Source organism: Rhodothermales bacterium, from assembly GCA_039944855.1.
Lineage (GTDB): Bacteria > Bacteroidota > Rhodothermia > Rhodothermales > JANQRZ01 > JBBSMX01.
The window spans coordinates 284,679-342,349 of record JBDUXZ010000005.1 but is presented as its reverse complement, the minus strand read 5'-3'; the positions used below and the strand labels follow the sequence as shown (position 1 = coordinate 342,349).

General features: G+C 68.7%; 47 protein-coding genes (2 of these 47 cut by a window edge). 24 read left to right on the top strand and 23 right to left on the bottom strand.

Translation table 11 applies throughout. The features are described from left to right. The 6 genes from ABJF88_04000 to ABJF88_03975 form a co-directional block, all read left to right on the top strand. On the top strand, nt 1–246 hold the end of the coding sequence (locus ABJF88_04000; protein MEP0546071.1) for a vWA domain-containing protein. It extends 645 nt beyond the left edge of the window; only the last 246 of its 891 coding nucleotides appear in the window; its start codon lies beyond the left edge, outside the window; its stop codon occupies nt 244–246. A 29-nt stretch (nt 247–275) separates the two neighbouring features. Then, the gene (locus ABJF88_03995) at nt 276–989 is read left to right on the top strand and encodes a protein phosphatase 2C domain-containing protein (GenBank protein ID MEP0546070.1); all 714 of its coding nucleotides are present in this window, start codon (nt 276–278) and stop codon (nt 987–989) included. 14 nt (nt 990–1,003) lie between these two features. Beyond that, nucleotides 1,004–2,845, top strand: coding sequence for a hypothetical protein (locus tag ABJF88_03990; GenBank protein ID MEP0546069.1), 1,842 nt, complete (start codon nt 1,004–1,006; stop codon nt 2,843–2,845). Between the two features lie 104 nt (nt 2,846–2,949). Further along, entirely contained in the window at nt 2,950–3,792 is an 843-nt protein-coding gene (locus ABJF88_03985; GenBank protein MEP0546068.1) for a serine hydrolase, read from the top strand. Further along, entirely contained in the window at nt 3,785–4,408 is a 624-nt protein-coding gene (locus ABJF88_03980; GenBank protein ID MEP0546067.1) for a hypothetical protein, read from the top strand. The genes ABJF88_03985 and ABJF88_03980 overlap by 8 nt, the downstream gene beginning before the upstream one ends. A 44-nt stretch (nt 4,409–4,452) precedes the next feature. After that, nucleotides 4,453–5,721, top strand: a complete 1,269-nt coding sequence (locus ABJF88_03975) for a hypothetical protein (GenBank protein ID MEP0546066.1) — start codon at nt 4,453–4,455, stop codon at nt 5,719–5,721. 3 nt (nt 5,722–5,724) lie between these two features. Here ABJF88_03975 and ABJF88_03970 read toward each other — a convergent pair whose 3' ends face one another. The 6 genes from ABJF88_03970 to ABJF88_03945 form a co-directional block, all read right to left on the bottom strand. Continuing rightward, nucleotides 5,725–6,462 (bottom strand): formylglycine-generating enzyme family protein, encoded by a 738-nt coding sequence (locus ABJF88_03970; GenBank protein ID MEP0546065.1) that lies wholly within the window; start codon nt 6,460–6,462, stop codon nt 5,725–5,727. 210 nt (nt 6,463–6,672) lie between these two features. After that, nucleotides 6,673–8,373 carry a Mur ligase family protein gene (locus tag ABJF88_03965; protein MEP0546064.1) on the bottom strand — a complete coding sequence of 567 codons (1,701 nt, stop codon included), beginning with the start codon at nt 8,371–8,373 and terminating at the stop codon, nt 6,673–6,675. A 25-nt stretch (nt 8,374–8,398) separates the two neighbouring features. Further along, a complete protein-coding gene (gene cphA / locus ABJF88_03960; GenBank protein ID MEP0546063.1) occupies nt 8,399–11,206 on the bottom strand; it encodes a cyanophycin synthetase in 2,808 nt (935 codons plus the stop codon). 147 nt (nt 11,207–11,353) lie between these two features. Next, entirely contained in the window at nt 11,354–12,175 is an 822-nt protein-coding gene (locus tag ABJF88_03955) for a cyanophycinase (protein ID MEP0546062.1), read from the bottom strand. Between the two features lie 45 nt (nt 12,176–12,220). Next, nucleotides 12,221–13,375 carry a beta-aspartyl-peptidase gene (gene iadA / locus ABJF88_03950; protein MEP0546061.1) on the bottom strand — a complete coding sequence of 385 codons (1,155 nt, stop codon included), beginning with the start codon at nt 13,373–13,375 and terminating at the stop codon, nt 12,221–12,223. Further along, a complete protein-coding gene (locus ABJF88_03945; GenBank protein MEP0546060.1) occupies nt 13,350–14,573 on the bottom strand; it encodes a glycosyltransferase family 4 protein in 1,224 nt (407 codons plus the stop codon). The genes iadA and ABJF88_03945 overlap by 26 nt, the downstream gene beginning before the upstream one ends. A 714-nt stretch (nt 14,574–15,287) precedes the next feature. Here ABJF88_03945 and ggt point away from each other — a divergent pair. Both ggt and ABJF88_03935 read left to right on the top strand, forming a co-directional pair. Next, nucleotides 15,288–17,069: a gamma-glutamyltransferase gene (ggt, locus tag ABJF88_03940; GenBank protein MEP0546059.1), complete on the top strand. Its 1,782-nt coding sequence runs from the start codon at nt 15,288–15,290 to the stop codon at nt 17,067–17,069. A gap of 156 nt (nt 17,070–17,225) precedes the next feature. Beyond that, entirely contained in the window at nt 17,226–17,933 is a 708-nt protein-coding gene (locus ABJF88_03935; protein ID MEP0546058.1) for an HAD family hydrolase, read from the top strand. Between the two features lie 233 nt (nt 17,934–18,166). On the opposite strand, the gene ABJF88_03930 is transcribed toward ABJF88_03935, so the two are convergent. The 10 genes from ABJF88_03930 to ABJF88_03885 all read right to left on the bottom strand — a co-directional run bounded on the left by ABJF88_03930 (nt 18,167) and on the right by ABJF88_03885 (nt 26,685). Then, entirely contained in the window at nt 18,167–18,385 is a 219-nt protein-coding gene (locus ABJF88_03930) for a DUF5615 family PIN-like protein (protein MEP0546057.1), read from the bottom strand. Then, nucleotides 18,382–18,594 (bottom strand): DUF433 domain-containing protein, encoded by a 213-nt coding sequence (locus tag ABJF88_03925; protein MEP0546056.1) that lies wholly within the window; start codon nt 18,592–18,594, stop codon nt 18,382–18,384. Before ABJF88_03925 ends, ABJF88_03930 begins: the two co-directional genes overlap by 4 nt. Nucleotides 18,595–18,728: 134 nt before the next feature. Then, nucleotides 18,729–19,205 carry a hypothetical protein gene (locus ABJF88_03920; GenBank protein ID MEP0546055.1) on the bottom strand — a complete coding sequence of 159 codons (477 nt, stop codon included), beginning with the start codon at nt 19,203–19,205 and terminating at the stop codon, nt 18,729–18,731. Between the two features lie 151 nt (nt 19,206–19,356). Then, on the bottom strand, nt 19,357–19,899 hold the full coding sequence (locus tag ABJF88_03915; GenBank protein MEP0546054.1) for a hypothetical protein: 543 nt from the start codon (nt 19,897–19,899) through the stop codon (nt 19,357–19,359). 257 nt (nt 19,900–20,156) lie between these two features. Further along, a complete protein-coding gene (gene purF, locus ABJF88_03910) occupies nt 20,157–21,659 on the bottom strand; it encodes an amidophosphoribosyltransferase (protein MEP0546053.1) in 1,503 nt (500 codons plus the stop codon). 244 nt (nt 21,660–21,903) lie between these two features. Next, nucleotides 21,904–22,386 carry a hypothetical protein gene (locus ABJF88_03905; protein ID MEP0546052.1) on the bottom strand — a complete coding sequence of 161 codons (483 nt, stop codon included), beginning with the start codon at nt 22,384–22,386 and terminating at the stop codon, nt 21,904–21,906. An 8-nt stretch (nt 22,387–22,394) separates the two neighbouring features. Beyond that, nucleotides 22,395–22,853 carry a hypothetical protein gene (locus tag ABJF88_03900; GenBank protein MEP0546051.1) on the bottom strand — a complete coding sequence of 153 codons (459 nt, stop codon included), beginning with the start codon at nt 22,851–22,853 and terminating at the stop codon, nt 22,395–22,397. Continuing rightward, complete coding sequence (locus ABJF88_03895) at nt 22,850–24,424, bottom strand: sodium-dependent transporter (GenBank protein MEP0546050.1); 1,575 nt, start codon at nt 24,422–24,424, stop codon at nt 22,850–22,852. The genes ABJF88_03900 and ABJF88_03895 overlap by 4 nt, the downstream gene beginning before the upstream one ends. Before the next feature lie 135 nt (nt 24,425–24,559). Further along, nucleotides 24,560–25,954, bottom strand: a complete 1,395-nt coding sequence (locus tag ABJF88_03890; protein ID MEP0546049.1) for a hemolysin family protein — start codon at nt 25,952–25,954, stop codon at nt 24,560–24,562. Between the two features lie 224 nt (nt 25,955–26,178). Next, nucleotides 26,179–26,685, bottom strand: a complete 507-nt coding sequence (locus ABJF88_03885) for a single-stranded DNA-binding protein (GenBank protein MEP0546048.1) — start codon at nt 26,683–26,685, stop codon at nt 26,179–26,181. 249 nt (nt 26,686–26,934) lie between these two features. Here ABJF88_03885 and mazG point away from each other — a divergent pair, with 249 nt between their 5' ends. The 6 genes from mazG (at nt 26,935) to hutH (ending at nt 35,080) form a co-directional block, all read left to right on the top strand. Further along, nucleotides 26,935–27,789, top strand: a complete 855-nt coding sequence (gene mazG / locus ABJF88_03880) for a nucleoside triphosphate pyrophosphohydrolase (GenBank protein ID MEP0546047.1) — start codon at nt 26,935–26,937, stop codon at nt 27,787–27,789. A gap of 74 nt (nt 27,790–27,863) precedes the next feature. Further along, nucleotides 27,864–29,303: a rhodanese-like domain-containing protein gene (locus ABJF88_03875; protein MEP0546046.1), complete on the top strand. Its 1,440-nt coding sequence runs from the start codon at nt 27,864–27,866 to the stop codon at nt 29,301–29,303. 99 nt (nt 29,304–29,402) lie between these two features. Further along, on the top strand, nt 29,403–31,064 hold the full coding sequence (gene hutU, locus ABJF88_03870) for a urocanate hydratase (protein MEP0546045.1): 1,662 nt from the start codon (nt 29,403–29,405) through the stop codon (nt 31,062–31,064). Between the two features lie 280 nt (nt 31,065–31,344). Further along, nucleotides 31,345–32,028 carry a YdeI/OmpD-associated family protein gene (locus ABJF88_03865; GenBank protein ID MEP0546044.1) on the top strand — a complete coding sequence of 228 codons (684 nt, stop codon included), beginning with the start codon at nt 31,345–31,347 and terminating at the stop codon, nt 32,026–32,028. Nucleotides 32,029–32,042: 14 nt separating this feature from the next. Beyond that, complete coding sequence (locus tag ABJF88_03860; GenBank protein MEP0546043.1) at nt 32,043–33,518, top strand: class I SAM-dependent methyltransferase; 1,476 nt, start codon at nt 32,043–32,045, stop codon at nt 33,516–33,518. A 29-nt stretch (nt 33,519–33,547) separates the two neighbouring features. Further along, nucleotides 33,548–35,080, top strand: coding sequence for a histidine ammonia-lyase (gene hutH / locus ABJF88_03855; protein ID MEP0546042.1), 1,533 nt, complete (start codon nt 33,548–33,550; stop codon nt 35,078–35,080). On the opposite strand, the gene ABJF88_03850 is transcribed toward hutH, so the two are convergent. Next, entirely contained in the window at nt 35,077–35,658 is a 582-nt protein-coding gene (locus tag ABJF88_03850) for a hypothetical protein (GenBank protein ID MEP0546041.1), read from the bottom strand. The two genes, hutH and ABJF88_03850, sit on opposite strands and share 4 nt — an antisense overlap. Before the next feature lie 67 nt (nt 35,659–35,725). On the opposite strand from ABJF88_03850, the gene hutI reads away from it, so the two are divergent. Next, the gene (gene hutI / locus ABJF88_03845) at nt 35,726–36,943 is read left to right on the top strand and encodes an imidazolonepropionase (GenBank protein ID MEP0546040.1); all 1,218 of its coding nucleotides are present in this window, start codon (nt 35,726–35,728) and stop codon (nt 36,941–36,943) included. Between the two features lie 58 nt (nt 36,944–37,001). On the opposite strand, the gene ABJF88_03840 is transcribed toward hutI, so the two are convergent. Next, the gene (locus ABJF88_03840) at nt 37,002–37,433 is read right to left on the bottom strand and encodes a Bor family protein (protein ID MEP0546039.1); all 432 of its coding nucleotides are present in this window, start codon (nt 37,431–37,433) and stop codon (nt 37,002–37,004) included. 147 nt (nt 37,434–37,580) lie between these two features. On the opposite strand from ABJF88_03840, the gene ABJF88_03835 reads away from it, so the two are divergent. The 9 genes from ABJF88_03835 to ABJF88_03795 all read left to right on the top strand — a co-directional run bounded on the left by ABJF88_03835 (nt 37,581) and on the right by ABJF88_03795 (nt 49,682). Further along, nucleotides 37,581–38,504, top strand: coding sequence for a formimidoylglutamase (locus tag ABJF88_03835; GenBank protein MEP0546038.1), 924 nt, complete (start codon nt 37,581–37,583; stop codon nt 38,502–38,504). Nucleotides 38,505–38,611: 107 nt separating this feature from the next. Further along, the gene (locus ABJF88_03830; protein ID MEP0546037.1) at nt 38,612–39,634 is read left to right on the top strand and encodes a LacI family DNA-binding transcriptional regulator; all 1,023 of its coding nucleotides are present in this window, start codon (nt 38,612–38,614) and stop codon (nt 39,632–39,634) included. Nucleotides 39,635–39,900: 266 nt separating this feature from the next. Further along, on the top strand, nt 39,901–40,839 hold the full coding sequence (locus tag ABJF88_03825; GenBank protein ID MEP0546036.1) for a T9SS type A sorting domain-containing protein: 939 nt from the start codon (nt 39,901–39,903) through the stop codon (nt 40,837–40,839). A 24-nt stretch (nt 40,840–40,863) separates the two neighbouring features. Next, nucleotides 40,864–43,068 carry a hypothetical protein gene (locus tag ABJF88_03820; GenBank protein ID MEP0546035.1) on the top strand — a complete coding sequence of 735 codons (2,205 nt, stop codon included), beginning with the start codon at nt 40,864–40,866 and terminating at the stop codon, nt 43,066–43,068. Between the two features lie 12 nt (nt 43,069–43,080). Then, nucleotides 43,081–44,883, top strand: coding sequence for a hypothetical protein (locus tag ABJF88_03815; protein ID MEP0546034.1), 1,803 nt, complete (start codon nt 43,081–43,083; stop codon nt 44,881–44,883). Nucleotides 44,884–44,895: 12 nt separating this feature from the next. Continuing rightward, a complete protein-coding gene (locus ABJF88_03810; protein MEP0546033.1) occupies nt 44,896–45,924 on the top strand; it encodes a hypothetical protein in 1,029 nt (342 codons plus the stop codon). 19 nt (nt 45,925–45,943) lie between these two features. Continuing rightward, on the top strand, nt 45,944–47,218 hold the full coding sequence (locus ABJF88_03805; GenBank protein ID MEP0546032.1) for a glycan-binding surface protein: 1,275 nt from the start codon (nt 45,944–45,946) through the stop codon (nt 47,216–47,218). Between the two features lie 44 nt (nt 47,219–47,262). Further along, on the top strand, nt 47,263–48,666 hold the full coding sequence (locus ABJF88_03800) for a glycoside hydrolase family 2 TIM barrel-domain containing protein (GenBank protein ID MEP0546031.1): 1,404 nt from the start codon (nt 47,263–47,265) through the stop codon (nt 48,664–48,666). Between the two features lie 83 nt (nt 48,667–48,749). Further along, complete coding sequence (locus ABJF88_03795; protein ID MEP0546030.1) at nt 48,750–49,682, top strand: glycoside hydrolase family 16 protein; 933 nt, start codon at nt 48,750–48,752, stop codon at nt 49,680–49,682. A gap of 19 nt (nt 49,683–49,701) precedes the next feature. Here ABJF88_03795 and ABJF88_03790 read toward each other — a convergent pair whose 3' ends face one another. From ABJF88_03790 to ABJF88_03770, 5 genes are all read right to left on the bottom strand, one after another. Beyond that, nucleotides 49,702–53,241, bottom strand: a complete 3,540-nt coding sequence (locus tag ABJF88_03790) for a hypothetical protein (protein MEP0546029.1) — start codon at nt 53,239–53,241, stop codon at nt 49,702–49,704. Next, nucleotides 53,231–54,607, bottom strand: a complete 1,377-nt coding sequence (locus ABJF88_03785; protein ID MEP0546028.1) for a glycoside hydrolase family 2 TIM barrel-domain containing protein — start codon at nt 54,605–54,607, stop codon at nt 53,231–53,233. The genes ABJF88_03790 and ABJF88_03785 overlap by 11 nt, the downstream gene beginning before the upstream one ends. 62 nt (nt 54,608–54,669) lie before the next feature. Beyond that, nucleotides 54,670–56,229, bottom strand: a complete 1,560-nt coding sequence (locus ABJF88_03780; protein ID MEP0546027.1) for a sugar porter family MFS transporter — start codon at nt 56,227–56,229, stop codon at nt 54,670–54,672. 236 nt (nt 56,230–56,465) lie between these two features. Further along, nucleotides 56,466–57,359, bottom strand: a complete 894-nt coding sequence (locus ABJF88_03775; protein MEP0546026.1) for a serine kinase — start codon at nt 57,357–57,359, stop codon at nt 56,466–56,468. Nucleotides 57,360–57,390: 31 nt separating this feature from the next. Continuing rightward, a protein-coding gene (locus ABJF88_03770) for an asparagine synthase-related protein (GenBank protein MEP0546025.1) crosses the window boundary here: on the bottom strand, nt 57,391–57,671 show its end. 1,561 nt of this gene lie beyond the right edge of the window; the window shows 281 of its 1,842 coding nt (coding positions 1,562–1,842); its start codon lies off the right edge, out of view — the gene reads right to left on this strand; it ends in the stop codon at nt 57,391–57,393.

The following is a 57,671-nucleotide window of genomic DNA, read 5'->3' as shown; positions in this document are numbered from 1 at the left end:
AACGTCCACCTCTCGTCCTCGACGGAGCCCGCCGTCGAACTGCCGGGCACGATCGAGGGGCTGCCGGACGAGCACGCGCGGCAGCTTTTTCAGATGTCGAGTACGCTCCCGTTCTCGATGCGCGCCGCCGCCGAGGCCGAGGGCTACGCCGTCGGGCTCGACACGCGCGGGTTCATCTTCAACGCCGACCCCGTCGCGCTCATCCGCTTCCTCGAAATCGGCACGCGCCCGAGCACGCTGCGCTGAGCCGATCCTTCCCGCCTTTCCCCGCCCCCATGCTCGCTTTCCTCTCCGACGCCCGCACCCACTCGCTGCCGAAGCACGGCCACACGGCGGAGGAGTACGAGGACGCCACGGCCCCGCCTTCCCGAGCCCCGGACGGGACCGTGCGCGCCGCGCTCGCCGACGGCGCGACGGAGTCTGCGTTCGCCGGGGCGTGGGCGCGGACGCTCGTCGAGGAGTTCATCGGCGCGGACACGTCGGTGCCCGAGACGTTCGCCGAATCGATCCACCGGACGCGCCGCGTCTTCGGCGGGCGCATCGCCGAGCACGCGACGGCGCTGCCGTGGTACGCCGCCGCAAAAGCGGAGGAGGGGGCGTTCGCCGCGTTCCTCGGCCTCGTCCTCTATCCCAACGGTGCATGGCGAGCCGTCGCCGTCGGCGACTGCTGCCTCTTCCACCTCCGCGACGGGGAGCGCCTGCTGACGTGGCCCCTCGACGATCCCGACGACTTCGGCAACCGGCCTGACCTCCTCGGCAGCCGCCTCGACGTGGCGCAGCCGGCCGCCGAAACGACCTCGGCCCAGTGGTCGCCCGGCGATCGCGTCCTCCTCGCCTCCGACGCCCTCGCCGCGTACCTCCTCGCGCACGACCCCGCCGCCGCGTCCGGCCTCGACACGGCGGAGTTCGAAGCGTTCGTCGCCGCTGCTCGCGCCGACGGGATGCGCAACGACGACGTGACGCTCGTCGACCTCGTCTTCCGCCCGTAGCCGCCGCCCGACCCGTGAGCAGGGACCCACACTCGGGGAGCGCGTTCCCCACGCCGAGCGACTACCAGGAGGCGCTCCAGTTTCCGGCGACGGCGTTCGCTGACCCCGTCCTCGCGGCCGGGACGCCCCGCACGAACGCGCTCGGCTTGCCGCAGCCGATTACGGGCGCGTTCGCCGCCGTCTTTCCGATGGAGACCGAAGCCGGCCGCTTCGCCGTGCGCTGCTTCCTCACGCACGTTGCGGACCAGCAGGCGAGGTACCGCGCCGTCGCCCGCCATCTCGCCGAGGCCGACGTGCCCGGCACCGTCACGTTCGACTACCAGCCGGAGGGCGTCCGCGTCGCGGGCCAACCGTATCCGATCCTGAAGATGGCGTGGGCGGATGGGGAGGGGCTCGCCGCCTTCACCGAGCGCCACCTCGGCGATAGCGAGACACTCCGCGCCCTCGCCGCTGCGTGGCGCGCGCTCCTCGCCGACACCGAAGCCGCCGGCATCGCCCACGGCGATCTCCAGCACGGCAACGTCCTCGTCCGCACTGACGATGGGGCGATGCGGCTCACGCTCGTAGACTACGACACCCTCTTCGTCCCTTCCCTCGCGGGGCGGACGAGCGCCGAGGTCGGCCACCGCAACTACCAGCACCCCGACCGCACCGAGACCGACTTCGACGCGGGACTCGACCACTTCGCCGGGCTCGTCGTGTATACCGCGCTGCGGGCGCTCGACGCGCAGCCGGACCTGTGGCCGCGCTTCAGCACGGGCGAGAACATGTTGTTCCAGGCCGGCGATTTCTACGACCCGGCCGCGTCGCCGCTCTTCGCCGCGCTGCGCGAGATCGACGGCATCGGCCCGCTCGTGGAGGCGCTGGAGCGGGCGTGCTACCTCGAACCCGGCGCGGTGCCGTCGCTGGAGGAGGTGCTGGGGGGGGCGACGCTGCCGGAGCGGAGCGGCCCGAAGCGGCGACGGGCGAACGGCGAGCGACCCGCACGCCGCAGCCGGTTCGAGGCGTCGTTTCTGCCGACCGTAATAGCCGTCGCCATCCTGTTGATTGCAGTCGCGGCGGTGGGGAGGGGATGGGCAACGCTAGTGTTGGCCGTTATTGCAATGGGGGTGCTAGGGTGGCAGGTGTACCGCGGCTACCGCCGGCAGTCGCCCGTGCGGCGGCAGCGGCGGATGGCGCGCGAGGCAGCCGTGCTGGGGCAGTGGATCGCCGACCTCGAGGATACCCGGCGCGAACTCGACCGCGAGCGCCGCGACTTCCTCGCCGGGCTCGACACGTTTCGCGCCGACCGACTGGCCGAGCTCCGCGACGCCGTGCTCGACCGGCACCTCCGCCACCACTTCATCGGCGAGCTCGACGAGGTCGAGGGGGTGGGGCACCGGGCCGTCGTCCGGCTCAAAGCCGTCGGCATCCGCACGGCGTTCCACGCGACAGCGGATCGCGTGGCGGAGGCGAAGGGGCTCACATCCGAGACTCGCAGGCTCGTCGCCGCGTGGCGGGCAGCGCTCGTGGCGGAGGTCGCCGACGCCGTGCCCGAATCGCTGTCGCCGGCCGAGGAACAGCGGCTGAACCGGCAGGTCGAGCGCCGCCTCGCGAGCCTCGACGCTGAGGCGGCCCGCGTCGCCGCGAAGGCCGAGGTGCAGCGGGGCGAACTCGCGCACGTCCACGAACAGCAGCGCGCGACGCCGCGCCTCACGCCGGGGCGCTACGTCCTCTTCCTGCTTCGCCTCCGCCCGCTGCCCCGTGCACAGTCGGTCGCTTCGTCCGCACCCATCCTCCAACGCCCGCAGCAGCCCGCGCCCGTAGCGCCGCCCGCACCCGAACGGCCCGAGGCAGTGTGGTGGGAGGAGGTCTAACCCGTGGCCGTCTCCGTCTAAACTGCACGGACCCCGCGGATGGATCGGTCGTTAGAGGGACCGCTTCGACGAACGGCCCCTCCTCTCCCTGCCCCTCGCTCCCCATGCTCCAGACTCAGATCGCGCAGATCGGCCGTGAGGCCGGGGCCGAGACGATTGCCGTGGCGCTCCACGACTACGACGGCGAGACGGCGTGGAGCCTGCGCGGCGACCGCCCCTTCCACGCCGCGAGCACGATGAAAGTGGCGGTCCTCTTCGCCCTCTTCGATGCGTTCGAGCGGGGCACGTTGCCCGCTTCCGCCGTGCTCCACGTCCGCAACCGCTTCCTCAGCGCTGCGGATGGCGCGCCGTACCGCGTCGCCACCGACCGCGACGCGAACGCGGATGTGCACGCGGCGATTGGTCGTCTGATGCCGGTGCGCGAGCTCGCCCGCCACATGATCACGACCTCGTCTAACCTCGCGACGAATCTGCTCGTGGACCTCATTGGTGTCGAGCCGATACGAACGGCGCTGGCAGAACACGGGGTCGAAGGGATCGACGTGGTGCGCGGGGTAGAGGACGAGACGGCGTGGGAGGCTGGGCTCAACAACACGGTCACGGCGAACGGGCTCGTTGCGCTCTTCCGGGCGATCCACGAGGCAACGATCTCCGACGACGCGACGGAAGGGATGAAGGAGATCCTCTTCGCGCAGCAGTTCACGAGCGGCATTCCCAACGGTCTGCCCGATGACGCGAAGGTCGCCCACAAGACAGGCGAGATTTCGACGGTCACGCACGACGCCGGCCTCGTCTTCCTCCCTGACCGTGCCCCGTACGCTCTCGCGATCCTGACCGAGTGGGACCCCGAGACCGCGCCATCCGCCGACGCCCGCCGCGCGACACTCGCCGACATCTCGCGCGCCGTCTACGACTACGTCACCGCCGAGGAGGTGCCCCATGACTGACGTGCAACACCTCGGTCTCAAGCTCGTCGACGGCCTCGACCTTAGCGAACCGCTGCGCGCCGTGCTCCGGCCGGACGAGGTACTCGTCGACGCACAGGGCCGCACCCGCCGTCTGCCGCGTTTTTTCTACGAAGTCGGCTCGCGCGAGAAGGCGCACGAACTCGAACTCGCGCCGGGCTTCCACCTCATCGAGTTGATCCGGACGGACGTGCGCGAGGCGGCCGTGCTGCACGGGTACCCGCGCTACGTGCCGTGCGCGATCACGGGCCTCGCCGCCCACCTCGCCGTCTTTCGCGAGCACGTCGGGACATACGTCCACATCGCGGCGAATGGCGGATACCGTTCGCCCGCGCACGCCCTCACCGACGGCGCCTCGCCTCACTGCTGGGGCACGGCCGCCAACATCTTCCGCGTCGGCGACGACCGGCTCGACACGCAGGACACGATCGAGCGCTATGCCGACCGCGCGCGCGAGGCGCTGCCCGCCGTCTGGGTCCGCCCGCACGGCTACGCCCCCGGCTTCGCCGACGACCACCTCCACCTCGACCTCGGCTACACCGTCACCGTCCCGCGCGAAGCGCCGGGCCTCGACGCGGCCGAGCAGGACCATTCGTAGGGGCGCAGCGCGCTGCGCACGGCAAGGATAGACCACTTCGAACGATGGCAGCAGGGGATAAGAAATCAGACCTCCACCGCTACGGCGTGAAGGGGCAGGCCCCCGGCGCCGCCCGGCTCCAACTCGCCGCGATTGGGATGGAGGCCGAGTTCACGCTCGTCGTGGACGGCCGCGAGGTCAAGCCCGAGGACCTCTTCGGTGACCCGCGCGCGTTCCTCAACGGGCCGCTGATGCACCGCGTCGGCACGTCGTACAGCCTGCCGACGGGCGGCGCGGTGTATTTCGACACGGGCGTGATCGAGGTGGCGACGCCGGTGATCGAGATCGAGCCGGGGTGCGCGGCGCGGGCGGGCCGCTCGCTCTGGGAGTCGATCCACACCGTCCGCCGCGCGCTCGACGACTGGGAGCGGCGAACGGGGCGCGACGCCCGCCTCGTCGGGTTCTCGGCCCACTACAACATCTCGTTCGAGCTCCCGCCCGAAGAACAGGGGACCGAGCGGACCGTCGAGCAGCTCGCGCTCCTGCTGAGCTACGTCCTGCCCGTCCCCGTGATGCTGCTTGCCGCCAACAAGCGCTCGACGGGCATCGGCGTCCGCCCGCGCGGCGACCGCATCGAGATCACGGCCGACTTCACGCCGTCGGCGGCGCTTACGATCGCAGCGGGCACGCTCATCACGGGCATCGTGCGCGCCGTGATGCAGTGGCCGCATTTCCGGCTCGACGCGCTTGCCGAGCACGGACTCCCGGTGATCGAAGGATTCAGCCCGATGCCACACACGTCGCGCAAAGGCTGGCTCGCACGGAAGGACCGGTTCCCCCGCAACCCCTTCATCGTCCACCCCGACGAGCCGGTGTGGCGGGTCGAGCGCCCGTATTTCACCGCCCGTGCGCTGGAGCCGACGCCGCTGTCGCTCCGCGAGATCGCGCACGCGGTCGGCCGTCACTTCTCCGATCCGATCGAGGCGATCTCGAACCCGTTCACGTTCCGGCTCATCCGGCGTGTGCTCCACGGCGAGGCTCCGGCGCTGCTCGAATTGCCCGACCGGCCGCCGGAGTACGACGACGTCGGCCGCCTCTGCCTGTGGGACGACCTCTTCCCCGAGCGCGTGCTGCGGCGTTCGCGCTACGAGCAGGTGCTGATTCGAGCCATCGCCGGCATCCCGCTCCGCATCGACGGACGGACGTACACCCCCGTCGGGCTCCACGGCTGGTCCGAAGTCGTCTTCCGCCGCGCCGACGGCTCGCGCCACGCCTTCACGATCGACTACCTCCTCGGCCACCTCGGCGCGTGGAAGCGTCGGCGCTCGGCGTAGCGTCTAGCGGGCGCAGCGAAAGCCGAACGAGTCGGAGCGGATGTCGCGCAGCGTGCTGGCGCGGGCGAACGTGCGAACCTGCTCGGCGGGCGTGCGGAAGCTGCCGCCGCGCACCATCCAGAGGTCCTGCGCTGGGGCGTCGAGGTCGTACCACACCGGCTCGGCGCCGGGCTCGGGGTACGACTGGTAGAACGCGCCGATCCACTCGAAGGCGTTCCCGCTGAGGTCGTAGAGCCCAAGTGGGTTCGGCTGGCGCAGCGCGGCGGCCGTCGTCAGCAGGGCCTCGTCGTCGGCGAACCGGGCGTAGCGGGGGAGCGTGTCGGTGTCGTCGGTGCCGGCCCAGCGTTGGTCGGCAGGGCCGCCGCGCGCGGCCCACTCCCACTCAGGCTCCGTCGGTAGCCGGGCGTCGATCCACGCGCAAAACGCGGCGGCCTCATCCCACGTCATCTGCACGACGGCACGCGCCCCGCGTCCGTAGTCACCGCTGTCGGGCCGGGCGATGCCCGTCGCATCCGCGAAGCGATCGAATTCGGCGAAGGTGACTTCGCGCGCCATCAACGCGAACGGCGCCACCGTGACGGGGTGGGTGGGCCGGGCGTACGTGTCGTCGGCTTCATTTGGCGCGCCCATCGCAAATGCGCCTCCGGGGACCGGGACGAACGGCGGGTCGGGCCTGGCGGGGCCGGAGCGGAGGAGGGCGCAGCCGGGCAGGAAGACGGCGAGCAGCAGCAAGTAGCGCATACGGACGGCAATGAGCGACGGGGACGTCGTTCGGAGACCACGGAGCGGGGCGAAGGTTGCTCTCGGCTTCAGAGTCCCAAACGAACCCCCATATGTCATTGCGAGCGACTGAAAGAAGCGCGGCAATCTCCTTCCGTTTGATATAATCGGGAGATTGCCGCGTCGCTGCGCTCCTCGCAATGACAAGGTGGAGGGTGTTACTAGGGTGTCTTAGCCCGCGTGTGCCTGCGCCTCGTGGAGCAACGCGAAGACCTCGTTCCGATGGCTGAGGACGAACAGCAGCAGCAGGTCGCCGGGCGCCATCCAATCGAGCGCGAGCCGCACGCCCTCGACCGGGTCGGCGACATGCGTGATGTGCTCCTCGGTCGCGCCGTGGCGATGGAGTTCGTCGTCTATCAGCGCCGGGATCTCGCCGGGCGCGCGGCCCCGCAGGTAGGTGGGGATCTCGGCGATGATGATGTGGTCGGGAGCGACGCCCCACGCGGCGCGGGCGAAGCGCTGGATCTCGCGGTCGGTGCGGTCGCCGGGCTGCGAGAGGAGGACGAGGCGGCGCTCGGCAGGGAGCGCGCGGGCGGCCTCGGCGACGGCCGCTGCGCCATGCTGGTTGTGAGCGAAGTCGACGAGGATGCGCGCGCCGCCGATCGAGAAGACGTTGCCCCGGCCGGGGTTGTCGTGGGCGTCGCTGCGGAACGAGCGGAGCCCCGTGCGAACCGCATCGGCTGACAGGTCGAGCGCGAACGCGAGGGCGACGGCGGCGAGGGCGTTCGAGACGTTGTACCGCGCCGCGCCGCCAAGCGTGAGCGGCACGTCGGAGACGGGGAGGAGGGCTGTGCGTTCGCCGTCCGAGGCGTAGACGATCTCGCCGCCGTCCACGAAGCAGACCGTTCCGCCTGCGCGACGGTGTGCGGCGAGCGTCGGGTCGTCGGCGTCGAGGCTGAACCAGCAGAGGGCGCCGCCGTAGCTCGCGGCCCAGCGGACGAGGCCGGCGTCGTCGGCGTTGAGGAGGAGGAGGCCGTCGCGCTCGACAGCGCGGCGCACGATCAGCTTGGCCTCGATGAGCCCGTCGAGCGACGTGATGCCGTAGTCGCCGAGGTGGTCCTCGGCCACGTTCGTCACGACGGCGGCCGTCGCCCGGTCGAGCGCGAGCCCGCGCCGCAAGAGCCCGCCCCGCGCCGTTTCGAGCACGGCGACCTCGACCCTCGGGTCGCGCAAGACGGCTCGTGCGCCGCCCGGCCCCGACCAATCGCCACGCTCCACGACTTCGTCGCCGACGCGGACGAAGTCCGTCGAGCACTGCCCCGCCGTGCGCCCCGCCGCGTTCGCGATTGCCGCGACGAGCCGGACCGTCGTCGACTTCCCGTTGGTGCCGGTGACGAGGCCCACGGGGACATCGTGGAGAGCGCCCCAGTCTACTGCGCTCGGGTGGGGGAGGGCATCGGCGGGCCACGTCCTGCTGCCCGTGCCCATCCCTACCGTCACGAACTCGTCGTCGGGGAGGAAGGCGAGGCCCCGTTCCGCCGCCGCGCTGCGGAGGGCGAGGAGGCCCGGGGCTCGCTCGGCGGCGATGGCCGCGCGCAGCGTCTCGACCGTCGCCGCGTCGTCCGGCGCGTCGGCATCAGTTAACGCTGCGGCTGCCGCTTGCCACGCAGCTTCGTTGACTTCCGTCGCGGCGTAGAGCGCGTCGTAGGGCGCTGTAAATCCGAGGTGCGCGCCGCCCTCGAACGGCTTGCTGAACGTCTCGCTGTCCGCCCACCCGAGCGCGTCGAGGAGTCGCCTCGCATGACGCTCCCATACGGATACGACGCGGTCGATGGGCACGTCTTCGACCGCCGCTTGCAACACGGCGCCGGGGCGGTCGGAGAAGAGGTTCGGCCCGGTGAGGCGGCGGCTGTCGTCGAAGGAGAGCGTCATCGTTTAGCGTGTCGGCGGGGGGAGATCAGTCCGCTTCCTCATCTTTCGCCAGACGGACGCCGCGCTCGTCGCGGACGAACTGCTGCCCCTCGCCGAGCGTGAACGAGGCCGACTCGCCCTCCCCGTCGCCGTGCGCTGAGCTTGCTGCAGGGGCGGGCGCGCCGTTCTGCCGGCCGTTCGGGTTGAATTGGATGATCTGCTTCCACGACCGCGCGATGTTGTCGCCGAAAACGAGCACGAGGTCGCCGGGCTGCGCGAGGCCGAGCGCATGGTCGATCGCGGCCTGCTCGTCGATCACGATCTCGGCGTGGTCGGCGGCGATGCCGTGCGCGAGGAGCGTGTCGCGGAGGAGCGTCGGGACTTCGTCGGGGCCGCGCCCGCGTGGGGAGTCGTCGCGCTTGCAGACGAAGTGGTCGAAGTGCGGCGCGGCGATGCGGGCGATCTCGGTGATGTCCTCGTCGCGGCGGTCGCCAGGGGCGGCGAGGACGCAGACGCGGCGGCCGGCCGTCTCCATCCGGTCGGCCGTGTGGCACATCGCGCGGACGGCGGCGGGGTTGTGGGCGTAGTCGAGGATGACTTTGAACGGGTGCTCGTCGAAGACGTTGAGGCGCCCGGGCGCTTCATAATAGCTCGTCGAGAACGTGCGGAGGCCGTGGCGGATCTGGTCGAGCGACTGGCCCATCGCGTGCGCCATCGCGGCGGCGAAGAGCGCGTTCTGCACGTTGTGGATGGCCTTGCCCTCGAGCGTCGCCGGGATGAGGTGGGTCCAGAGGAGGGGGAGGTGGGCGCCCTTCTCGAAGAGTGTGATCATGTCGCCGTTGATGCCCTTTTCGAGCACGGCGGCGTGGCCGCCCGAGCGGATGTGCTCGCGGACGAGCGCATGGTTGGGGTCGAGCGTTACGTAGCAGAGGTGCTCGGCCTCGGTGTGGTTCGCCATGTCGAGGCAGCGCGGGTCGTCGGCGTTGAGCACGGCGCAGTCGGTGGCGACCTCGACGACGATCCGCTTCACCTCAGCGAGCTGGTCGAGCGTGTCGATCCCCTTGATCCCGAGGTGATCGGCGGCGACGTTGAGCACGGCGCCGACGTTGCAGCGCGAGAAGCCGAGCCCGCTGCGGAGGAGCCCGCCGCGCGCCGTCTCCAGCACGGCCGTGTCGATCGTCGGGTCGCGGAGGACCATCCGCGCGCTCGTCGGCCCCGTCATGTCGCCCTTCACCGTGAGCGTGCCGTCGATGTAGACGCCGTCGGAGGTCGTCATCCCGACGGCGGCGCCGCCGGACTTGAGGATGTGGGCGAGCATCCGCGTCGTCGTCGTCTTCCCGTTCGTGCCGGTGATGGCGGCGATCGGGACGCGGCTCGGCGTGCCGGGGGGGAAGAGCATGTCCATCACCGGGCCGGCCACGTCGCGCGGCGTCCCCTCGCTCGGGGCGACGTGCATCCGAAAACCCGGCGCCGCGTTGACCTCGACGATCGCCCCGCCGACCTCGCGCCACGAGCGCGTGACGTCGTCGGAGAGGAAGTCCACGCCGCCGACGTCGAGCCCGACGGCCTGCACGGCGCGGACGGCCATGTCGCGGTTGTCGGGGTGGCAGGCGTCGGTGAGGTCAATCGAGGTGCCGCCCGTCGAGAGGTTCGCCGTCGAGCGGAGGAAGAAGGTCTCGCCCTCGGGCAGCACCGTCTCCTTCGTGTAGTCAGCCTTCTCGAGGAGCCGTTCGGCCTGCTCGTCGAACTGCAACTTGGTGAGCACCTTCTCGTGGCCGACGCCGCGCCGCGGGTCGGCGTTGACGATCTCGACGAGTTCGGCGATCGTGTGCTCGCCGTCTCCGACGACGTGGCCCGGCACGCGCTTCGCTACGGCGACGAGCTGGCCGTTGACGACGAGCATCCGGTGGTCGAACCCGGTGACGAAGCTCTCGACGAGCACGCTGCTGCCGCGGCCTTCCTCGCTCGCCACGCCGAACGCCGTGCGGATCTGGTCCTCGGTCGTGAGGTTGATCGAGACGCCGCGCCCGTGGTTCGCATTCAGCGGCTTGAGCACGACGGGGCCGCCGATGCGCCGCGCCGCGCGCAGGGCCTCGCGCTCCGAATAAACCAACTCCTGCTTCGGGACGGGCAGGCCGAGGTCGGAGAGGATGTTCCGCGTGTCCTCCTTGTCCGAGGCTACCTCGACGGCGATGTGCCGCGTCTCACTCGTGACGGTGGCCTGGATACGCTTCTGGTATTTGCCGTAGCCGAGCTGGACGAGACTGTAGCGGTTGAGCCGGATCCACGGGATGTCCCGCGCCTTCGCCGCGTCGACGAGCGACTGCGTGCTCGGGCCGAACTCGCGCCGCTGCGCGTAGCGGATGAAGTCGTCGCGCTCCGTGTCCCAGTCGAAGTCATGGTCGGCCGCGCCGTCGATCTGCTGCTTGAGGTCGTCGGGCAGGAGGTGGAGCAGGAGCTCGCGCCCGAGCCGCGCGGCTTCGAGCCCGACGTCCTTCTGCTTGTACTCGAACACCATCCAGTACTCGCCGTCGGTCCCCGTCGAGCGCGTCTTCCCGAACGTCACGTCGCTCCCGGCGATGTGCTGGAGTTCGATGACGACGTGTTCGAGCACGTGGCCTATCCACGTCCCCTCGTCCTCAGTCATCCGGCGGATGAACCCGCCGGGCTCACCGTACGAGCACCCGTGCTCCTGCAGACCAGGCAGTCGCTCGACGAGGGCGTCGACGAAGTCCCGCCCGAGCCGCATCGTCGGCCATTCCTCCAGCACGCCGAGGTCGATCACCTGCCGGATGACGGGGAAGTTGGCGTAGACGTTGGGGCCGACGTAGACGTTCGTAGAGCGGACGTTCATGGGTGTCAGTGGACAGTGGTCAGTAGACGGTGGACGGCCCCGCGCCGGGCATCCGTAGGGGCAATCCTCCGTGGCCGCCCGGATCGGGACGTCACGGCATCGCCCCGAGCACCTGTAGAGACGCAGCATGCTGCGTCTGGAATATGGCTACGAACCCGCCGTGGCCGTGCGCGAAGCGGCGTCGTAGCGGTCGCCGTGGGTCAAAATATGCAAGTTCAACCCGATAAGCGTGACGGCTTCGCCCCGGCTCGCCGTCCCCATCGACGAGTACGCGAGGTTGCTCGGGTCCACGACGGTGACGGCCCCGCTGCCGACGACCTCGAACACGCCGTCGGGGCCGATGAACGCCGCCGTGTCTTCGTCGAGGCCGATGCCAGTCATGAACGGGTTGTACGCGAGCGCGGCGAGGAGGCGGCCGAGCCGGTCGCGCTGCCGGAAGTGCTGGTCGATGACGAAGGCGTTCGTGAGGCCGAGGCCGGGCGCGAGCGTGACCTTGTCGGGCGTCGGCGTGGCCCCGGCGAAGCCGCCCGCGATCATGTGCTCGGAAATGATCGCCGCGCCGGCGGACGTGCCCGCGACGTGGACGCCGGCGGCGTTGCGGCGGCGGACGGCCTGAGCAATCGGCGTGCCCCCGAGGATCGTCGAGAGACGGAGCTGGTTGCCGCCGGTAATGAAGATCCCCGTCGCCTCTTCGGTCTCGTCGACGTACTCCTGCCGCGCGGCGTCGGCCCGTTGCTCGATCCGCACCGAGACGGCGGAGCCCGCGCCGAGTCGCTCGAAGAGGTCGACGTAGACCGGGCCCGTGTCGTCGAGCTCGGACGCCGTCGGGAGCACGACGATCCGGGCCTCGTCCCCGCCGCAGAGGTGGACGAAGCGTTCGAGGATGGCAGGCTTGCGCCGCTTCTTTTCGGCACCGCCGATGGGGATGACGTACCCCCGGCGAGCGCCGTCCGGTCCGTGTGCGGGCATAGGGTTGAGTCGGGTGGAGTGGAGAGGTTCCGAAGCCGCCGGTGGTTATTCGAACGTGCCGCGGACGACCTGCTCGCCGTCGCGGACGTGCCACGTGCCACACGCCATCACGCCGTGAACCTTCGCGTCGGGGTCGAGCACGACGAGGTCGGCGTCGAGCCCGGCGGCGATGCGGCCCTTCGATGACAGCCGGAGGAGGGTGGCGACGTTCGACGTGAAAGCCGGGAGCACAGCTTCGAGCGGCCGACCGGCACGGAGGAGCTCACGGAGCGCGTCCATCAGCTCGCTTGCGCGGCCGACGCCCATCGAAGTCACGCGGCCGTCCGCGTCAAACTTCGGGAGGCAGCCTCCGCCGTCGGAGGAGACGGTGATCTTGCCGGGCGGCAGGCCGAGGTCGAGGTAGCGGCGAACGGCCTCGCCCGCGCTCCACTCGTCGTCGCTCTCTTTCGGGAATGCCGTGACATCGATCGTGCAGCCCCGCTTCGTAAGCTCGCACGCCTCGGTGAAGAGCGCCTTCCGGCGGTTGACATGTGTCGGGTTGAAGACGCGGGCGGGGATCTCCGTCTCGTCGAGGCAGCGGCGAATGAGGTCGAGCCCGCGCGGCCCGTCGCCGAGGTGGAAGTGGACGATGCCGGCCTTGCCCGTCATCAGCCCGGCCACGTGCGCCTCGCTCGCGAGCCGGGCGATCTCCTCCAACGTCGGCTGGCTGGAGCGGTGGTCCGAGATCGCGACTTCGCCGACGCCGATCACGCAGTCGATGTGTACGATGTCGCTCTTGACGGAGCCGGTGAGCGTCGCGGGCGGGAGGTGGTAGCCGCCGGTGTGGCAGAAGGCCGAGAGTCCCTCGGCGCGGAGGGCGCGCACGCGCGTGACGAGCTCCGAGGTCGTCCGCGTGAGGTCGTCGGTGCCGAGCACGCCGACGGCGGTCGTAACGCCGGCGGAGGTAAAGGCGGAGAGCGCGACAGGTGGGACCTTCGTCTGCGGCCCGGCCTCACCGCCGCCGCCGGTGAGGTGGGCGTGGCCGTCGATGAAACCGGGGAGCAGCCGCCAGCCGCCGAGGTCGGTCACGCGCACGTCGGGCCCGCTGACTTCCGGACGCTCTTCGCCGACGTAGAGGATCGTGCCGCCGCCGACGAGCAGGTGCCGCCGGCCGAGGGGTGCGGGGGCGTAGACGTCAGCGTTGAGGAGCAGGTCGAGCATGGGAAGCAGATGGGCGAGGAGGAGAGAGGGGTTCGATCAGCACGGCCTCGAAGCGGTCGGCAATCGTCTCGATGTGGAAGTGAGCCTCGGCGTACGCGCGGGCGTTTGCGCCGAGGCGGGCGCGGCGAGAGGCGTCGATGGCGAGGGCCTCGGCGGCGGTGAGAAAGGCGTCGGCGTCCGTCGGCGGGGCGACGAGGCCGGCGTCATGCTCGGCTACGATCCGCGCGGCGAGGTTCTCGGGTGGCACGGCGAGGAGGAGCGGGCGACCTGCGCAAAGATAGGTTAGCACCTTCGACGGGACGGAGAACACCCCGGCGTCCGGTTCGAGCACGGCCACGAGCACGTCCGCCGCGCCGAGCACGTCGGGCAGGTCGTCGAACGGTTGGAAGGGGAGGAGTCGGAGGTTGGGCACCGTCGCCTGCCGCTCGCGCAGCCACTCGCTCCCCGCGCCCTGCGAGATCACGACGACCTCGGCCTCGGGGAAGCGCTCGGCGAGGCCGAGGAGCAGCGCGGGGTTGTGCTTCATCCCGAGCGTGCCGGAGTACACGAAGCGGAGTCCGTCGGGAAGCTGTTGTGCCTGCGCCCACCCGTTGTCACGCGGCTGCGGTGGGACTTCATCGAGCGGGGCCCAGTTGGGGATGACGTGCGCGTCAGCGTGGGCGCGGATGGCGGGGACGGCGTCGCGGAAGTCGTCGGTGATGAGCACGAGCGCATCGCTCCGCTCTAGCAGCGACCGCTCCATCCGGGCGTAGTGCGCGCCCACGATGGCCCCGGCGACGGGGATCTTCGCCCGCAACAGTCGTTCGGCAGCGAGCCCGATCAAGTCTTGCACCCAGAAGACGAATCGGGCGTTCACCTCGCGCGATACTTTAAGTAACGACTGCTGCGCGTCGAGCGGCGTGTTCGCCGAAAGGACGACGTCGGGCAGGAAGTCGCGCAGCGTCGCAGCGGCGAGTCGGCCGTAGGCCCGCTCCTGCCGCCAGCGCTTGACGAAGGCCTGCTTGTCGATGGATTCGGGCAGCGCGAGGCCGCGGATTTCGAACCCGTCGGGGTCGTCCGGGGCGACGGCCATCGCCTGCGGCGTCGTGGGGAGCGAGGCGCAGTAGGCGTGGAGGACGGTGTGCCCGCGCCGCGCAAGGGCGCGGCTGAGCTGGACCTGGAACGGGTGACCGGCGAAGTCGTGGACGAGGATGCGCATGGAGCCTTCGGTGGGGAGGCCGAAGATACCAGCGCTGCCGGGAGCCGAGCGAGGCAGACGGCGTGAACACGTGAGCGCTCAGCGACGTCGGGACCTTAGTACACGACAAAATCTCGATCTCGTCATCCCGAGCGGAGTCGAGGAACCCCGAAGGGACACGTCCCAAAGGGCTCGGCGAAGCCCATCTCCCACCGCGCAAATTGGCTCGACGTGGGAGATCTCTCCGCTCGCTCCGACACACGTGTCTTCGCTCGGTCGAGATGACGATTCCTTGTTTTGTCGTGTACCTAGCGTCGGGACATAAAAAGGCGCGGCCGATCTCCACGTCGGCCGCGCCATCCGGGGCAGCAAGAACCCTCGGTGTCGGTCAGGGGGCCGACTGGAACACCATCAACACGGCGAGCCCGACGAGTCCGGCGCCGACATAAATGGTGACGATGAATCGATTGTAGGAAAGCATCGCGGGAGGGAGTGTGGTGGCAGGGCGCGTCGCCGGGAGCGCCGGGCGACGGGGTACAGCCGATTCTCAACAAGGATCTTGCCGTGAGATCGAAGGTGAGACGCCATGACGGCCGCGCCGCGTTCATGCTGCATTTCGGACGATTCCGCGTGACACCGGCCCGGTCCGATTGTCTATCGTCCGCATTGCCGCCGGGCGCGTGCGCCGGTAGTTTCGCATCGTCCCTTCCAAAATCTCACCGCCGCCCGTCCGTGATGACTCGCCGCCTGTTCCTCCTGCTCCTGCCCGTCCTGCTGGCCGGGTGCTTTCTGTTCGACTCGCAGGTCGGCGTGCAGCCGGTCGAGCGCGACGCACGCATCGTCGCGGACACGACCGACGGACTATCGGCGCGGTACGGCATGGTCGTCTCCGGGCATCCCGAGGCGTCGCGGGTGGGGATGGAAGTGTTGCGGAACGGAGGCAACGCCGTCGACGCGGCCGTGGCCACGGCGTTCGCGCTCGCCGTCACGCTCCCGAAGGCGGGGAACGTCGGCGGCGGCGGGTTCATGGTGCTCCGCTTCGCCGACGGCACGGCGACGACGCTCGACTTCCGCGAGACCGCGCCCGCCGCCGCCACGCGCGACATGTTCCTCGACGAAGAGGGCGAAGCAGTGCGGAGCCGGAGCCGGACGGGCCACCTCGCCTCGGGCGTGCCCGGCAGCGTCGCCGGGCTCCTCCATGCGCTCGACGCCTACGGCACGAAGTCCCGCGCGGACCTCCTCGACCCGGCGATCCGCCTCGCCGCCGAGGGCTTCCGCCTCACCGAGAAGCAGGCCGGCCACTTCAACCGCTACCGCTCCGACTTCCTCGCCTTCCCGAGCACGGTCCGCTACTTCGTCAAAGCCGACAGCAGCTACTTCGTCCCGAGCGAGACGTTCGTGCAGGCCGACCTCGCCGACGTGCTCCGCCGCATCCGCGACGAGGGGCGCGACGGGTTCTACCGAGGCCGCACCGCCGACCTCATCGTGGCCGAGATGCAGCGCGGCGGCGGGATCATCACGCACGCCGACCTCGAAGCGTACGAGCCGGTCGAGCGCGCGCCCGTGCGTGGGACGTACCGAGACTACCGCGTGATTTCGATGCCACCGCCGTCGTCGGGCGGCGTCGCGCTCATCCAGCTTCTCAACGCCGTCGAGCCCGTCGACCTCGGCGCGCTCGGCTTCCACACCGCCGCGTCGATGCACCGGATGGCCGAGGCCGAGCGCCGCGTCTACGCCGACCGCGCCGTGTGGCTCGGCGACCCGGACTTCGTGACGGTCCCCGTCGAAGGGTTGCTTTCGAAAGCGTACATGCGGAGCCGGATGGCCGATTTCAACCCGAAGCGCGCGACGCCGAGCGAGCGCGTCACCGAGGGTACGCCGCCCGGCGCACCGGCACCCGAGTCGACAGAGACGACGCACTTCTCCGTCGTCGACGCGGCGGGCAACGCCGTCAGCCTGACGACGACGATCAACGACTGGTTCGGCTCGAAGGTGGTCGTGGACGGCGCGGGCTTCTTCCTCAACGACGAGATGGACGACTTCACGGCGAAGCCCGGCGTGTCGAACCTCTGGGGCAGCGTGACGGCCGAGACGAACGCCATCGCGCCCGGCAAGCGGATGCTCTCGTCGATGACGCCGACGATCGTCGAGGACCCCGACGGCGACCTCTTCCTCGTCGTCGGCTCGCCCGGCGGCACGCGGATCATCACGACGGTCTTCCAGACCATCACCGGGCTTATCGACTTCGACCTCACGCTCCCCGAGGCCGTGGCGGCCTCGCGCTTCCACCACCAGTGGCGGCCCGACGTGCTCAGCTACGAGACCGACGTGACGGCGCCCGACGGCGCGCCCGGCAGCGGATTCCGCCCGGCCGCGCTCGACAGCCTCGAAGCGCTCGGGTGGACGCTCGATCCCTTCGGCAACACCGGCGCCGTCTCGGCCATCCACGTCCAGCCCGACGGCAACCTCCTCGGCGCGTTCGACCGGCGGCGTGACGTGACGCCCGCCGGGTATTAGAGTGCCGAATCGGCATCGTCTGCGTTCTGCACGGTAAGCGCGCTGCACACAGCGAGAGGATGGAGGGAGTGGGAGGGATGGAGGGGCCTCGGTATGTGCCCGCCTCCGCCCTGTCCACGCCCACACTCCCGCACCCCCAAACTCCCACACTCAACTATGCCCCTCGATCCCACCCGCGTCCGTGCGATCTGCTTCGACGTGGACGGCACGCTCTCCGATACCGACGATCAGCTCGTCGGGCGGATCGCCGAGTTCCTCGACCGGCTCCCGCTCATGAGCGGGAAGTCGGCGAAGCGGCTCGCGCGGCGGCTCGTGATGGATGCCGAGTCGCCCGTGAACACGGTCTACGGCCTCGCCGACCGCCTCGGCATCGACGACGAACTCGCGCAGGCCCGCAACTACCTCGACCGGCTCAAGACGACGGAGCCCGCGCCGACCGAGCACCTCGTCGTGCCCGGCATCGACGCGATGATTCGGACGCTCGCTGCGCACTACCCGATGTGCGCGATCTCGACGGGCGGCGCCGAGCGTGTGGAGGACTTCTTCGTCCACTTCGGCATCCGCGAGCCGTTCACCGCGCTCATCACCGCGCAGACGACCGAGCGGATGAAGCCCTACCCGGACCCGGTTCTGTACGCGGCCGAGCGGATGGGCGTGGCGCCCGAAGCGTGCGTGATGATCGGCGACACCGTCGTGGACATCCTCGCCGGGAAGGCGGCCGGGGCGCAGACCATCGGCGTGCTCTGCGGGTTCGGGACCGAGGACGAGCTCCGCCGCGACGGCGCCGACCGCATCGTGGACGTGACGACGGACGTAGTCGGCCTCCTCCTCACCGCCGAGGGCGTACCGCACTCGGTGACCTGATGCGTCTCGGCCGGCAGAACAGATGACCGCTTACCCACGCTGAGTAAGGCGACTGTAGAAGGCAGTTAACGTGGGCGGTGCGCATCAAGAGGGCCAGGCGGGGATGCCCGGTGCTGATGTGTCGCGGCGGGTTAGACGGCCACGCGGAGCACGAGGCCCGGCTTCACCCTGGAAAGCGCCGCGTTGATCGACGGCGCCAACGGCAGGAGGTCGTCGATGTCATTGCTCGCGGCCTAGAGAACGAGCAAGCAGAGGTCGATCCCGCTCAGGTTCTGCTGGTACTCTATCCCCCGGTCCATCGTGAGGAGCACGTCGAACTCGGAGGCGGCCAATTGGAGCAGTCGCCCGTTCTTGATTCCGCCCCACCCGCGCTCCGGGACCGTCAGCACCTCGGCGTCCAGCGCCCACTTCAGCTTCCGCGGGAGGTTTTCGTCGAGGAGAACGCGGATCACGCTTCAGCCACCAGCTCCTGCTCAGCCAACACGAGCAACGCCTCGGCTTGCTTCCGACTCACCGTCGGGAAGTCGTCGCGGAAGTCCTCGATCCGCTTCCCCTTGCGGAGGTAGACGAGGAGGGTGTCGATGGGAACGCGCGTGCCTGTGAAAACGGGCGTCCCCCCGAGGATCTCGGGGTCGGAGTGGTAGACGTCGGCTCGTTTCATCGCAATTCGAATCGGTCGTGTCTGCCTTCGAACGCTCGGGCGCCGGTTCGGATTCGCCCGGTGGGCGTGGTCGTCTAACATTATGCTGCCCCAAGGCTCAGCGTGCGCTCGTTGAACCCTTCCATCCCCTCCGATCAACCGTCTCGCTTCGGCAGGTCTTTCGACAGCCCGAGTGCGCCGACGAAGATCAGGATGAACATCCCGATCGCCCACCAGCTGTACGGCATGTCGAGGAAGATCTCTCCCGTCACCGCTGCGATGACTATGCCAGCGACGGCTGTCATGATAGTGGCGACCGCTCCGGTGATGCGTTGCCAGGGCAGCAGGCCGTGCCCGCTGCGCCAACGGTCTACCCAGGCAGTCAAGTCCCGCGATGGATCACCGGAGGGAGGTGGGGGCGGGACGACCTCGTCTGAAAAGCCGTACCGGATGCCCCCCCACACCAGGCCCCCCATCGTCACCGCTCCGTACACGACTGGCATCCAGTACCAAGCATCGAAGCGCGTGCCCGCTCGTGCTGCTAAGACCGCGCCGACGAGAGCGAGCACGGCGCTGACGAGCATCAGCAACGCCCCGGTTCGGGCTCGAGTAAACACGTTCGCGATGGACATCATCTCAGGGCTGCTGTCAATCCGTTCGTAAGCGGCATAACATGATAGCGTTCAGCCTCACCGGGCAGCGCGAGCACAGACGGAGGCAAAGTAGACGCTGCCGATGACACGGGCAAAGCGGTGAAACCCGGCGTCGGCGTGAAACGCCGGGTTAGGAGGACGGCTCGGCTATTTGGTCTTCTTGCCGCTCAACGACCTTTGCTGAGGCCCTCGCCCACCTCTGGGCCTCCGCCGTCAACTTGCCCGGCACGCGGCGCTCCACTAGGAGCAGGGCACGGTCGAAATTGCCGAAAGTCCGGTTGAACAAGAAACTACCGGTCCTATGCGCAACTTCAACGGTTTCACTTGATCGAGTCCACGCCATGTCTCCGACATCTACGCTCACCACATCTGACCAAGTGAGGAGCTTGGATCTCCGGTTGATGAAGACCTTATCGCCTACTCGAAGTACGTAGTTGCGGTAGACCCCCTCGGTGGTGAACTCGAACGATGTCGGGAACCAGAAGAACAAGATGAAGAGGCTTAAGAGCCAGACGCCGACGCCGTAGAACCACACCGATTGCTCTGACCAACCCCACTCGACTGTCAGACGAGCCATGATCAGAGGTAAGCAGAGAGGTAGGAGTGCAACGACGCCCCCCATGAAAACGCGGCCGTAGGCGGTGGGGCGTAGCATGACGGATTCGTCATTCATCGTCTAGTCCTCCTACCCCTGCTTAGGTGCCCTGTAGGCGTGTTGTAACGCGCCCTCTGGCCGCATAAGCAACACGGTGAGGGTATGGGGAGCGGCGGCCCGTGTTTAACGAGGAGGAGCCCGTTGGGCCTCCTGCGCCGCGATAGGGCCGCCTTGCGCCTACAAAATAAGCGCTCGGGCCCGAACTCCAACCCGGCCATGCCTTGCGAAAATGCGCCCACCGGCTACCTAAGCAACGCGACCCCGTCGCACACAGGCTACCACTCGTTCTCTTCCTTCTCCACGCCGCGCTCGACGGGCACCGGGTAGTTCGTCGTGAAGCAGGCGTTGCAGAAGCCGTCGCCGCCGCTGGCCTCGCGCACGGCCTCCATCATCCCGTCTACGGACACGTACGCGAGCGAGTCCACGCCGAGCCACGCGCCCATCCGTTCCACGTCGCGGTCGTACTGGTTCGCGAGCAGTTCGGTCTCGGTGGGGAAGTCCATCCCATAGAAGCACGGCGAGATCACCGGCGGCGCGGCGCTGCGGAAGTGGACCTCCTTCGCCCCGGCGTCGCGGACCATCTGCACGAGTTGCTTCGCCGTCGTCCCGCGCACGATCGAGTCGTCGACCATCACGACGACGCGGTCTTTGAGCAGGCCCTCGACGGGGTTGAACTTCGTCCGCACCTTCATCTCGCGGGCGTCCTGGCCGGGCGAGATGAACGTCCGCCCGACGTAGTGATTGCGGATGAGCCCGATCTCGTAGCGCACGTCGTAGCCGAGCTTCTGGCACTCGGTGACGTAGCCGAGCGTGGCCGTGTTGGAGGAGTCGGGGACGGAGATGACGATGGGGCGCTTGTCGCCCTCTTTCCGGTGCGGCGGCGGGGCGTCGTGCGCGAGCGCCTTCCCGATCTTGCGGCGGACCTTATCGACCATCGCGCCGAAGATCTTCGAGTCCGGCCGCGAGAAGTAGACGTACTCGAATACGCACTGGCTCACGCCGTGGTGGCGCGGGATGCAGACGCCGTTGAAGTCGCCGCCGCGCTCGACGCGCTCGACGCCTGCGCGGTCGATGACGAGGATCTCGCCGGGCTCGACGTCGCGGACGTATTTCGCGCCGATGATGTCGAAGGCGCACGTCTCGCTCGCCACGCAATACGCGACCGAGCCGTCGGGCTGTTCGAGGCGGCCGAGGGCGAGGGGGCGGAAGCCGTTCGAGTCGCGGACGGCGATGAGCGCGTCGTCGGTCAGCAGAACGAGCGAGAACGCGCCCTGGCACTGGTGCAGCGCGTCGATGATGCGGTTGACGGCCCCGTCCTCGCGGCTCTGCGCGACGAGGTGGAGGATCAGCTCGGAGTCCGACGACGAGTTGAACAGCGTCCCCTTCGCCACGAGCTCGTCGCGGATCGAGCGGGCGTTCGAGAGGTTGCCATTGTGCGCGAGCGCGAGGTTGCCCTCCTGGTAATGGACGACGAACGGCTGGATATTCGCCGGGTTCGTCGACGACCCGCTCGTCGAGTAGCGCGTGTGGCCGATGGACGCGTCGCCGAGGAGGATCCGCTCGAAGAGGGACTGGTCGCTGAACACGTCGAGCACGAGGCCGAAGTCGCGGTAGGCCGGCATGGCGGGCCGGTTGCGGACCTCGTCGTAGGTCGTCGTGACGATGCCGGCGGACTCCTGCCCGCGGTGCTGGAGGGCGTGGAGGCCGAAGTACGTCAGCCGCGCGGCTTCGGGGTGGTTGAAGATGCCGAAGATGCCGCAGTGGTCACGAACGCTCATGACAGCGAGGGGGAGGGCGCAACGGGGACGAGGGCGGGGGGACGTGCGGGGTGAACCCGACGGCCGTGGCTAGGTTCAGCGGGCGTCGGTGAATTCCCGATGGGAGGCGACCCCCCGCTTTGCTCGCGCACTCCGGGGCACGCCCCTTCGTGCTGCTTCGCAAAGCTGTCCCCCTCGTCGAGGGGGACAGTTCGAGCGCCCCTGAGCGGAGGCGCAGCCGAGCGATGGGCGCTCGAACGGGGGGTCACAGCAGGATCAGCCCGACGGCGAGTGCCACGCCTACGGCATCGGCCACGAGGTCGCGCGTGCTGAAGAGCGGGCGGACGGGCCGCCGGCTGTCGGCGACTTCTTTGGCGAGGCCAAGCGAGAACGCGGAACCGGCCGCAATCGGGACGGCCGTGTCCTCGTCCGTGTCGAGCTTGCTCGTGAGCACGTACTGCGCGCTGAGGGTGAGCAGGAAGCTGCCCGCCGCGTGGAGCACTTTGTCGCGGCCGAGCCACGGATCGCGGAGCGTATCGGGCGCGACGGGAGAGGGGAGCACGCGCTCGACAGCCGCCGGTGCCCGTAGGGGCGAACCGTGTTCGCCCTGCATCCGATGAGGCATCGGTGCGACATCGGTGCGGGCTCCGTGGAGCATCGCGGCCCGCAGCGCGGCGGGCGATTGCGCGGCGGCCGGCCCGACGCCTACCACGAGCAGCAGCAGGGTTCCAACGACGAGTCCTCGCATCGCGCCGCTCACGTGTCCGGGCGGAGTTCGGGCTGCGTCTTCGGCATGTCGCCGGAGAGCAGCTTCGCCATCGCCCAACTCGCCCCGCCGAACAGGATCAGCCCGGCCATGATGAGCACGAAGACGCCCGCGAGCGGGAGTTCGGCGAAGCGGATCGAGAGGTTCCGGCTCGGCCCGCCCGGCACGGCGACGCGGACGACGCCCGCCTCCGTCGGCGTCCACTTGATCGACGTGAACCCGCCGATGCGGACGGTGTCGACGACGGGGATCGCGCTGTTGGGCCGGTACGTGACGACCACGGCGTCCACCGGCGCGTCGAACGTCAGCGCCACCGCCTCGCCGACGACGGGCGACTCCGGCAGGACCGAAATCGTCGTCGCCACGGGAGCAGCATCCTGTCCGAAGGCAGGGGCAGCGAGGCAGAAGAGGACGAGGCAGAGGGCGCGCGTCATGCGGAGCATCGTCATGCGGGCGTTTTCGTCGTCGCGAAGCGGCGGCCGAACGTGAGGTAGGAGGCGATCGCGATCGTGCCGACGAGCCACACGAGCGGAATCACGACGGGGAGCCATTCGAACCCGCCGAGGGGGTTCACGGCGCCCTGCGAGTTGTGCGTCCCGTAGAGCCAATCGGCCCAGACCGTGTCTTCGAGCAGGTTCCACACGAGCACGAAGAGGAGGAGGGCCGGGACGACGAACTTGATCAGCACGTCGAACCACGGCCCGAGCGTGAACTTCGAGTGCTGGTTCGCGGCCGCGCGGAGCTTCTCCGCTCCGAACACCCACCCGATCATGATGCACTCCAGGAGGCCGACCGTCAGCAGGCTGTAGCGGAAGGCCCAGTGGTCGAGGATGTCGAGGAGGTTGAGCCCGAGCGTCCCGTTGTTCACGAGGTCGGCGTCGACGATCGTAGGGAGGGCGAAGGCGAGGGAGCCGAGCGCGCCGGGCACCATCACGAAGGCGAGCGCCTTCGCCCGCGAGATGTCGAGCTTGTCGATGAGCGCGCTCGCCATGCCCTCGACGAGCGAGACCGACGACGTCAGCCCGGCGATGAGGATGAGGAAGAAGAAGAGGAAGCCGATGGCCTTCACGCCGGCCGGGAGCGCGGCGATGCCCTGCGGGATCGCGAAGAACGAGAGCGAGAGCGTCGTGCCCGCCGGGTTCAGCGAGAACACGAACAGCAGCGCGAAGATGGCGACGCCGGCGATGTACTCGAACCCGCAGTTGAGGAACGAGACCAGCATCGAGTTGTTGACCTGGTCGGCGTCTTTGGGGAGGTAGCTCGCGTACGCCGTCATCGTCCCGAGACCGAGCGAGAGCGAGAAGAACATCTGCGCGAACGCGCCCTGCCAGACCGCCGCCTGCGCGATCCCGTCGAGGTTCGGGGTGAAGAGGTAGAGCACGCCGTCGAAACCGCCGGGGAGCGTGAGGCCGCGGATGATGAGGCCGATCATGAACAGCCACATCAACGGGACGAAGATGCGGACGGCCCGCTCGATCGTTGCCGTGCCCCGCCAGAGGATGAGGACGTTGACGCCCCACACGCCGAGCACGGCGAGGAGCGGCCAGTACGAGGCGATGACGCGGAAGAAGTACGCGACGGCGCTCGGCGCGGCGCTCGGCTCGGCGAAGGGCGTGAACGGGGCCGTCGTGCCCGGCTCCAATAACTGCCCGAGCGCGCCGATCATCATGCACGCGGCCCAGCCGAGGATCGTGATGTAGTACATCGTGATGAAGAGCGCGCTCGCGAGGCTCCACCACCCGACGAACTCGGCCTTCGGCCCGGCCAGCCGCCGCAGCGCGACGGGGAACGAGCGGCCCGTCATCGTCCCAATCGAGAACTCGAGGATCATCACCGGAATCCCGATGACGAAGAGGGCGATGAAGTAGGGGACGTAGAACGCGCCGCCGCCGTACTGGTAGGCGTTCGAGGCGAAGAACACGATGTTGCCCAGCCCGATGGCGGACCCGCTGGCCGCGAGGATGAAGCCGAGCTTGGACTGCCATGCGCCGCGGTCGGCGCGCGTTGAACCTTTCGACACGGGGATACCGCTTCGTGAATGGGCCGTGAACCGCGCGCAAACTACGCCACCGAAGCAAAAGGCGGAAGGGGGAATCGAGACGAGGAGACGCCCGAGCACCGAGATCGAGAGCGGGCCTCTTCCGCTCTTCGCGTCCTACTCCTCGTCGCCCTCAGCCTCGACCGGGCGCGGCGTCACCTCCAAGAGCACCTGCTTGATCCGGTTGTTGTCGACGATCTCGACGCGGATCGTGTGCGGTCCGAACTCGACGACGTCGCCCTCGGATGGGATCTCGCCCGTGAGGTGGTAGATCAGCCCGCCGAGCGTCTCGAAGTCGAACTCCTCCGTGTCGACCTCCAGTTCCAGCCCCTCGACGAGGTCGTCGAGGTTGATCCCGGCGTCGACGCGGAAGCTGTGCGGACCGACGCGCTCGAAGGGGAGCGGCTCGGGCTGGTCGTGCTCGTCGCGGATCTCGCCTACGATCTCTTCGAGGATGTCTTCGAGCGTGACGATGCCGGCCGTCCCGCCGTACTCGTCCACCACGACGGCGATGTGGGTGTTCGAGTTCTGGAAGTCGGCGAGCATGTCGTCGAGCGGACGGCTGAGCGGGACGAACTTGGCAGGGCGAGCGATCCGCTCCCAGTCGGAGGGCTGACTGCCGAAGGCGCGGGCCTCGTCCTCTTCGAGGAGAGGGATGAGGTCCTTGGCGTAGAGGATGCCGAGGATGTTGTCGAGGTGCTCGCGGAAGAGGGGGAAGCGGGAGTGGCCCGTCTCGCGGATCAGCGTGAGGGCTTCTTCGAGCGATGCCGTGTCGGCGAGGGCGTGGACGTCGACGCGGCTGAGCATCACCTCGCGCACGGCCGTCTCGCCGAACTCGACGATCGAGTGGATCAGCGCGCGCTCCTCCTCCTCGAGGGTGCCCTCGGCCTCGCCGAGGTTCGCGAGCGTCTTGAGATCCTCGTTCGAGATGACGGGCGCGGAGGTGCGGAATCGGTGCTGGATGAGGTCCATCCCGCGCGCGAGGAGGTCGGAAACGGGGTAGAGCACGCGGAAGAGAACGTAGAGCGGGCGCGAAAAGAACGTGGCCCACCACCGGTTCTGCTGCGTGGCGATGAGTTTCGGCGTGATCTCGCTGAGCACGAGGAGCAGGAACGTCAGCACCACCACCTGGAAGACGAAGAGGATCTCCGTGCCCCACGGGGTCTGGTCGAGGCCGTAGGCTACGGCCGCCTGCCCCGTCAGCACCGTCGCCAGGATCGCCGCGGCGACATTGACGAGGTTGTTGAGGATGAGGATGGAGATGAGGAGGCGGCGCGGCCGCTCCAGCATCGCCATCACGCGCTTCGCGCCGGCGCTGCCGTCCTCGCGCAGCCCTTGGCGGTCGCTGTCGGTGAGCGAGAAGAGCGCCACCTCCGAGCCCGAGAAGAAGGCGGAGAGGACGAGCAGGAGGACGAAGACCGCCCCTTCGGTGGCGACGGTCGCGGCTCCAGAGGCGATGGGCCAGAGCAACAGGAGGAGCCCCACGAGGGGGCTACTAGCGTCAGGGTCCAAGGTGGGTGAGGGAGCCCTCGGCTGGTGAGACAGGCAGGTGGTGCAGTGCGGGGCCAGGGTGGAGGTGGCCGGACTGGCGGATGCGGAAATATACGGGTTTCCGCGAGGTACGGTCCCGGAGGGTGGCGGAGACCCTGACGGTGGTGGGGAGCGAATGAAAAGAGGCGGCGGCTCGAAAGCCGCCGCCTCGCTCAACGCATGCCGTAGGTCGTACCGGCGGTGCCTCAGAAGGGCAGGTCGTCGTCGGGACCGAAGGGGTCGTTGCCGCCGCCCTGGGTTTGGGGTTGACGCTGCTGCTGCGGACGGGACTGCGGGCGCTGCTGGTAGCCGCCGCCGCCGGAGGAGCGCGTCTGATCGTACTCGTTCGACGAGTCGTAGCTGCCTCCACCGCTGCCGCCCTTCGAGTCGAGCATCATCATCTCGCGGGCCTTGATCTCGGTGGTGTACCGCGTCTGCCCGTCCTTGTCTTCCCACTGGCGGGTCTGGAGCGAGCCCTCGAAGTAGACCTGGGAGCCCTTCTTGAGGTACTCCCCGCAGATCTCCGCGAGCCGCGCCCACGCGACGACGCTGTGCCACTCGGTCTTCTCGACGAGCTCGCCGTTGGAGTCCTTGTAGCTCTCGTTCGTGGCGAGGCGGAGGTTGCAGACGGCCGTGCCGCTGCCGGTGTAGCGGAGCTCGGGGTCCTGGCCGAGGTTGCCGATGAGGATGACTTTGTTGACTGAGCGTGCCATAGGATGGCCTCCTTACTGGGTTGGATACATGATTCCGCCGACGCGCCTCGGAGAGGGTCTGTCGGCCTGGTCGGTGCGGCCTCGCGGCCGGCTGGGAGTATAGACAGCGGGCCGGGCCCTCTGTAACTCCCGCGCTCAGTTTAATTATCCACAGTGTCAGCCCTGCGTCATACCGCGCGGCCGAGCCGCATCGCTCTCGCCTCAGTAGATTCGGGGCCTCCCACCCTCCGCCGCCCGCCTTCGATCCTCGTGAACGTTCCCACCCTCGGCCTCACGGCCGAAGACCGCGCCGCCGCGGTCCCCGACCTCTACGCCGACTTTGTCGCCGTCGTCCGCCGCCTCCGCCGCGAGTGCCCGTGGGACCGCGAGCAGACGCACGAGTCGGTCAAGCACCTGCTCATCGAGGAGGCCTACGAAGCCCTCGACGCCATCGACGAGGGCGACTGGGACGAGCTGAAGGGCGAGCTCGGCGACCTCCTGCTCCACGTCGTCTTCCACGCCGAGATCGCCGAGACGACGACGGGCGCGTTCACGCTCGAGGATGTGATCCGCTTCGAGATGGAGAAGCTCGTCCGCCGGCACCCGCACGTGTTCGGCGATACCACCGTGTCGGGCACGGGCGAGGTGCTGCGCAACTGGGAGCAGATCAAGCAGCAGGAGCGCGCCGCCGCCGGGCGCCCTGTCGCGCGGCGCTCGACGCTCGACGGCGTGCCGCGCCAGCTGCCGGCGCTCCTCCGCGCCCAGCGCGTGCAGGAGAAAGCGGCCGGCGTCGGCTTCGACTTCCCCGAGGCGGCCGGGGCGTGGGACAAGGTGGAGGAGGAGGTCCGCGAGCTCCGCGCCCTCGTCGAGCGGGGGGCGACGCCGGAGGAACGCGAGGACGAGTTCGGCGACGTGCTCTTTGCCCTCGTCAACTACGCCCGCTTCACGGATGTGAACCCGGAGAACGCCCTCCGCCGCACGCTTGACAAGTTCCAACGCCGGTTCCAGCACGTCGAGGCCCGCCTCGCCGAGCAGGAACGGACCTTCGCCGACGCCGACCTCGCGGAGATGGACCGGTACTGGGACGAGGCGAAAGACAGAGAAAGGGGAGAGGGTAAAGCGTAAAAACAGCGCGACCCACGTTGCCGGCCCGACTCCGTTTCTTTACCCTTTACCCCTCACCCTTTACCCTTTCCGCCATGCTGTTCCGACAGATCTTCGACCCGCACCTCGCCCAGTACGCCTACCTCATCGGCTGCCAGAAGACGAAGACCGCGCTCGTCATCGACCCCGAGCGCGACATCGACCGCTACGTCGAAGCGGCCGGAGCCGAGGGGCTGACGATCACGGCCGTCGCCGAGACGCACATCCACGCCGACTTCCTCTCGGGCGCGCGCGAGTTCGCCAAGCAGCACGGCGTGAAGGTCTACCTCTCCGGCGAGGGCGGGCCGGACTGGACCTATGGATGGGGCAAGGGCTACGATGTGGAGCTGCTCCGCGACGGCGACACCTTCGCGGTGGGCAACATCAAGATCAAAGCCGTCCACACGCCGGGCCACACGCCCGAGCACCTCAGCTTCCTCATCACCGACGAGGGCGGCGGGGCGGACGAACCCCTCGGCCTCGCCTCCGGCGACTTCGTGTTCGTCGGCGACCTCGGCCGGCCGGACTTGCTGGAGACGGCGGCGGGACAGGAGGGCGCGCAGGAGCCCGCGGCCCACGAGCTGTTCGACTCGTTGCAGAAGCTGAAGGGGTTGCCGGACTTCCTCCAGATCTGGCCCGGCCACGGCGCGGGCAGCGCGTGCGGCAAAGCGCTCGGCGCAGTCCCGCAGTCGACCCTCGGCTATGAAATGAAGTTCAATGCGGCCGTGCAGGCGGCAAAGGAGGGGGAAGACGCCTTCGTTAAAGAGATCCTCGAAGGGCAGCCCGAGCCGCCGCTCTACTTCGCCCGGATGAAGCGGCAGAACAAGCAGGGACCGTCGCTCCTCGGCGCGCTCCCCCGGCCCCGCTCGATGATGGCCTCCGCGCTCGGCACGCTGTGCGGGTGCGACGACTGCGTCGTGATCGACACGCGACCGCGGAGCGTGTTCGTGCGCGGGCACCTCCCCGCATCGCTCCTCGCCCCGCTCGACGACAGCTTCCCGACGGTCGCCGGCTCGTACGTCCCGGCCGGCACGCCGATCTACCTCGTTGTGGAGCACGAACGGGCGGAGGAAGCCGTCCGCGCCCTCGTCCGCATCGGGCTCGACGACGTGCGCGGCGTGATCGAGCCCCGCACGCTGGAGAGCTACGGCGACGGGAACGACAAGCTGAATATGCTCAAAACGATCGACTTCGATGAGGTCGATGGCCGCCGCCACTACACGAACGCCGCCGTGCTCGACGTGCGGCGGCAGGAGGAGTGGGACCAGAAGCATCTCCCTGGCGCGATCCACATCCCCCACGTCCGCCTCCTCGACCGGCTCGACGAGCTGCCGCGCGACAAGACGTTGCTCGTCCACTGCCAGAGCGGCGTCCGCAGCGCCGTCGCGAGCGCGCTCCTCGCCGCGCACGGGTTCTGCGTCGCCTACGTCGACGACGCGTTCGAGAACTGGAAGGAGCGCCACCGGCAGGAGGGCGTCGAAGCGGGCGCGCACTGACCCGGCATCGCTACGCCGTACAGACACGCCATCCCGTACAGACGCAGCATGCTGCGTCTCTACCTTCCAGCCTACCTCCTCGCAAATTCCCATTCTCCGATGGAAACCGCTGTCACTGTCCGTGCCCCGCGCGGGACCACGCTCTCGTGCAAAGGCTGGCATCAGGAGGCCGCCCTCCGCATGCTGATGAACAACCTCGACCCGGCCGTCGCCGAGCGGCCCGAGAACCTCATCGTCTACGGCGGCAGCGGGAAGGCGGCGCGCGACTGGCCGAGCTTCCACAAGATCGTCGAGACGCTGCGGCGGCTGGAGAACGACGAAACGCTGCTGGTGCAGAGCGGGAAGCCCGTCGGTGTCTTCCGCACGCACGACGAGGCGCCACGCGTGCTCATCGCCAACAGCCACCTCGTGCCGAAGTGGGCGACGTGGAGCGAGTTCCGCCGCCTCGAAGCGCTCGGGCTGACGATGTACGGGCAGATGACGGCGGGCTCGTGGATCTACATCGGCACGCAGGGCATCCTGCAGGGGACGTACGAGACCTTCGCCGAGTGCGCGCGGCAGCACTTCGACGGCTCGCTCGCGGGCCGGCTTGTCGTCACGGCCGGGCTCGGCGGGATGGGCGGCGCGCAGCCGCTCGCGGCGACGATGAACGGCGCGGCCTTCCTCGGCATCGACGTGGACCCGGTGCGGATCGAGCGGCGCGTCGAGACCGGCTACTGCGACCGGATCGAGACCGACCTCGACGCCGCGCTCGACGCCGTGCTCGATGCGAAGCGGAAGGGCGAGGCGCTCTCCGTCGGGCTCGTCGGGAACGTCGCCGAGGTGCTGCCCGAACTCGTGCGGCGCGGCGTCGTGCCCGATGTCGTCACCGACCAGACGAGCGCGCACGACCTCCGCGTCGGCTATATCCCGGCGGGCTATGCACTGGACGAGGCCGAGGACTTTCGCACGCGCGATGCCGAAGGCTATGATGCTGCCGTGCTCGACTCGATGCAGCGCCACGTCGAGGCGATGCTGGCGCTACAACGCGAGGGCGCCGTCGTGTTCGACTACGGCAACAACCTCCGCGGGCAGGTCGCCGACCACCGGGGGATGACGGAGGCGTTCGAGATCCCCGGCTTCGTGCCGGAGTTCATCCGCCCGCTCTTCTGCAAGGGCTCCGGCCCGTTCCGCTGGGCCGCCCTCTCCGGCAACCCCGCCGACATCGCGGCGACCGACGCGGCCGTGCTCGACACCTTCCCCGAGAACGAGGCGCTCGCGCGGTGGATTCGTAAGGCGCAGGCGAAGGTCCACTTCCAGGGCCTGCCGGCGCGGATCTGCTGGCTCGAATACGGCGAGCGCGCCGAGATGGGGGAGCGCTTCAACTGGCTCGTCGAGAAAGGGAAAGTCGAGGCCCCGCTCGTGATCGGCCGCGACCACCTCGACACCGGCTCCGTCGCGAGCCCGAACCGCGAGACCGAGGCGATGAAGGACGGCTCCGACGCGATTGCCGACTGGCCGCTCCTCAACGCGCTCCTCAACACGGCGTGCGGGGCGAGTTGGGTCAGCCTCCACCACGGCGGCGGCGTCGGCATCGGCTACTCGATCCACAGCGGGATGGTCTGCGTCGCCGACGGCACCGCGAGCGCCGGGCGCCGCCTCGCCCGCGTCCTCACCGCCGACCCCGGCACCGGCGTCATGCGCCACGCCGACGCCGGCTACGACCTCGCCGTCGACACCGCCAACGAGCGCGGCGTCGATCTCCCGATGATCAACGGGTAACAACTTCCCGTGATGAAAGCTCGACCTCTTACGATCGTCTTTTGGACAGGGATCTTTACGATCGTTGTGATGACTATCGCCGCCGTAGGCTCTGCTGTGCAAGAGTGGCCGGTTGAGACGAGTTGGGTCGAGTGGGCATCCGGTTCCATTCTGGCTTTCGTCTTTTACGGGACGCTGATCTGGCTCGTCTTCTCAGCGCTTCTGCTGGCAGTGTTCTGGCTCGATGCAATAGTGTCATCTTGGGGAGGGCGTTCCAACTGACCGAAGGTGCAACGAACGTATGCACTGCGATGCCGAAGGCAGTTCCACCTTTACCCAAGTCATCCCCGCACAGGCGGGGACCCACCGGACCGGCACGCCGAATGCCGAAGCGCGGCTTCAACCTCCCGATGATCAACGGCTGATGGACATCACGGAAACCCTCTACGTGGCGACCCGCGAGGCCTGGCGCGCATGGCTCGCCGCGCACCACGAGACGACGTCGGAGATCTGGCTCGTGTCGTACCGGCAGCACGTCGGGCGGCCGAGCGTTCCGTACAACGACGCCGTCGAAGAAGCGCTCTGCTTCGGGTGGATCGACAGCACGCGGAAGGGGATCGACGACGAACGCTTTGCCCAACGGTACACACCGCGGAGGCCGACGAGCGGCTACTCGCAGCTGAACAAAGAGCGCCTGGCCCGACTGCTCGACCGGGACCGCGTCGTCGCGTCCGTGGCGGAGGCGGTGTGCGACGTGCGGGCCGAGGACTTCCACATCCCGGACGATATCCGAGCCGCGCTGCAACGCGAAGCGGGCGCGTGGGACTTCTTCCAATCCACGTCGCCGTCCTATCAGCGGATTCGTGCAGCCTACGTCGACGGAGCGCGGGCGCAGCCTGACGTGTTCGCCAAGCGGCTGGCGCATCTCGTGGACAAGTGCGCGGCCGGGAAGCAGTTCGGGTACGGGATCGAGAGCTACTACTAGCGAGGGCTGAACGTATGCATGCCTACGACCGCGTCCGCTATCGCAGCGTCGCGCTGCCGCAACTTCACCCGGACCGGCTGGCGACGCACGCTCGGCTCTTCGGGCTGGAGCCTGCGCCGGTGGCAGCATGCCGCGTGCTCGAAGTCGGCTGCGGCGATGGGGCGAGCCTGCTGCCCGCCGCCTTCGCGCTCCCCGAGAGCACGTTCGTCGGGATCGACATCGCGCCGACGCCGATCGCCGAGGGGCGGGCGCGGGCCGAGGCGTGGGGCGTGTCGAACCTCGATCTCCGCGCGCTCGACCTGCTCGACGCGGGCGATCTCGGGACGTTCGACTACGTCGTCGCGCACGGCGTCTATTCGTGGGTGCCGGACGCGGTGCGCGAGGGGCTGATGGCGCTCATCGCCCGCTGCCTCGCCCCGCAGGGCGTGGCGTTCGTGAGCTACAACGCGCTCCCCGGCGGCCACCTCCGCCGCCACACGCGCGAGATGATGCAGTACCACATCGCCGGCATCGACGAGCCTGAGCGGCAGGTGCAGCAGGCCCGCGCCCTCCTCGACTTCGTGCTCGACGCGCAGCCCGCAGACTCGTACTACCGCGTGCTCCTCGAAAAGGAACGCGAGCTGAGCCGCGCGTACACCGACCAGCACCTCTTCCACGACCACCTCGCCGAGCACAACCGGCCGTTCTACTTCCACGAAGTCGCCGAGCACGCGGGCCGCCACGGGCTCCGCTACCTCGCCGAGGCCGATTTCGCCGCGATGCAGGACCGCACGTTTCCGCCCGCGACCCGCGTCGCACTCCGCCAGCTCGAAGGCGACCCGATCCGCCGGGAGCAGATGCTCGACTTCCTCCGCAACCGCCTCTTCCGGCAGACGCTCCTCTGCCGCGCCGAGGCCGACGCGCAGTGGACACCCGACCCGGAGCGCGTCCGCTCGCTCACCGTCGCCGCGCCGATCCGTGCCGTGGCGGAAGACGACGGCGTGACGACGTTCGCAAGCGCGGGCGGGAAGTCGATTCGGACGGGACATCCGTTTGCCCAGGCCGTGTGCCGAACCCTCGGCGCGCAGTGGCCGCGGGCGACGGCGTTCGACGCACTGCACGGCGCGGTGAGCGACGACGGCGATGACGGCACGCTGCTCGCGCAGATGCTGCTCGATTTCTACGCCGATGGCTTCATCTCCCTGCACGCCCACGCCCCGGCGCTCGCGAGCGAACCGTCGGCGCAGCCCGAGGCGCTTCCGTCGGCGCGGCGAGAGGCGGAGGTCGGAGAGGTCGTGACGAACGGCTGGCACCGGGCGATCCCGCTCGACGGCGTCGCGCGCCGGGTTGTCCCGCTTCTCGACGGGACGCGGGACCGGAGCGCCCTCCTCGCCGCGCTCGCTGGGGCAAACGGCGTCGCGGAGCCGGTGAGGGCGGCCGACCTCGACGGCGTGCTCTGCCGGCTCGCCGAGGACGCCCTGCTCGTCGCGGGAGAGGGCGCGTGGGGTTAGATTCGGGCAGTCTTACGCCTCCTGCCTGCATGAATCCGACCCTCGCCGCCCCCTCGCACCCGCTCACCCTCGCCTCGGTCTACGCCGACCTCGACCGCAGCCTCGGCGCGCTCCGCGCCGACGCCGGGCGCGTCCGCGCCTCGCGGCAAATCGTCGAGAACGCGCTGACGAGCGGGGACACCTTCTACGGGATCAACACCGGCTTCGGCGCGCTCGCCCGCGTCCGCGTCTCCGACGCCGACCTCGAACGGCTCCAGCACAACCTCGTCGTCTCGCACGCCGTCGGCGTTGGACCCCTCGTCCCGAAGGCGGTGACGCGGCTGATGCTCCGGCTCAAAGTCCACGCCCTCGGGCTCGGGTTCTCCGGCGTCTCCGCATCCACCTTCGACCGGCTCCTCGTCTTCGCCGAGCGCGACCTCATCCCGGCCGTGCCGAGCCGGGGCAGCCTCGGCGCGTCGGGCGACCTCGCGCCGCTCGCCCACCTCAGCCTTCCCCTCCTCGGTCGCGGCCAGTTCTGGGACGCCGACGGTGAGCGCACCCGCCCCGCTGCCGACGTGCTCGCCGAGCATGGGCTCGACCCGATCCCGCTCCACGCCAAGGACGGGCTCGCGCTCATCAACGGCACGCAGATGATGAGCGCCTACGGGACGTTCGTGCTCGAACGCGCCGGCTGGCTCGTCAAAGCCGTCGACGTGCTCGCGGCGATGAGTTTGGAAGCGCTGCAGGGATCGATCAAACCGTTCGACGCGCGGATCCAGGCGATCCGGCCGCACCGGGGGCAGGGGCTCGTCGCCGATAACGTCCGTGCGCTCCTCGCCGAGAGCGAGATCCTGGAGAGCCATCGGAACTGCGGGAAGGTGCAGGACCCGTACTCGCTCCGCTGCGTGCCCCAGGTCCACGGCGCCAGCCGCGACGCGCTCGCCCACGCCGCATCGGTCATCGAGACCGAGATCAACAGCGTGACCGACAACCCGCTCGTGTTCGAGGACGGCGAGCCGGCCATCATCTCCGGCGGCAACTTCCACGGGCAGCCGCTCGCCCTCGCGATGGACTACGCGGCCATTGCCCTCGCCGAGCTCGCCAGCATCGCCGAGCGCCGGACCTATTTGCTCGTCGAGGGTAACGACGGGCTACCGATGTTCCTCATGCGCGAGACCGGGCTGAACTCCGGGTTCATGATGCCGCAGTACACCGCGGCGTCGCTCGTCTCCGAGAACAAGGTGCTCTGCCACCCCGCGTCCGTCGACTCGATCCCGAGCAGCCGGGGGCAGGAGGACCACGTCTCGATGGGGAGCGTCGCCGCGCTCAAGCTGTTCGACGTGCTGCGGAACGTGGAGTACGTCCTCGCGATCGAGCTGCTGACGGCGGCGCAGGCCCTCGACTACCGCAAGCCGCTCCGGCCAGGGCGCGGGGTCGAGGCCGCCCACCGGTTCCTCCGCGCCGAAGTCCCGCACCGCGAGCATGACGAGGACTTCCAGGGCGACGTCGCCCGCTGCCTCGACCTCATCCAGACCGGGGCCCTCGTCGAAGCGGCCGAGGCCGCGGTCGGCCGGCTGCGCTAGTCGGGCTCGTCGAGGTGGACGAGCACGCTGTCGTAGGCGGAGACGAGCGCGTGTTCGAGGTAGAGCAGCGAGCCGTTGAGGTCGGCGAGGCTCCGGTAGCGCTCGGTGACGCCGAAGGTGCCGCGCGCGAAGAGTTCGCCGAAGATGACGGAGCCGATCTCTTGCGTGACCTGCTCGTACCGGCGCTGCTCGGCGTAGAGCGCGGAGAAGGCGAGCACGTCGTCGAAGTTCATATGGCTCACGGCGTCGGTAGCATTCGCGGCCTCCCACGCGGTGGACAGCGTGGTCGCGGCGTTCGCGAACCCCCGGTGGAATACGCGAGGCGAGGGAGCGGGGCCGTCGGAAGGGAACGTGCGGAGCGTGTCGATGAGGTGAGCGTGGTAGTCGCGCATCTGCCGCACGGTCTCGCGGTTGTTACGGATTTCCTCGATGACGCCGGCTCGGGCCGAAGCGGCTCGTTCGCGGGCGTTCGCGTCGGCCCGCCATTCGTTGGCGACGAGGGCGAGGAAGACGCCGAGCACGACGAACCCAGCTTCGAGCAGGATCGGGGCGAGGCGAATGCGGCGGGATTCGGACACGGGCGGTGTGAGTTCGTGAAGCCTCAGTATGCGATATTGCGGGGACATTGTCCAGCCGCTCTCGCACGTGCCCGTTCTCACCGATATCACCACGCTTGCCACCTGCCGCGCCGACGGTGGGCAGGCTGAAATCCATACGGTTCCCGACGCCGCGCTCGCGTGGACCGGCGATACGATCCGGTGGGTCGGCCCGGCGGCGGAGCTTCCGGCGGAGTTCGCGGATGAAGACCGGCAGAGCGCGGGCGGGCGCCTCGTCGTCCCTGGCCTCGTCGACTGCCACACCCACCTCGCCTTCGGCGGCTGGCGCGGGGACGAGTTCGCGCAGCGGATCGCGGGCGCGAGCTACCTCGACATCGCCCGGGCCGGTGGCGGCATCGCGAGCACGATGCGCCACACGCGGGCCGCCACCGAGGACGAGCTAACAGCACGGGCCTCCGGCTTCCTCGCCGAGATGCGCACGCTCGGCGTGACGACGGTCGAGGCGAAGAGCGGCTACGGGCTGAGCGAGGCCGATGAGCTGAAGACGCTCCGCGTCTACCGCCGCCTCGCCGCGTCGCAGCCGACCCGCGTCGTCCCGACGCTCCTCGGCGCGCACATCGTCCCGCCGGAGTTCAAAGAGGACCGCGCCGGCTACGTCCGCTTGCTCACCGAGACGGTCATCCCGCAGGCCGCCGACGGCCTCGCTCGCTTCTGCGACGTGTTCGTCGAGGACACGGCGTACTCGGTAGAAGAAGCGCGGACGATCTTTGCCGCCGCCGCCCGTCACGGGCTCCGCGCCAAGCTCCACGCCGATCAACTCAGCGATGGGGGAGGAGCCGCCCTCGCGGCCGAAGTCGGCGCCATCTCGGCTGATCACCTCGAATACATCTCCGACGCGGGGATAACGGCGATGGCGGAGTCGGGCGTCGTCGCCGTGTCGCTCCCGCTCGCTACGCTCTATTTGAATGTTCATCCGCTTCCCGCGCGGAAGCTGATCGACGCGGGCGTCGCCGTCGCCGTGGCGACGGACTTCAACCCCGGCAGCGCGCCGAGCTTCCACCTCCCGCTCGCCCTGATGCTCGCCTGTACGCTCCAGCGGATGACGCCGGCCGAGGCGCTGAAGGGGGCGACGGTGATCGCCGCCCGCGCAGTGGGGATGGAGGACGAGGTCGGCTCGCTCGAACCAGGCAAGCGCGCTGACTTCGCCGTCATCGACGCGCCCGACGTAAACCACTGGCTCTACCACTTCCGCCCGAACGCCTGCGTCCGCACCGTCATCGGCGGCGAAACGGTCTGGGGTGCCTGAAGAAATAAGGCCGAGCGAAACGTCGTCGCCCGGCCTCGTCGCCAACGGGGTGGTGGCGCTACTCGAACTGCACGGTCACTGCTTGCTCGGTCGCGACCGCGAGGTCGGCGGCGTGCATGAACGCCGCCGAAATCTCCTCGGCGCTCGCCCCGTGGGCGACGGCGACAGACTCGGCCGGGGCGGCGAGCGAGGACGTACCACCCGTGGCACACGTCACTTTGATGTGCATCGGCGTGTAGATCCCGAACGTGATCGCGGTGACAAGCTGGTTCACGAAGCTCAGCTGCGTCTCGACGACCGCGACGCCGTTGGGGCACTGCTCGCCTGCTTCGACAGTGCTGGGCGGGACGAGGCCGTAGATCCAGCCCGAGGCGAAGGATTTCTCGACCACTTGGGCAGAGGGCGTGAGGCCCGTTTCAATGCGGGCGTGGTAGCAGCCGGACGCGACGAGCACGACGGCGAGGAGGACGGCGGAGCGGGTAATGGACATCGAGAGTTGGGTCAGGGAAACTATAGGAGTGCGGGGCAGGGGTCCCCGGAGGAGGCGGGAAGCTAAAAGCCCGCGTGACCAATCTCAAGCGTCGAGCGGTTAGACGAGGAAATTTCCAATCCCGCATGACGCCCTATCTTGCCCCGCATGCTTACGCCCCCTGACGTTCCCGCTCCCGACACCGCCGAGGATGATCCCCGCCTCGGCCGTTGGCTCGCGCAGCGACGCTCGGCCGAGGGCGCCCGGGTCGCGCTCGTCGGCTTCCCATCGGACGAGGGCGTGCGGCGCAATGGGGGTCGGCCCGGCGCGGCGGTCGGTCCTACCGCGATCCGGCAGGCGCTCTACCGGCTCACGCCCGACGCCGAACACGGGCTCTTCGCTGACCTCCTCGACGACACCGCCGACCTCGGCGACGTGCCCATCACCGGTGATGTCGAAGCCGATCAACGGGCGCTCGGCGACGTGCTCGCGCCGCTCCTCGCCGGTGGCGTCGTGCCGATCTTGCTCGGCGGGGGGCACGAGACGAGCTTCGGCCACTTCCTCGGCTACGTCGGCGCCGAACAGGATGTGGAGATTCTGAACTGGGACGCACACGCCGACGTGCGTCCGCTGAAGGACGGGCAGGCGCATTCGGGCTCGCCGTTTCGGCAGGCCGTCGAGCACGCTTCCGGCCGCTGCCTCCGCTACGCCGTCGCCGGGCTGCAACCGCACGCCGTCGCCCGCGCCCACCTCGACTTCATCGACGAGTGGGGCGGGGAGGTGATCTGGCAGCGCAACCTCAACGAGGTCCGCGTCCGCTCCATCGGCATCGGCCTCGTCAAGCCCACGCTCGCCACGTTCGACCTCGACGCCGTGGATGCGGCCCACGCGCCCGGCGTGAGCGCTCCCAACGCGGGCGGGTTGCCGGCCTCGCTGTGGCTCTACGCCGCCTACGTGATGGGCCGCTCGCCGCGCGTCACGTCCTTCGACGTGGTCGAACTGAACCCGTCGTTCGACGCGGACGGGCGGACGGCGAAGCTGGCAGCGCTCACCGTGTGGCACATCCTCAAAGGGCTCGGCGAGCGGGAATGAGGCCCCACTCGCGGTGCCTCTGAAGGCGGGACGTTTCAGGAGGCGAGCGGTTAGCGTAGTTTAGGCCGCGTATTGATCCAGGATCCAGGACCAAGAAACTGCCAACCATGAGTGCCACTATCCGTGACGTTGCGCGCCGGGCGGGTGTCTCGACCGCTACCGTCTCGCGGGTGCTGAACGGCACGTGCCCCGTTCACGAAGACAAGCGGCGGCTGGTCCTCGACGCGTCGCGGGCGCTCGGGTACACGCCGAACCTCGTGGCCCGCAGCCTCCTCAGCAAGAAGACCGGCGGGCTCGGCGTGCTGCTGCCCTTCGTCGGGGCCGAGTTCTTCTCGGAGTTCCTGACGGGGCTCGACGAGGCCGCGCAGGAGACGGGGTTCTTCCTGATGATCTCGACCTCGCACCGCCATACCGACGAGTTCGACGCCGCGATGCAGGCGATGGACAAGCGCGTGGACGGCATGGTCATCATGGCGCCCGAACTCCAGCCCCGGGATGCCGCATCCATCTCCGAGACCAAGGGCCCCGTCGTCTTCGTCAATACCTACGTCGACGATCCCGCCTTCGACGTCATCAACTTCGACAACTACGGCGGGGGCTACGCCCTCACGCAGCACCTCCTCGGGCTCGGGCACCGCCGCATCGCACTCATCAAAGGGCCCGTCCACGCGCGCGATGCGGAGGAGCGGACGCGGGGGTATCGGGCGGCGATGGCCGAGGCCGGGTTTGCCGACACCAGCCGGTTGGAGTATCAGGGCGAGTACACCCGCGAAGGAGGCTACGGCGCGGCGCGGGTCCTCCTCTGCGCCACCCCACGCCCGACGGCGATCGTGGCAGCGAACGACTACTGCGCGATCGGGGTCATGCGCGCGCTCCACGAGGCCGGCATCGCCATGCCTGAGGAGATGGCCGTGGCGGGGTTCGACGGCATCGGGAGCACGCAGTACACCCTGCCGCCGCTGACGTCCGTCCACGTCCCCATGCGCGAGATCGGGTACCGCGCGATCCGCCGCCTCGCCGAGTGTCTGGAGAACGAGGAGCGGGCGGAGCCGCCGCTCCGACACGTCACGCCCGTCGAACTCGTCGTCCGCAAGTCGACGGCGTCGCCGGCCGAGGGGGGAGACGGCTAGCCGGAGCCGGGCATCAGGCTGAACGAGTGGCGCGTGTTGCGGGAGCCCTGCTTCACGTAACGAGGCTGGGCGTATTATTGTGGGAGATAGCCGGGTGGAAGTACGACCCCTGCCGCCGGGGTGGGCATCTTGTCGTGTGGCTGAGGGTGACTTTCGCTTCGTCCCGCTCAAACTTCATGGAAGCGCTTTGAAAAGGTTTTCATGCCTGCTATCTTGTCCAACGCCTTAACAGTTTCGTCACACCACACCAAGCCCTCTCTCCTGTCATGAAACACTCGCTACGGCACCTCTCCTTCACCGCGCTCGTGCTGCTGACCGCCGCTGCTGTCGTCCCGCACACGGCCTCGGCCCAAGTGGTCTTCGATACGTTCGACGACGGGGACGTGGCCAACGTCTCGGCGTTCTCCGGCGGCGCCCCCGAGATCGGCGCCGGCGTCGGGCCCATCGACGGGCTCGGCGGCGCCGAGAACACCGGGCTCGCGCTCGGGATCAACCCCGGCGGTGGCGGGGGCTTCGCCGGGGCCGCCGTCGTCCTCGCCGCCGGCGTCGACGCGAGCGCCTCGGAGTACCTCACGCTCTACGTCCGCCCGACGACGGTGCAGGCGTCGAACCTCCCGCTGACGCTCGAGATCAACCTCCAGGAGGACGCCGACGGCGACGGGGTGTACGAGGGGGCGACGGAGGACGAGTACCAGGCGAACTACCGGCTCTCGCTCGGGAGCGAGTACGAGCTCGTGCAGATCCCGCTGGCGTCGTTCGCCGACGACAACTCGGTGAACGCCGGGTCCGACGACGGCTTCGACTTCTCGCGCGTGATCAACGTGGTGTTCGCCTTCGGGGGGATCCCGGCCGGGCCCGAGTTCGCCCTCGCCTTCGACGAGATCGGGTTCAGTACCGGGATGACGGTCGCGAACGAGTCGGACGCCTCGGGCCTGCCGGACGCCATCGTTTTGGGCGGGGCGTACCCCAACCCGTTCACCTCGCTGTCGCGGTTCGACGTGACTGTGGAGCGCGCGCAGTCGGTGCGCGTCGAGGTGTTCGACGTGCTCGGGCGCCGGGTTGGCGTGCTGCACGAGGGGACGCTGGCGGCCCAGACCCCGCACACCTTCGAGATCGACGGGCAGGACTTGCCGAGCGGGATGTACCTCTACCGCGTCACGGGCGAAACCGCTGTGCAGACGCGCAGCCTCGTCCTGCTGAAATAACGAGCCCGGGTCCCTCTCATGGCGATGCAGCCTCTCCGTCCGTACCGGCAACGTATTCGTCCAGCCTCGGCTGGCGGCGGCCTCCGCGCCGTCGCCAGCCGAGGGGCTGGGGTGATCGTAGTGATGGCCGTGGTCCTTGGCCTGGCCGCCGGGGCGTCTCGCCCGGCCGCTGCGCAGGACATCGCTGGGGCTGACGCGGAGTGGGAGGGGACCTTCGCTGCACAGATCGGGCTTACCGGACGGGCGGCGACGGGGTCAACCTCGAACGTTGAGCTCGCTTCGGAGACTACGAGGGCGCTCGTCGAGCGAACGCCGGGGCTCCTCGCCTCACGGGCGATCGACCCGGACTCGACCTATCGCGACTATCCGGCCGAGGACACGACGGCGGCGTTGCGCGAACGGCCGCTGCCGCTGACGGTCTTCGGCTATTACCGGCTGTTCCTCTACTACCGCGACATCACCGACCCCTACCCGAACCTCGCCCCCTTCGAGCGGACGTACGGTGTTGGCGACGGCTACCGCGAGCCGATGCTCTCCATCAACATCCTCGGGCGGCCCAGCGGCCGGTCGAGCTTCGGCACCGAGCTGTTCGTGTTCACGCCGTACGATGGGGAAGAAGGGACCGTCAACAACGTGGTCTCGCTCAACCTCGGCGTCAACTTCTACGGCAACTTCCGCACGGAGGTTGGCACCTTCGGCGTCCGAGCCGGCGGGATCCACTGGTACAACCTCAGCCCGTTCACGATCGGCGTCTACCAGGTGCTGGACCGTTTTACGATCTTCGACCGGACGCCGTGGGAAGGCGTGAACGGCCTGGCGAAGTACAACAGCTACTACGAGACGGGACAGGCGAACCCCGGCGACCAGCGCTGGAACTACCAGGCCTTCCAGGGGCTGATCCTCGACGGACGGCGGCTACCCGGCGAGATTGGATTCGACGCGTTCTGGGGCAAGACGCAGCCCAACGGCGGCCTGCCGGGCGCGATCACCGACCCGAGCGAATCCGGCGTGGACGGGGACCCGGCGGGCGACGTGCCGACTTATCTCGGCTTCAACGGCGAGGCGCGCGCGCTCCCCAGCTTCATCTCCGGCGGCCGGTTGCAGAAGGCCTTCGGCGATAACCTCGTCGGCTACAACGGGATCTACAGCTACCGCGCGCTCGACAGCCTGAGCACCGACCGGCGCGAGTACCAGGTCCACACCGTCTCGTTCGACACCTACGTGAAAGGCGTGAACGTGAGCGGCGAACTCGGCGCGAGCAAGTTCGAGAGCCCGGACCTGTCGCCGCCGTGGGGCGAGGCGCTGATGGTGCGCGCCCGCGTGCCGGCCGCGATGACGTACTTCCCGCTCGACGTGCAGCTCTACCAGGTCGGCCGGCACTTCTTCAACGAGAACGGCGAGATTGCTACCGGCAATAACCCCGACCTCCGCGTAGACCCGCGCTGCGCCGTGACGGCCGGCTCCGGCTCGACGGGCGGGGCGATTACGCAGGTGAACCAACTCGCGCACAACCGGCGCGGCGTCAACTTCAACACGGCGTGGGAGGCAGGTCCGGCCAAGCTCGGCGTCGGGTGGGGCGTCGCCCACGAACTCGCCCCGACGACGACGGAGCTGTCATACGTCCACCGCATCAACGGGCTGGCCGTGTCGCGCGTCTACAACCCGTTCCCCGCCGAGGCCGTGTGCGCGACCTCCTTCGGGCCCTTCGCCCGGCAGTTCTCCTTCTTCCGTGGCGTCTTCGAGCGCGTCCAGACGACCGACGTGGACCAGGTCACGGGCGTCGCTCCGGGTCGCAAGTACTACCACGCGGTCGATCTCCAGGCCAAGCTGCGAGCGGAGGTGCTCGACCGCCCGCTCTACTTCTTCTACCTCGGCAGCTTCGGCTCGGCGAACCGCAGCTTCACCGGCGTGCCGCGTGACGACGACACGTACGTCTTCGTCCAGTACCACGAGTTCGACATCTACTACGAACTCGTGAACAACTTCATCGTGGCCGGTTACCTCGGCCTCGAAAACGCCCAGGGCGGGCGCTTCACGGCTCTCGACGACGAGAGCGGGGAGCCGCGCGACCAGAACGCCACGGGCATCGGGCTCGGCTTCGACTGGACGATCGCGCCCAACGTGGGGCTCTACGTCCGCCACCGGTGGATGCACTTCGAGGACCAGAGCTTCGCGATTGACACCTACCGAGGCCGTGAGTTGACGGTCGAGCTCAAGATATTCATCTAACCCGCTTGCGGAATGAGGCCACTCCTACCTTCGTGCCTGCTCGTCCTCGCCCTCGTGGTGCCGTCGGCGCCCGCCCTCGCGCAGGGGGCTCCCGACGCCGACGAGGGGCCGGGCATCCGGTTCAACGGCCTCGGCCGTAGCCTCATCCAGCAAGTCGGCATCGGCGGCGACCTCCTCGACACCGACACGACGAGCGTGGAGAACCTCACCGACGGGGAGTTCGTGCTCGACCTCGCCGTCAACGGCCAGCCCAACGACGTGACCGAGGTGCAGGGCGTCGTCCGGCTGCGGAACGAGTTCGGCGGGTTCTTCGGGTCCGGCGTGACAGTCGAGGTGCGCGAGCTGTGGGCGCGCGGCATCATCGCCGACGTGCTTAGCTACCGCGTCGGCGACATGGACATGGCGCTGACGCCGTACACCCTCTTCCTGCCCGACGAGGATGGCTCCGTCAACGAGCCCGAGGTGTTCGTCCCGCAGAAGGAGATCATCTATTACGAGGAGTTCTACACCGGCTTCAACACGCGGCGGCTCCAGGGCGGCAAGCTCGACTTCGGCCTCGCCTTCGACGAGGGCCTCGACGCGGTCGAGGTGCGGAGCTTCCTCGCCCGGCTCCGGGCGACAAACTTTACGGATACGCCCACCCGGTTCATCGGCGGCGGCCGGGTCGGGGCGACCTCGGCGCGCTTCGGGCCGTACCGGTCGCAGGGCCGGCTCGGCGTCAACCTCGCTTACACGTGGGACGACCTCGGCTCGGGGAACGCCAACACGGGCATCCGCAACTCCGTCGTCTCGTTCGACACGGACGTGACCCTGCTCGACGAGGATCGTTACGCCGTCCACCTCCTCGGTGAAACAGGGTGGTCGGTCGTGAAGCAGCGGACCGAGACCGAATCGCTCGTGGATAGCGTGCTCGTCGAGATGGATACGACCCTCGTCCGCGACAGCGATACGTTCATCGAGGTCGGGCTGCGGGGCGAACTCAAGGAGTTGGGGCTCGACGTCTCGGCGATGTTCGTCGACGTGGGGCCGGAGTTTTACAGCGTCGCCGCCCAGAGCAAGCGCGTCGACTACACGCGTCCCCGCAGCTTCTACAACCGCGTCGGCAACGAGCGCGACCTCCGGCGTGTGACGCTCTTCGACCTCACGCGCGACCCGGCCGTCTACACGTTCCGCGTGGCGAACCAGCTGATGCGCTACGACCCGCGCTACAACAACGTCCTCCCGTACGGGCGGGCGACGCCGAACCGCCGGGGCGTGCGCCTCGAAGCGGCCTACGCCCCGGCAGAGAGCCCGGTCAACGCCGCGCTCACGACGGCGGTGCTGCGCGAGATTCGCGGGCAGGGCACGACCGAGCTGAAGGACTTCCTCCTCCTCCGGGCCGAGGCCGACGTGCGTGTCGACCAACTCATCGGCTGGGACAAGATGCTTGGCGTGACGCTCGGACTCCAGTACGAAGACACGAGCCGCGGCGGGGAAGAGGTCGAGCAGGTCGATCTCACCTCCACGCTCGTCGAGGCCGGGGTGTCGGTCGAGGTCTACGACCGGCTCGACGTGCTCCTCGGGACGAAGCTCCGCTCGTCGAGCGGGCGCGACTACGTGCCCCTCCTAGAGAACTTCAACGACATCCGCGACTTCCCCGGGGAGTTCGTCACAGACGATCAGGAGTCCCTCGTGGGCGCCGGGCTTCGCTACCGCTTCAAGGAGGGGATATACCTCACCGTGCAGTACCAGCGTTTCAACTACAGCGATGACGCTACCCCGGCCGAAGACTACAGCCTCGACCAGATCTTCGCCCTCTACAGCATGTCCTTTTAATCCGTCGGACCGATGCCCGCTATGATTGCAACGAAGTCCCGTACGGGGTACGCCGCCGCCCTCTTCCTCCTCGTCGGCCTCGCCGCCGCCGGCTGCGACCACGTCACCGATGCGGAAGGCCCCAACCTCACCGACCGCTTCGGCGACTTCTTCGTCGTCGATTCGCTCATGGCGAGCCAGGAGGAGGTCGATTTCGCGGCGGGTGAATTCGTCACCTTCACGGCCCAGTTCAACAAGCAGGTGGCGTGGGTGCTGGAGATCACCGGGCAGGAGAGCGGGGCGGTGAAGCGCATCGAGGGCTTCTCGAATGAGTTGTCGGCTGAGAACGCCCGATGGAACGGGGGGACGACCGACCTCCCCCTGTTCAAGACGGAGGTGGCTGACGCCGTGCTCCTCATCGATGACGAAAACGCCGACACCCTGCGGACGACCGTCGAGGTGGTGACCCCCCGCGCTTACGACGTGACCGTCATCGCCGACTTCGAGCAAGCGAGCCCCTCGATCATGATCGGCAATTTCGAGTTCGAGTTCGATTTGACGGCTACGGGCCGCAGTGCCGAAGTGCCGCCCGCGCAGGGCGATTTTTTCTACCTGCTCCGCAGCACCGGTGGCCCGGTGGTAGCCGATCCGTTCTTCATCGGCCTGATCAGCATCAACGCCTCGATCACCGGAGAGACCTACTTCCCCGTCCCGACTACGGTACCGGAGGACCTCTTCTTCAACGCGTTCCTCTACAGCTTCGGCAGCCCGAACACGATTGCCGTCGTGCAGCTAGCGGTCGACACGAACGGGTCAGGGGCCTACGAAGATGGGCAGGACGCTACGTTCTCGATCCTCGACCAGCCTATCGAGGGGGAGGGATGGCAAGCGTTCTCGGCGCCGCTGAGCGCGACCGCTATCACCCAGGCGCAGACGGAGGAGATCGTCGCGATCCGTGTATTGCTCATCTCGGATGACAACGGTCAGCCCACGCCGCCGCTGCCGGTGGATTTCGGGATCGACTATCTCAACTTCACCACCGGTGGCCCGTTGCAACTCTAACCACCGCCCCACGGCGCCCATGACTGCCCGACGCTCCGCTCTTTCTCTGCTCGCCCCCGCCGCACTGCTCGTCGCGGTCGTGATGCTGCCCGCGTGCGTGCAGTTCCAGCCCGCCGTGCTCTACTCCGGCGTCGAGCCTGCGCCCGTGCCGGAGCGCCCGCGGATGCTGTCCCTCGCCGTCGAGCCCGTGGTGTACGAGGACCAGAACGACGACACGGTCTGGTTCCAGGAAGACACCAATTGCACCCAGGGCCGCGTCACGCAGGACGTCGTCTACGAAGGGCGGCGCGCGGTCGAGGTCTCGTGGGACCGCGGTGCCGAGGGCTGCGACTGGGCCGGGCTCGGATTCGGGTGGGACGGCTGGGCCGGCAAAGACCTCTCGCAGCTCCTCCCGTACGCCGCCTTCGAGATGCAGGTCCGCTCCAAAGAAGGCACGATGTACGGCCTGCCCATCGTCCTGACGCTGGAAGACTATTCGGGAGGGATGGGGTTCGCCTACACCGACAACAAGTACTTCGAGCGGACCTTCATCGACGAGGAGTGGCAGAAGGTGGTCGTGCCCCTGTCGGCCTTCGACATGGACGTGGAGAACCTCGACGCGACGAACGTGAAGCAGCTCATGATGGAGTTGCAGGGGAGCGGGAGCATCTACCTCGACGACATCCAACTGGTGTTCTACGAGGCACAGGAGCAGGAGCCCTGGCTCGTCGAAGCGCCGCGCCCGAGCCCGACGGCGCTCCCCATCCAACTCTTCGACGATGCGTTCATCAACAGCAACGGCTGGGGGCTCGTGACCGACGCGTGCCAGTCCATCGAGCCCACGCAGGCCAACCCGTCGACGGGATCTACGGCGCTACATTTGCAGTGGGACGTCCGGCCGGAGGGGTGCTACGAGGCCGCGATGGGTGTGAGCTGGGACCGGTGGTATCCGGTCAACCTGACGCCGATTTTTCAGCGGGCCGCAGTGCAGTTCGACATCCGCCTCCCATCGGGAACGGCCAGCAGCCTCCCAATCCGCGTCGGGCTGGAGGACTACAGCCGGCAGTTCTTGGGGGCCACGCTCGATGGCCGATCTACCCCGTCCGGTCAGTTCACGGCGGAGTGGCAGACCGTGACGATCCCCTTGAGTGACCTTCGCCCCGGTGGGCGCCAACTGGCAGCCAGTCCCGCGACTGTTGGGGGCGCCCCCACACGAGGCGAATTCGACGTGTCGAACGTCAAGCAACTCGTTTTCTTTATGGACGAGCAGGGGGACGTGTTCATCGACAACGTGCGGCTGGTGGACACCTACTAGCTCCGCCGCTGTCGCCTCGCCGTTCTTTCTCGATCCGATCTGTTATGAGAGTCTCTGCCTTTTTCGCCCTCACCACGCTCCTTCTCACAGCCGGGTCTGTCCGAGCCCAGGTCAACGAGGACCGGTCCGTTACCGAGCGTCCCGCCACGTCGGGCGTTGTCACGGAGTCTCTCGTGAACGAGGGGGCCATCCCCGTCGAACTTCGGCAGGATGCGGAGGGCAACTGGACGATGTACCGGGGCGGCGAACCGTACTACATCCGCGGCGTCGGCGGGCAGCAGTACCTCGACCGCGCAGTCGCCTACGGCGCGAATTCGATTCGGACGTGGGGGGCGGGCGAGGCAATCGCCGTCCTCGACGAGGCACACGCGAAGGGGCTCAGCGTCACCTTCGGGCTCTGGGCCGGCCAGGAGCGGCAGGGCTTCGACTACAACGATGGGCGCGCCGTCGAGGCGCAGTTGGCGCGCTTCCGCGAAGTCGTCCGCGCCTACAAGGACCACCCGGCGATTCTGATGTGGGGGCTGGGCAACGAGAACGACCTCTTCTACTCGGACTTCAAAGTCTGGGACGCGCTCAACGACATCGCGGAGATGATCCACGAGGAGGATCCCAACCACCCGGTGATGCACGTCACCGCCGGCCTCGACGTGGCGGAGGTGCAACTCATCAAAGAACGCGCGCCGGCCATCGACGTCTACGGCATCAACACGTACGGCGAACTCGTCGGCGGGAGCCGGGCGTTCCGCTCGTACGGCTACGCGGGCCCCGACGTCGGCACGAACCTTCGGCGGGCGGGTTGGGACGGGCCGTACGTCATCGCGGAGTGGGGCCCCGACGGCCACTGGGAAGTGCCGAAGACGGCGTGGGGTGTCCCCATCGAGCAGACGAGCCGCGAGAAGGCGCAGATGTACCGCCTCCGCTACGAGCGTGGCATCGCCGCCGATTCGTCGCACTGCATCGGGTCGTACGTCTTCCTCTGGGGTCAGAAACAGGAGACGACGCCGACGTGGTACGGCATCTTCACGCCGGGCGGCTACGAGACCGAAGTCTCCGACGTGCTCCAGCAAATGTGGACCGGCGAGTGGCCCGAAAACCGGGCGCCGAGCCTGGAGAGCCTGACGGCGAATGGGGAGACGGCGTTCAACGACGTATATGTCGAGCCACGCGAGGTCGCCACGTTCGTGGCGAGCGTCACGGACCCCGAGGGCGAGGCGCTGCGCTACGAGTGGGAGCTGCTCCCCGAGAGCACCGACATCCGCGCCGGCGGCGACGCGGAGACGCGGCCCGACGCGGTGGAACTGGATGTCGTGAACCAGGAGAACGGCACCCTGGCCATCCGCGTACCTCGTAAGGAAGGGCCGTACCGCATGTTCGTCTACGTGTACGACAACCACGACAACGTCGCGACGGCCAACTTCCCCTTCTTCGTCGGGCAGCCCACGCCGTAGGCCTGTGACGGGCCTCGCGGGTATCAGTGCTGTACGCCGCTGAGAGGCGCTCCAGTCGATTCCACTTTGCCGGACTTAGTACGATGTCATCCTCCTTCGCTTCTGCCCGCGCTCTCGCGCTCGTCGCTGTTCTGATCGCCTTCGGCACCGGCTGTGACAACTCGGTCGACCAGACCTTCCCGGACCCGCTGGAGACGCCGGAGGGCTGGACGCTCGTCTGGGCCGACGAGTTCGACGGGACCGAACTGGACGCGTCGAAGTGGGAGGCGCAACTCGGCGACGGCTGCCCGAGCCTCTGCGGCTGGGGGAACAACGAGCAGCAGCGATACCGGGCAGAGAACGCGGAGGTCAGCGATGGCTTTCTCACCATCACCGCGCGCCAGTTCCTCACCGAGCGAGACACGGTGATCGCTGGTTCCGACACGACGGTCGTGGACACCACCTATACCTCCGCACGCCTCCGCACGAAAGGCATGGGCGACTGGACGTACGGGCGCTTCGAGATCCGCGCGAAGCTGCCGCGGCCGGAACAGGGACTCTGGCCCGCGATCTGGATGCTCTCGACCGAAGAGGTCTATGGAACGTGGCCGAAGAGCGGCGAAATCGACATCATGGAAGCGGTCGGGCGCGAGCCCGGCGAGATCTTCGGGACGCTCCACTACGGTGATGACATCCCGAACAACGTCTTCACGGGCGAATCCTTCGAGTTCGCAGCGGGCACGTACGCCGACGACTTCTTTGTCTTCGCACTCGAATGGGAAGCCGGCGAGATCCGCTGGTACATCAACAACGTGCTCTACGCGACGCAGAACGAGTGGACCACCGCTGGGCCTCCGGTCACCGACGACCCCGAGGCCCCGGAGACCGCGCCTTTCCCAGCCCCGTTCGATCAGGACTTCCACCTGCTGCTCAACGTGGCCGTCGGGGGCAACCTGCCGGGGCAGCCGGACGAGACGACGCTCCTCCCGCAGCAGATGGAAGTCGACTACGTTCGCGTCTATCAGCGCGCGGAGTAAACCCGATGCGGGGTGCTGATCAGCGCCCCGGCATCAGGTCGACTTCGATCCGGGTGAACGCGCCGGAGCGGCGGAAGACTTCGTCGCTGACCTCGGGAGATAGGGCGTCGCCCTGCGCCTCGGTGACGGTGCCGTCTGCACCAACGATGCGAATCGCAGGGATGGTGGAGCGTCGGTAGACGACAGGCATCTGGCAGTAGGTGAACGCCAGTGCCCCTGCGTTGAGGTCGAGCACTTGGTCCTCACCGCCCACATCGACGAAGCGGAACGTGGCGGGGGCGGTCAGGAACTCCTCGGCGCGGAGGAGGGCCGGGCGGAAGACGATGCGCCCGTCCTCGATGAGCACGCCAAGTTCGCCCCAGCGGCAGAGGATGTCTTCCTTCACCTGGCCTGTCATGCCGGGCTGCTTGGCGCCGCCGCCGCCGGGCGTGTGCGAGTAAGCATCGCTGGGGAAGGCCCCGTACTCCTCGGGCGATTTGGCGACGCCGAGCCCGGCGCGGAGGTCGTAGTAGGCGTCGCCGAGCCGGCGGAGCACGGTCGGGTCGGTGTCGGCGGCGTGGGCGCGGAGGAACGTCTCCTGCGCCGCGAGGGCCAGCTTGGAGACCATGTGCCAGTAGATGCTGCCGAGCCCCTCGTAGCCGAAGAACGTCCCGGAGCGGCCCGTATACGAGCGGTGGTCGAAGACCTGCTCGAACACGTCGAGCACGTGCTGCCCTTCGCGGTCGACGGCGTCGGCGTAGCCCTGCGTACGGAGCCCGTTGAGCGCCGCCTGCACGTCGGTCTTGTTGCGGAAGGCACCATTGAAGTGAACCCCACCGCGGACGTCCTGCACGATGAGGGACCGGTCGCCGTCGGCGATGAGCGTGCGGAGGAGCGAGGACGCCTCGACGGCCTCCGGCGGGAGGTTGTTCTTCTCGAGGAAGCTCGGCAGTTCTCGGTCCGGGTAGAGCCGGTAGCTATGCTGGTCGGGCCGGTAGATCGCGCTGGCGCGGAGCGCTTCGAGGACGCCGACGGAGGCGTCGGGCGAGAGCACGCCCGCATCGAGCGCCGCCGCCTGCCCCTCCAGCATCGCGTAGAGGTGGCTCACCGAGATGCCTTCGGCGTCGGCCGCCATCAGGTTGTAGGCGTGGAAGAGCCCATCCTCACGACGGTTGACGGAGATCGTGTGGTCGGCGAAGACTTCCGCCCGGTCGATCATCGCGTGCACGTCGGCCACGGCGACGGCGCGGGTCGCGCCCGAGAGGCCGTCAGCGTAGAGCGTCTGGCGATAGGCCGAGCCCGCCTCGCCGAGGGCGTCGACGACCTCTTTGCGCTCGGCGTCGGAGAGTGTGCGGTCTGCGTACTCCGCGAACCGATCGAAGGCACCCGAGACCGCATCGAGCAGGTCGGCGACCTCGGAGGAGAGGGTGAAGGTCTCCTCCGGTGCGTCCGAGAACAGGTCGCGGAGGACGGTCAGAGTGCGGCGGAGCGCGAAGAGCGTCACCATCGAGACGCCGTAGCCCACGAGGGCGTTGTTGGCGTCGTTCCACTCCGGGCGCTGCGTGTTCATCCAGATGCCGCCTTCGGGGATGAAGTTGGTCAGCTTCGCCAGCAGGGGCACGAGCAGCTTCTCAGCGAGGGTCACGAGGCGGACGGCGCCGTCGGCATCCCAGAGCAGCTTCCCGTCGGCGCCGACGGCCGCCACGCGCCGCTCGATGGCGTGCTCCAGAGCCTCGTCGAACTCGACTGTGTCGTGCGGGTCGCGGAGGAGATCGGCGTAGGGCTTGATGCGGTAGGGGACGTTCGCGTAGCTGAAGAGCCGCCGCGAGAGCAGGCCTTCGAGCAGCCCCGGATGATGCGCGCGCGAGAGGACGAGGAGCCGGAGGAGGTAGATCAGTTGGTGGTCGCCCCAGTATCCGATGTACGACCACGGATCGTCTGGCTCGATGGTCTCCCAGTCGATGCCCTCGTCGGTGATTCGGTACGGGTTGTAGCCGTCGGCGGTGGAGGCGTTGACGAAGGTGGCGATCATCCCTTCGAGGTAGCCGGGGTACGAGCGGCCGAGGGCTTCCCAGTTCTGGAAGATGTCGCGCCAGTTGCCTTCGTAGCCCCGCTTGGTGGACCCGTCGGCTTGCTTGAGGTCGATCGTGAAGTGGTTCCAGGGGCGGCTCGGGTCGCCGTGGCGGCGGCTGAAGCTGAGCGGGAGGTACGACGAGCAGAGCCGTTCGAGCTGCGGGCCGCCGGCCGCCGCCATCTCCATCAGCGCCTGAAACGTGATCCGCTCCGGGAGCGCGTCGAACCGGTCGGCGTGGGCCTCGGCGACGGCCGCATTGTGGTGCGCAACGAAGGCGCGCACGTCCTCGCGGACGATGCTGTAGCCCTCGTCGAAGACGCCGCCGCGCATGATGTTGAACAGGACGTTCATGCGGTGGCGGGCCGTCGTCATCGGCTCGGCCGTGACTTGCTCGCCGTCGGTCCCGGCCACGAGTTGACGGAGGCGCTCGGTGCCCGCCGCCACGTCGGCATGGACTTCTGCTATCAGGGCCTCGGGGTCGGCGAGGGCGTCGGCGAGCGCGATCACGTCGGCCGCATCCTGCTCGATGTCAGCGACCAGGTCCCAGCGCTGCGATGCCCCGGCGGCGAGGTCGAGGGTGGCAGAGACGAAGTAGGCCCCGCGCTCGGCACGGATTGCCGTCTCGGTTTCGACGGCGTGCCCGGCGCGGAAGCGGTCGAGCTGCCGGCTCGACAGGAGGAGGGCATCGGGCTCCAGCCCGGCCGACCACACCGTCGTGGCCTTCAACGCCTCGCTCGGCTCCGCCCGGTCGACGGGGATCGCGCTGAGCGTGAACAGCCCGAGCGTCGTGTCGGGGACTCGTTCGTTCTTTTTGTACGCGTCGGCGAGGACGCTCCGCGACGTCTGCAGTTCGCGGCTGATCCCGTACGGCATCAGGTTCTGTACGCCGTCAAGCACGCGGACCGTAGTGCCGCTCGCGCCGTGGTTCACCAACTCCGAGCGCTTCACGAACCCGAACCGCTCGCTCGTACTCCACGTGACGGCGAACGTGAGACCGAGGTTCTCATTGACTTCCTCGAAGCGGAGCGTGTCGCCCTGGAGGCTTTTGTAGAGGCTACGCCGGAGCGCGTAAAGGCCGTCGTAGCGGTCCGAGAACGGCTCCCAGAGCCGCTGTTTCCCGTGCGCTGTGCCGTCCCCGCTCCCGTCACGCTCGTCGTGCAGGGTCGCCAGGATGAGCGTCTTACTGCCCGTCAGGTCGAGCGAGTCGTGGATCTTGTCGACGGTGGTGTACGGGAAGAGGGCGTGATCCGGGCTTCGCCGCCCGGCCGTCAGGGCCCCGTTGCTGGAAATGAACAGCCAGTGGTCCGCGTCGCTCACGAGCGAGATGAAGAACGGCGGCATCCGGTCGTAATTCTCGATCCGGTACATCGCCTCTCCGTCCACGTCGACGAAGTCGCCCTCGACAGCGCGGGCGTTCGGTTGCCGGCGCGCAGAGCCTACGAAGATGGGGGGCTCGGTGCGGCCGGGGGATGTGCGTTCGGCGGGGGCTGGGGACTCACTCGACATAGAAGGGAATGTTGGCGTGCGCGGCGTGGCCCTGGCCGTCGTACACGTACACGAAGAGGCGATAGGCCCCGGGCTCGTCGGGAGCGGTGACGGTGATCTCGGCGGAATCCGGCGCGTCGATCACGTCGGGGATGAGCGCGGGCACCGACTCGTCGTCGCCGCCTTCGCTGAGGTCGGTCTGCTCCTCGCGGACCTCCCATGCGTAGCGGAGCGCGTCGCCGTCGGCGTCTGTCGAGACCACGCGAGCGGGGACGGACTGGCGGGGGGAGAGCGTGATCCCGTCATCCGCCGTCCGGCCGTCGAGCGTGGCCGATTCGAGGCGGGGCGTCCGGTTGTCCGGCATCTCCCCGGTCCACAGCGACTCCATCACGTCGACCGTCTCAGTCTCCTCGCCGGTCGGGAGAAACAGGCCGTACCACGTCGGGGTGCGCTCTTGCTTCTGGCCCCAGAGGAAGACGTACGAGCCCAGCCCGTGCGTCGTGTCCGAGGCGATCGCCGTCTCGTAGCGCGAGCGGTAGAGGTCGGCCTTGACCGAGCTGTTGTTCTCGATGGGCGCGCCCCACGGCGTCTTCTCGACCTCCCAGTGGCCGGTCGCGCCCCACTCGGTGACCATGTACGGCCCGTCCCACCCCGCGTCGTCGAGCCGCTGCGGGAGGTTCTCGATGTCGGCGTACATCTGGATGCTGAGCAGGTCGAGGTCCGGCGCGCGCGCTTTGATATCGTCGACGAGTTCAGGGCCGATCCCGGCCAGCATCGTCGTCGTGAGGTGGTTCGGGTCGATCTCGTGGATCATCTCCGAGATCTCGTTGACTGCGTCCCACACGGCAGGATTCTCGGCGCCGAGGTTGAGTTCGTTGCCGATGCCCCAGATGAGGAGCGCCGGGTGGTCCTTGTATTGCATCACCTCGGCGCGGACGCGTTCGAGTTGGGCGGCCACGGCCGTCGAGTCGTCGTAGTCGAAGCCGAAGACGCCGCGGCCCTGCCCCTCGCGTTCGCGGGCGATCTCGAGCCCCATCGTGACGAGGAGGCCGTTCGCGTGCGCGCGGTCGAGCACTTCCCGCCCGGTGGCTTCGCCGTTGTCGGTCCGCCACGTGCGGAACGAGTTCGCGCCGTGCGCGGCCAGCCGCTCGACGTCGCCGAACTCCAGCCCGGCGCCGTTGATGTAAAACGGCTCGCCGTCGACGTAGAGCTGGTAGCGGCCGTCGTCGTCGCGTAGCTCGACCTTTACGGGGCCGGCCTCGGACGTGTCGGGAAGCGCGCCGCCCTGCGGGGTCGGCGGCGGAGCGTCGCAGGCGGCGAGGGGGAGGAGTGCGAGCAGGCAGCACAGTGCCGGGACGAGCGGTGCGGCGGAGGGGAGAGAGGACATAGGGCTAGGCGTGGGTCGGGGAAAGCCGGGACGAGCACGGAGTCAGATCGGGTGCCAGCTCGCTACGTGGGCGTCCGGACGAGCTGGGCTTCGAGCTCTTCGAGCGACTTGCCCTTCGTCTCGGGCACGACGAGGAGGACGAACACGAGCCCGACGGCGGCGAAGAGCCCGTAGATGAGGAACGTCAGCGAACTCCCGAGTGTGGCGAGCTCCCACGGGAAGACGAGCTGCACGAGGAAGCTGACCGCCGAGTTGATGAGGCCGACGAACGAGATCGCCAGTCCACGGATCCGGTTGGGGAACATCTCGGAGAACAGCACCCACATCACCGGCCCGATCGAGATCGCGAACGAGGCGACGAAGCCGAGAATCCCGAACAGGATCAGCGTCGGGTTCATCGAGATCGCCTCGGTGATGAGCTGCGACTCGTAGACCGTCGCGTCGTCCACACCGAGCGCCTCTTGCAGCGCGCCCTTGAAGGCGACGTCGCTGTCGTACGTCTGGCCGACGAGCGGGATGAGGGCCTCGGGCCGCTCGACGACGACGGCCGGGGACTCGGGGCTGAGCGTATACGTCGCCTGCCCGAACCCGTAGGCGAGCACGAACATGGCGATCGTGATGCCGGTCAGCCCGATGCCCAGGAGCGGCTTCCGCCCGAGCCGGTCGATGAGCGCGATCGCGGCGATCGTGAACACGAGGTTGATCACGCCGACGAGGATCGCCTGCACGAACGACGCGTCGGTCCCGATGCCCGACTGCTCGAAGATGATCGGGGCGTAGAAGAACACCGAGTTGATCCCGGTGATCTGCTGGAGCACGCCGACCACGACGCCGATCGTGATGACGAGGCGCATGGCGGGGGCGAAGAGGTCGCGCACCGAGGCCTTCTCCTGCACCTCGTCCTTCACCATGCTCTTCTGAATGTCGGAGAGCTCCTGCATGGCCGCGACGTTCCCGACCGCCATCTCCATGATGGGCAGGGCCTCCTGGTGCCGGCCCTGCATCACCAGCCACCGCGGGCTCTGCGGCACGAAGAACAGCCCGACGAAGTAGAGCACGGCGGGGAGCGTCTCCAGCCCCAGCATCCAGCGCCACTCGTTGCCGGCGAATCCGAGCGACTGCGCCCACGCCGCGGGGGAGTCCGCCAGTTGCAGGATGAGGTAGTTCGTGAAGAACGCGACGGTGATGCCGAGGACGATGTTGAGCTGGTTGAACGACACCATCTGCCCGCGCATCGCCGGCGGCGCGATCTCGGCGATGTACATCGGCGCGATGATGAGGGAGGCGCCGACGCCCAGCCCGCCGATCATGCGCGCGACGACGAGGAACCAGAACGAGGGCGCGATGGCCGACCCAATCGCCGAGACCGCGTAGAGGATCGAGGCGAGCACGAGGATCGACTTCCGGCCGTAGCGGTCGCTGAGCGGGCCCGAAAGCATCATCGCCAGCGTGGCCGTGAGCGTGAGCGAACTCACCGACCAGCCGAGCTGCAGCTTCGTCAGGTTGAACTCGGGCTCGATGAACTTGACGACGCCGGAGATCACGGAGGCGTCGAACCCCATGAGGAAGCCGCCGAGCGCGACGATCAGGGCGGTCCGGATGACGTAGAGGCGGTTCGGCATCGGTTTCGAAGCGGTTGGGAGAGAGGATGGTCGCACACGTCCCCCAACCGTACCGCGCCAAGGGCTGCGTTGTGAAAGCGCTACCGGAGGGAGCCCCGGTGTGAAAACCTTTTCACGTCAGGGCTATGATATTACAGGACAGGCGTACTTGCAATACACGTCTGATCTTAGCAGCCGCGCGGACGTCGTGCGTTCTCTCGGCGTCCGGGTACGCCGCCGCCGGCCCGCGCGCCGCGCTAGGCGGCCCGCCCGTCGCCTTCGACCGTATCCAGCAAAATCGGGAGGTCCCGCATCGATTCCGAGCGCGAGAGCCGCCGGACGATGACCGCGCCGAGGAGCGTCGCGCACGCCTGGAGGTGGGCGCCCGTCATCACGGACGTGCCGGCAAACCGTGGCGCGTAGAGGTGCGTGAGGAGTTGGGCGAGGGCGGCATCGCTCGCGAGCCTCTCCACGGCGCCTGGCACGCCACGGTCGAGCACGTTGATCTCCCGCAGCGGCACCGGGGCGGACTGGAACCGGTCGTGCACCTGCCACAGCCGCTTGTCGAGCGTGAGATTGGTCGTCGCGAGTTCGTCGTCGGGCACCTCGACGGCGGCGGCGGAGTCCGGCCGCAACCGGATCTGGGCGAACGCCGGGAGGACGAGCGGGCGCGCCGGGTCGGTGAGGTCGATGGCGACGACATCGTCGGAGAGGAGCGTGTGTCCCCGGGCGAGGAGGCCGGCGGCCGTCGTCGACTTGCCGGCTCCCTTCTCGCCGATGAACAGGACGGCTTCGCCGCCGAGGTTGACGGCGCTGGCGTGGAGGACGAGCAGGCCGCGTTGATGGAGGAGGATGCCGAGGCCGGGGCCGAGCAGGTACCGCCGGAGCATGGCTTCGGCGAGGGCTTCGGAGGTGTCGAACGCGCACTCGTGCCCGCCGCGCATCCGCAGCGTCACGTAGTCGCCCCACGCGATCACGACCTGCTGTCCGTCGGTGGACGCGGGCACGGAGCCGGGCTCGGGCGGCGTCCCCAGCGGCTCCCCAAAGAACTGGATGTCCGGCGCGCCGCTCACACTCGGGTCTGCGGGGGGGAGTTCGGGGAGCGGGATACTCGTCGCGATCGAGAGCCCGTAGGCTACGTAGCGGTGCATCGAAGCGGAGGGGGGCAAGGCGCTGCGGGATTCAGGTGCTGGGGTGAAGGTCAGGGTGGTTCGCGCGGGACGGAGCTTCCCGTTCTCGCTCCAGCCACCGCACGAGGACGGCGGCCTGCCACAGCGCCATGCGCGCCTGGCCGGTCGCGCGGTCGTCGACGACCGCGCGATACGCGCGCCGCACGACGTCGACGTCGAGATACGGTTCGGCGATGGAGAGGCGGTCCTCCACGAAGTCCCGGAGGCCGGTCGACGGATCGCGCAGGCTGTGAGCGAGGACGTGGCTGAGGTTGCCCTTCGTGTTCCGCGTCC

Bases quoted from the DNA above. Each gene is read 5' to 3' on its own strand.
- ABJF88_03800 (MEP0546031.1), top strand. From the start codon at position 47,263: ATGAGAGTCTCTGCCTTTTTCGCCCTCACCACGCTCCTTCTCACAGCC.
- ABJF88_03860 (MEP0546043.1), top strand. From the start codon at position 32,043: ATGCATGCCTACGACCGCGTCCGCTATCGCAGCGTCGCGCTGCCGCAA.
- ABJF88_03840 (MEP0546039.1), bottom strand. From the start codon at position 37,433: ATGTCCATTACCCGCTCCGCCGTCCTCCTCGCCGTCGTGCTCGTCGCG.
- ABJF88_03915 (MEP0546054.1), bottom strand. From the start codon at position 19,899: ATGAATGACGAATCCGTCATGCTACGCCCCACCGCCTACGGCCGCGTT.
- ABJF88_03935 (MEP0546058.1), top strand. From the start codon at position 17,226: ATGCCCCTCGATCCCACCCGCGTCCGTGCGATCTGCTTCGACGTGGAC.
- ABJF88_03975 (MEP0546066.1), top strand. From the start codon at position 4,453: ATGGCAGCAGGGGATAAGAAATCAGACCTCCACCGCTACGGCGTGAAG.
- ABJF88_03925 (MEP0546056.1), bottom strand. From the start codon at position 18,594: ATGAAACGAGCCGACGTCTACCACTCCGACCCCGAGATCCTCGGGGGG.
- ABJF88_03995 (MEP0546070.1), top strand. From the start codon at position 276: ATGCTCGCTTTCCTCTCCGACGCCCGCACCCACTCGCTGCCGAAGCAC.
- ABJF88_03985 (MEP0546068.1), top strand. From the start codon at position 2,950: ATGCTCCAGACTCAGATCGCGCAGATCGGCCGTGAGGCCGGGGCCGAG.
- ABJF88_03780 (MEP0546027.1), bottom strand. From the start codon at position 56,229: ATGCCGAACCGCCTCTACGTCATCCGGACCGCCCTGATCGTCGCGCTC.
- ABJF88_03885 (MEP0546048.1), bottom strand. From the start codon at position 26,685: ATGGCACGCTCAGTCAACAAAGTCATCCTCATCGGCAACCTCGGCCAG.
- ABJF88_03865 (MEP0546044.1), top strand. From the start codon at position 31,345: ATGCACTGCGATGCCGAAGGCAGTTCCACCTTTACCCAAGTCATCCCC.
- ABJF88_03875 (MEP0546046.1), top strand. From the start codon at position 27,864: ATGCTGTTCCGACAGATCTTCGACCCGCACCTCGCCCAGTACGCCTAC.
- ABJF88_03820 (MEP0546035.1), top strand. From the start codon at position 40,864: ATGCAGCCTCTCCGTCCGTACCGGCAACGTATTCGTCCAGCCTCGGCT.
- ABJF88_03945 (MEP0546060.1), bottom strand. From the start codon at position 14,573: ATGCGCATCCTCGTCCACGACTTCGCCGGTCACCCGTTCCAGGTCCAG.
- cphA (MEP0546063.1), bottom strand. From the start codon at position 11,206: ATGAACGTCCGCTCTACGAACGTCTACGTCGGCCCCAACGTCTACGCC.
- ABJF88_03900 (MEP0546051.1), bottom strand. From the start codon at position 22,853: ATGACGATGCTCCGCATGACGCGCGCCCTCTGCCTCGTCCTCTTCTGC.
- ABJF88_03970 (MEP0546065.1), bottom strand. From the start codon at position 6,462: ATGCGCTACTTGCTGCTGCTCGCCGTCTTCCTGCCCGGCTGCGCCCTC.
- ABJF88_03795 (MEP0546030.1), top strand. From the start codon at position 48,750: ATGTCATCCTCCTTCGCTTCTGCCCGCGCTCTCGCGCTCGTCGCTGTT.
- purF (MEP0546053.1), bottom strand. From the start codon at position 21,659: ATGAGCGTTCGTGACCACTGCGGCATCTTCGGCATCTTCAACCACCCC.
- ABJF88_03965 (MEP0546064.1), bottom strand. From the start codon at position 8,373: ATGACGCTCTCCTTCGACGACAGCCGCCGCCTCACCGGGCCGAACCTC.
- hutH (MEP0546042.1), top strand. From the start codon at position 33,548: ATGAATCCGACCCTCGCCGCCCCCTCGCACCCGCTCACCCTCGCCTCG.
- ABJF88_03825 (MEP0546036.1), top strand. From the start codon at position 39,901: ATGAAACACTCGCTACGGCACCTCTCCTTCACCGCGCTCGTGCTGCTG.
- ABJF88_03810 (MEP0546033.1), top strand. From the start codon at position 44,896: ATGCCCGCTATGATTGCAACGAAGTCCCGTACGGGGTACGCCGCCGCC.
- ABJF88_03830 (MEP0546037.1), top strand. From the start codon at position 38,612: ATGAGTGCCACTATCCGTGACGTTGCGCGCCGGGCGGGTGTCTCGACC.
- ABJF88_03790 (MEP0546029.1), bottom strand. From the start codon at position 53,241: ATGTCGAGTGAGTCCCCAGCCCCCGCCGAACGCACATCCCCCGGCCGC.
- ABJF88_03905 (MEP0546052.1), bottom strand. From the start codon at position 22,386: ATGCGAGGACTCGTCGTTGGAACCCTGCTGCTGCTCGTGGTAGGCGTC.
- ggt (MEP0546059.1), top strand. From the start codon at position 15,288: ATGACTCGCCGCCTGTTCCTCCTGCTCCTGCCCGTCCTGCTGGCCGGG.
- ABJF88_03785 (MEP0546028.1), bottom strand. From the start codon at position 54,607: ATGTCCTCTCTCCCCTCCGCCGCACCGCTCGTCCCGGCACTGTGCTGC.
- ABJF88_03805 (MEP0546032.1), top strand. From the start codon at position 45,944: ATGACTGCCCGACGCTCCGCTCTTTCTCTGCTCGCCCCCGCCGCACTG.
- ABJF88_03835 (MEP0546038.1), top strand. From the start codon at position 37,581: ATGCTTACGCCCCCTGACGTTCCCGCTCCCGACACCGCCGAGGATGAT.
- iadA (MEP0546061.1), bottom strand. From the start codon at position 13,375: ATGCTCGACCTGCTCCTCAACGCTGACGTCTACGCCCCCGCACCCCTC.
- ABJF88_03775 (MEP0546026.1), bottom strand. From the start codon at position 57,359: ATGCACCGCTACGTAGCCTACGGGCTCTCGATCGCGACGAGTATCCCG.
- ABJF88_03955 (MEP0546062.1), bottom strand. From the start codon at position 12,175: ATGCCCGCACACGGACCGGACGGCGCTCGCCGGGGGTACGTCATCCCC.
- ABJF88_03980 (MEP0546067.1), top strand. From the start codon at position 3,785: ATGACTGACGTGCAACACCTCGGTCTCAAGCTCGTCGACGGCCTCGAC.
- ABJF88_03920 (MEP0546055.1), bottom strand. From the start codon at position 19,205: ATGTCCATCGCGAACGTGTTTACTCGAGCCCGAACCGGGGCGTTGCTG.
- hutU (MEP0546045.1), top strand. From the start codon at position 29,403: ATGGAAACCGCTGTCACTGTCCGTGCCCCGCGCGGGACCACGCTCTCG.
- ABJF88_03815 (MEP0546034.1), top strand. From the start codon at position 43,081: ATGAGGCCACTCCTACCTTCGTGCCTGCTCGTCCTCGCCCTCGTGGTG.